This is a genomic window from Vreelandella sp. 21, from assembly GCF_050995515.1.
Classification (GTDB): domain Bacteria; phylum Pseudomonadota; class Gammaproteobacteria; order Pseudomonadales; family Halomonadaceae; genus Vreelandella; species Vreelandella alkaliphila.
In genome coordinates this window covers 2,992,245-3,048,984 of record NZ_CP194673.1, presented here as the reverse complement: position 1 = coordinate 3,048,984, position 56,740 = coordinate 2,992,245, and the positions used below count along the sequence as shown (strand labels likewise).

57 protein-coding genes (2 of these 57 only partly in view) are annotated in these 56,740 nt (G+C 51.4%); 35 read left to right on the top strand and 22 right to left on the bottom strand.

The genetic code is table 11. From position 1 onward, the window contains the following. The 3 genes from ACN06F_RS14060 to ACN06F_RS14050 form a co-directional block, all read right to left on the bottom strand. On the bottom strand, positions 1–340 hold the start of the coding sequence (locus ACN06F_RS14060) for a lysine exporter LysO family protein (RefSeq protein WP_433924127.1). The gene continues 593 nt to the left of window position 1, outside the view; 340 of the gene's 933 nt are visible here — the first part of the coding sequence; the start codon lies at positions 338–340; the stop codon falls past the left edge of the window. Continuing rightward, positions 341–1,075, bottom strand: a complete 735-nt coding sequence (locus ACN06F_RS14055) for a hypothetical protein (RefSeq protein ID WP_095604022.1) — start codon at positions 1,073–1,075, stop codon at positions 341–343. Between the two features lie 88 nt (positions 1,076–1,163). After that, positions 1,164–2,099, bottom strand: coding sequence for a 2-hydroxyacid dehydrogenase (locus ACN06F_RS14050; RefSeq protein ID WP_095604021.1), 936 nt, complete (start codon positions 2,097–2,099; stop codon positions 1,164–1,166). A 222-nt stretch (positions 2,100–2,321) separates the two neighbouring features. Between ACN06F_RS14050 and doeA the strand changes: the two genes are divergently transcribed. The 12 genes from doeA (at position 2,322) to ACN06F_RS13990 (ending at position 16,611) form a co-directional block, all read left to right on the top strand. Next, positions 2,322–3,521: an ectoine hydrolase DoeA gene (doeA, locus tag ACN06F_RS14045; RefSeq protein ID WP_038477771.1), complete on the top strand. Its 1,200-nt coding sequence runs from the start codon at positions 2,322–2,324 to the stop codon at positions 3,519–3,521. A 27-nt stretch (positions 3,522–3,548) separates the two neighbouring features. After that, the gene (gene doeB, locus ACN06F_RS14040) at positions 3,549–4,580 is read left to right on the top strand and encodes a N(2)-acetyl-L-2,4-diaminobutanoate deacetylase DoeB (protein ID WP_038477767.1); all 1,032 of its coding nucleotides are present in this window, start codon (positions 3,549–3,551) and stop codon (positions 4,578–4,580) included. 8 nt (positions 4,581–4,588) lie between these two features. Continuing rightward, on the top strand, positions 4,589–5,065 hold the full coding sequence (locus ACN06F_RS14035; RefSeq protein ID WP_433924126.1) for an Lrp/AsnC family transcriptional regulator: 477 nt from the start codon (positions 4,589–4,591) through the stop codon (positions 5,063–5,065). 179 nt (positions 5,066–5,244) lie between these two features. Continuing rightward, entirely contained in the window at positions 5,245–6,114 is an 870-nt protein-coding gene (locus tag ACN06F_RS14030; protein ID WP_038477761.1) for a carbon-nitrogen hydrolase family protein, read from the top strand. Between the two features lie 154 nt (positions 6,115–6,268). Continuing rightward, positions 6,269–7,741, top strand: coding sequence for a biotin carboxylase (locus ACN06F_RS14025; RefSeq protein WP_038477759.1), 1,473 nt, complete (start codon positions 6,269–6,271; stop codon positions 7,739–7,741). A 56-nt stretch (positions 7,742–7,797) separates the two neighbouring features. Then, positions 7,798–8,781 (top strand): C45 family autoproteolytic acyltransferase/hydolase, encoded by a 984-nt coding sequence (locus tag ACN06F_RS14020; protein ID WP_038486210.1) that lies wholly within the window; start codon positions 7,798–7,800, stop codon positions 8,779–8,781. A 63-nt stretch (positions 8,782–8,844) separates the two neighbouring features. Then, on the top strand, positions 8,845–11,622 hold the full coding sequence (locus ACN06F_RS14015) for an aminotransferase class I/II-fold pyridoxal phosphate-dependent enzyme (protein WP_198348934.1): 2,778 nt from the start codon (positions 8,845–8,847) through the stop codon (positions 11,620–11,622). Between the two features lie 248 nt (positions 11,623–11,870). Further along, positions 11,871–13,367: an NAD-dependent succinate-semialdehyde dehydrogenase gene (locus ACN06F_RS14010; protein WP_038477754.1), complete on the top strand. Its 1,497-nt coding sequence runs from the start codon at positions 11,871–11,873 to the stop codon at positions 13,365–13,367. Positions 13,368–13,437: 70 nt separating this feature from the next. Beyond that, entirely contained in the window at positions 13,438–14,871 is a 1,434-nt protein-coding gene (locus tag ACN06F_RS14005) for an aspartate aminotransferase family protein (RefSeq protein WP_089039660.1), read from the top strand. A 131-nt stretch (positions 14,872–15,002) separates the two neighbouring features. Beyond that, entirely contained in the window at positions 15,003–15,680 is a 678-nt protein-coding gene (locus ACN06F_RS14000) for a haloacid dehalogenase type II (RefSeq protein WP_433924125.1), read from the top strand. Between the two features lie 61 nt (positions 15,681–15,741). Further along, positions 15,742–16,089, top strand: coding sequence for a putative quinol monooxygenase (locus tag ACN06F_RS13995; protein ID WP_433924124.1), 348 nt, complete (start codon positions 15,742–15,744; stop codon positions 16,087–16,089). A 54-nt stretch (positions 16,090–16,143) separates the two neighbouring features. Further along, positions 16,144–16,611, top strand: a complete 468-nt coding sequence (locus ACN06F_RS13990; RefSeq protein ID WP_009721376.1) for an S-ribosylhomocysteine lyase — start codon at positions 16,144–16,146, stop codon at positions 16,609–16,611. 179 nt (positions 16,612–16,790) lie between these two features. On the opposite strand, the gene ACN06F_RS13985 is transcribed toward ACN06F_RS13990, so the two are convergent. Both ACN06F_RS13985 and ACN06F_RS13980 read right to left on the bottom strand, forming a co-directional pair. Further along, the gene (locus ACN06F_RS13985; RefSeq protein WP_433924123.1) at positions 16,791–17,498 is read right to left on the bottom strand and encodes an inorganic diphosphatase; all 708 of its coding nucleotides are present in this window, start codon (positions 17,496–17,498) and stop codon (positions 16,791–16,793) included. A 76-nt stretch (positions 17,499–17,574) separates the two neighbouring features. After that, entirely contained in the window at positions 17,575–18,234 is a 660-nt protein-coding gene (locus ACN06F_RS13980; RefSeq protein WP_433924122.1) for a DUF1826 domain-containing protein, read from the bottom strand. A 104-nt stretch (positions 18,235–18,338) separates the two neighbouring features. Here ACN06F_RS13980 and dksA point away from each other — a divergent pair, with 104 nt between their 5' ends. The 5 genes from dksA (at position 18,339) to ACN06F_RS13955 (ending at position 22,734) form a co-directional block, all read left to right on the top strand. Then, positions 18,339–18,824 (top strand): RNA polymerase-binding protein DksA, encoded by a 486-nt coding sequence (gene dksA, locus ACN06F_RS13975; RefSeq protein ID WP_433924121.1) that lies wholly within the window; start codon positions 18,339–18,341, stop codon positions 18,822–18,824. Further along, positions 18,824–19,945, top strand: a complete 1,122-nt coding sequence (locus tag ACN06F_RS13970) for a CobW family GTP-binding protein (protein ID WP_433924120.1) — start codon at positions 18,824–18,826, stop codon at positions 19,943–19,945. The genes dksA and ACN06F_RS13970 overlap by 1 nt, the downstream gene beginning before the upstream one ends. Next, the gene (gene folE2, locus ACN06F_RS13965) at positions 19,942–20,826 is read left to right on the top strand and encodes a GTP cyclohydrolase FolE2 (RefSeq protein ID WP_433924119.1); all 885 of its coding nucleotides are present in this window, start codon (positions 19,942–19,944) and stop codon (positions 20,824–20,826) included. The genes ACN06F_RS13970 and folE2 overlap by 4 nt, the downstream gene beginning before the upstream one ends. A gap of 117 nt (positions 20,827–20,943) precedes the next feature. Beyond that, positions 20,944–21,981: a CNNM domain-containing protein gene (locus ACN06F_RS13960; protein ID WP_038477731.1), complete on the top strand. Its 1,038-nt coding sequence runs from the start codon at positions 20,944–20,946 to the stop codon at positions 21,979–21,981. Between the two features lie 102 nt (positions 21,982–22,083). Beyond that, positions 22,084–22,734, top strand: a complete 651-nt coding sequence (locus tag ACN06F_RS13955; protein ID WP_038477728.1) for a peroxiredoxin — start codon at positions 22,084–22,086, stop codon at positions 22,732–22,734. A 63-nt stretch (positions 22,735–22,797) separates the two neighbouring features. Here the strand turns inward: ACN06F_RS13955 and ACN06F_RS13950 are convergent, their stop codons facing one another. The 5 genes from ACN06F_RS13950 to ACN06F_RS13930 all read right to left on the bottom strand — a co-directional run bounded on the left by ACN06F_RS13950 (position 22,798) and on the right by ACN06F_RS13930 (position 26,768). Further along, complete coding sequence (locus ACN06F_RS13950; protein ID WP_433924118.1) at positions 22,798–24,066, bottom strand: methyl-accepting chemotaxis protein; 1,269 nt, start codon at positions 24,064–24,066, stop codon at positions 22,798–22,800. Between the two features lie 123 nt (positions 24,067–24,189). Further along, positions 24,190–24,873, bottom strand: a complete 684-nt coding sequence (locus ACN06F_RS13945; RefSeq protein WP_038477722.1) for a DUF3047 domain-containing protein — start codon at positions 24,871–24,873, stop codon at positions 24,190–24,192. Continuing rightward, positions 24,860–25,069, bottom strand: coding sequence for a zf-HC2 domain-containing protein (locus tag ACN06F_RS13940; RefSeq protein WP_267900592.1), 210 nt, complete (start codon positions 25,067–25,069; stop codon positions 24,860–24,862). Before ACN06F_RS13940 ends, ACN06F_RS13945 begins: the two co-directional genes overlap by 14 nt. Positions 25,070–25,087: 18 nt before the next feature. Further along, positions 25,088–25,657: a sigma-70 family RNA polymerase sigma factor gene (locus tag ACN06F_RS13935; RefSeq protein ID WP_038477716.1), complete on the bottom strand. Its 570-nt coding sequence runs from the start codon at positions 25,655–25,657 to the stop codon at positions 25,088–25,090. 97 nt (positions 25,658–25,754) lie between these two features. Continuing rightward, the gene (locus ACN06F_RS13930) at positions 25,755–26,768 is read right to left on the bottom strand and encodes an isocitrate dehydrogenase (protein WP_038486203.1); all 1,014 of its coding nucleotides are present in this window, start codon (positions 26,766–26,768) and stop codon (positions 25,755–25,757) included. A gap of 529 nt (positions 26,769–27,297) precedes the next feature. On the opposite strand from ACN06F_RS13930, the gene ACN06F_RS13925 reads away from it, so the two are divergent. Further along, positions 27,298–28,788: a SulP family inorganic anion transporter gene (locus ACN06F_RS13925; protein ID WP_433924117.1), complete on the top strand. Its 1,491-nt coding sequence runs from the start codon at positions 27,298–27,300 to the stop codon at positions 28,786–28,788. 19 nt (positions 28,789–28,807) lie between these two features. Further along, the gene (locus ACN06F_RS13920; protein WP_198348942.1) at positions 28,808–29,665 is read left to right on the top strand and encodes a universal stress protein; all 858 of its coding nucleotides are present in this window, start codon (positions 28,808–28,810) and stop codon (positions 29,663–29,665) included. A 50-nt stretch (positions 29,666–29,715) separates the two neighbouring features. Here the strand turns inward: ACN06F_RS13920 and ACN06F_RS13915 are convergent, their stop codons facing one another. The 3 genes from ACN06F_RS13915 to crcB (ACN06F_RS13905) are packed head-to-tail and all read right to left on the bottom strand — an operon-like array spanning position 29,716 to position 31,473. Then, positions 29,716–30,690: an arsenic resistance protein gene (locus ACN06F_RS13915; protein WP_433924116.1), complete on the bottom strand. Its 975-nt coding sequence runs from the start codon at positions 30,688–30,690 to the stop codon at positions 29,716–29,718. A gap of 13 nt (positions 30,691–30,703) precedes the next feature. Continuing rightward, complete coding sequence (gene crcB, locus ACN06F_RS13910; RefSeq protein ID WP_433924115.1) at positions 30,704–31,090, bottom strand: fluoride efflux transporter CrcB; 387 nt, start codon at positions 31,088–31,090, stop codon at positions 30,704–30,706. After that, positions 31,087–31,473, bottom strand: a complete 387-nt coding sequence (crcB, locus tag ACN06F_RS13905; RefSeq protein ID WP_433924114.1) for a fluoride efflux transporter CrcB — start codon at positions 31,471–31,473, stop codon at positions 31,087–31,089. The genes crcB (ACN06F_RS13910) and crcB (ACN06F_RS13905) overlap by 4 nt, the downstream gene beginning before the upstream one ends. Before the next feature lie 168 nt (positions 31,474–31,641). On the opposite strand from crcB (ACN06F_RS13905), the gene ACN06F_RS13900 reads away from it, so the two are divergent. Continuing rightward, complete coding sequence (locus ACN06F_RS13900) at positions 31,642–32,496, top strand: universal stress protein (RefSeq protein ID WP_038477699.1); 855 nt, start codon at positions 31,642–31,644, stop codon at positions 32,494–32,496. 11 nt (positions 32,497–32,507) lie between these two features. Here ACN06F_RS13900 and ACN06F_RS13895 read toward each other — a convergent pair whose 3' ends face one another. Continuing rightward, a complete protein-coding gene (locus tag ACN06F_RS13895; RefSeq protein WP_433924113.1) occupies positions 32,508–34,199 on the bottom strand; it encodes a 2-isopropylmalate synthase in 1,692 nt (563 codons plus the stop codon). Between the two features lie 218 nt (positions 34,200–34,417). Between ACN06F_RS13895 and ACN06F_RS13890 the strand changes: the two genes are divergently transcribed. Next, entirely contained in the window at positions 34,418–34,903 is a 486-nt protein-coding gene (locus tag ACN06F_RS13890; RefSeq protein WP_083006767.1) for an Lrp/AsnC family transcriptional regulator, read from the top strand. A 71-nt stretch (positions 34,904–34,974) separates the two neighbouring features. After that, positions 34,975–35,334, top strand: a complete 360-nt coding sequence (locus tag ACN06F_RS13885; protein ID WP_083006765.1) for a RidA family protein — start codon at positions 34,975–34,977, stop codon at positions 35,332–35,334. Positions 35,335–35,366: 32 nt separating this feature from the next. On the opposite strand, the gene ACN06F_RS13880 is transcribed toward ACN06F_RS13885, so the two are convergent. From ACN06F_RS13880 to ACN06F_RS13865, 4 genes are all read right to left on the bottom strand, one after another. Continuing rightward, positions 35,367–36,230: a MurR/RpiR family transcriptional regulator gene (locus ACN06F_RS13880; protein WP_193061764.1), complete on the bottom strand. Its 864-nt coding sequence runs from the start codon at positions 36,228–36,230 to the stop codon at positions 35,367–35,369. Further along, entirely contained in the window at positions 36,220–37,989 is a 1,770-nt protein-coding gene (locus tag ACN06F_RS13875) for an EAL domain-containing response regulator (RefSeq protein WP_038477684.1), read from the bottom strand. The genes ACN06F_RS13880 and ACN06F_RS13875 overlap by 11 nt, the downstream gene beginning before the upstream one ends. After that, positions 37,986–40,598, bottom strand: coding sequence for an ATP-binding protein (locus ACN06F_RS13870; RefSeq protein WP_433924112.1), 2,613 nt, complete (start codon positions 40,596–40,598; stop codon positions 37,986–37,988). The genes ACN06F_RS13875 and ACN06F_RS13870 overlap by 4 nt, the downstream gene beginning before the upstream one ends. Positions 40,599–40,713: 115 nt before the next feature. Further along, the gene (locus ACN06F_RS13865) at positions 40,714–42,069 is read right to left on the bottom strand and encodes an aldehyde dehydrogenase family protein (RefSeq protein ID WP_433924111.1); all 1,356 of its coding nucleotides are present in this window, start codon (positions 42,067–42,069) and stop codon (positions 40,714–40,716) included. 160 nt (positions 42,070–42,229) lie between these two features. On the opposite strand from ACN06F_RS13865, the gene ACN06F_RS13860 reads away from it, so the two are divergent. From ACN06F_RS13860 to lpxL, 12 genes are all read left to right on the top strand, one after another. Continuing rightward, positions 42,230–43,378: a GNAT family N-acetyltransferase gene (locus ACN06F_RS13860; RefSeq protein WP_120386436.1), complete on the top strand. Its 1,149-nt coding sequence runs from the start codon at positions 42,230–42,232 to the stop codon at positions 43,376–43,378. Positions 43,379–43,478: 100 nt separating this feature from the next. Further along, positions 43,479–43,832, top strand: a complete 354-nt coding sequence (ftsB, locus tag ACN06F_RS13855) for a cell division protein FtsB (RefSeq protein WP_038477672.1) — start codon at positions 43,479–43,481, stop codon at positions 43,830–43,832. Continuing rightward, a complete protein-coding gene (gene ispD, locus ACN06F_RS13850) occupies positions 43,829–44,545 on the top strand; it encodes a 2-C-methyl-D-erythritol 4-phosphate cytidylyltransferase (RefSeq protein WP_038477669.1) in 717 nt (238 codons plus the stop codon). Before ftsB ends, ispD begins: the two co-directional genes overlap by 4 nt. Continuing rightward, a complete protein-coding gene (gene ispF, locus ACN06F_RS13845) occupies positions 44,545–45,033 on the top strand; it encodes a 2-C-methyl-D-erythritol 2,4-cyclodiphosphate synthase (protein WP_038477666.1) in 489 nt (162 codons plus the stop codon). The genes ispD and ispF overlap by 1 nt, the downstream gene beginning before the upstream one ends. Further along, a complete protein-coding gene (truD, locus tag ACN06F_RS13840) occupies positions 45,026–46,066 on the top strand; it encodes a tRNA pseudouridine(13) synthase TruD (RefSeq protein WP_415965141.1) in 1,041 nt (346 codons plus the stop codon). Before ispF ends, truD begins: the two co-directional genes overlap by 8 nt. Positions 46,067–46,116: 50 nt before the next feature. Continuing rightward, positions 46,117–46,863, top strand: coding sequence for a 5'/3'-nucleotidase SurE (gene surE, locus ACN06F_RS13835; RefSeq protein WP_089039633.1), 747 nt, complete (start codon positions 46,117–46,119; stop codon positions 46,861–46,863). Next, the gene (locus ACN06F_RS13830; protein ID WP_095604000.1) at positions 46,850–47,527 is read left to right on the top strand and encodes a protein-L-isoaspartate(D-aspartate) O-methyltransferase; all 678 of its coding nucleotides are present in this window, start codon (positions 46,850–46,852) and stop codon (positions 47,525–47,527) included. The genes surE and ACN06F_RS13830 overlap by 14 nt, the downstream gene beginning before the upstream one ends. Continuing rightward, positions 47,524–48,495: a DUF368 domain-containing protein gene (locus ACN06F_RS13825; protein WP_120386438.1), complete on the top strand. Its 972-nt coding sequence runs from the start codon at positions 47,524–47,526 to the stop codon at positions 48,493–48,495. Before ACN06F_RS13830 ends, ACN06F_RS13825 begins: the two co-directional genes overlap by 4 nt. 7 nt (positions 48,496–48,502) lie before the next feature. Then, positions 48,503–49,600, top strand: a complete 1,098-nt coding sequence (locus ACN06F_RS13820; protein ID WP_198348950.1) for a peptidoglycan DD-metalloendopeptidase family protein — start codon at positions 48,503–48,505, stop codon at positions 49,598–49,600. A 154-nt stretch (positions 49,601–49,754) separates the two neighbouring features. Next, complete coding sequence (rpoS, locus tag ACN06F_RS13815; protein ID WP_038477648.1) at positions 49,755–50,726, top strand: RNA polymerase sigma factor RpoS; 972 nt, start codon at positions 49,755–49,757, stop codon at positions 50,724–50,726. Positions 50,727–50,846: 120 nt separating this feature from the next. Next, positions 50,847–51,947: an alanine racemase gene (gene alr, locus ACN06F_RS13810; RefSeq protein WP_198348951.1), complete on the top strand. Its 1,101-nt coding sequence runs from the start codon at positions 50,847–50,849 to the stop codon at positions 51,945–51,947. Between the two features lie 12 nt (positions 51,948–51,959). Then, positions 51,960–52,874, top strand: a complete 915-nt coding sequence (gene lpxL / locus ACN06F_RS13805; RefSeq protein WP_120386441.1) for an LpxL/LpxP family Kdo(2)-lipid IV(A) lauroyl/palmitoleoyl acyltransferase — start codon at positions 51,960–51,962, stop codon at positions 52,872–52,874. 73 nt (positions 52,875–52,947) lie between these two features. Here the strand turns inward: lpxL and speD are convergent, their stop codons facing one another. The 4 genes from speD to ACN06F_RS13785 form a co-directional block, all read right to left on the bottom strand. Next, entirely contained in the window at positions 52,948–53,742 is a 795-nt protein-coding gene (speD, locus tag ACN06F_RS13800; protein ID WP_030073826.1) for an adenosylmethionine decarboxylase, read from the bottom strand. A gap of 234 nt (positions 53,743–53,976) precedes the next feature. Next, positions 53,977–54,396, bottom strand: a complete 420-nt coding sequence (locus ACN06F_RS13795; RefSeq protein ID WP_038477634.1) for an OsmC family protein — start codon at positions 54,394–54,396, stop codon at positions 53,977–53,979. Positions 54,397–54,466: 70 nt separating this feature from the next. Then, positions 54,467–55,144, bottom strand: a complete 678-nt coding sequence (gene murU / locus ACN06F_RS13790; RefSeq protein ID WP_433924110.1) for an N-acetylmuramate alpha-1-phosphate uridylyltransferase MurU — start codon at positions 55,142–55,144, stop codon at positions 54,467–54,469. After that, a complete protein-coding gene (locus tag ACN06F_RS13785; RefSeq protein ID WP_433924109.1) occupies positions 55,141–56,151 on the bottom strand; it encodes an aminoglycoside phosphotransferase family protein in 1,011 nt (336 codons plus the stop codon). The genes murU and ACN06F_RS13785 overlap by 4 nt, the downstream gene beginning before the upstream one ends. Positions 56,152–56,221: 70 nt before the next feature. On the opposite strand from ACN06F_RS13785, the gene ACN06F_RS13780 reads away from it, so the two are divergent. Beyond that, positions 56,222–56,740: the beginning of an LPS-assembly protein LptD gene (locus tag ACN06F_RS13780; protein ID WP_198348953.1), read on the top strand. It continues 1,929 nt past the right edge of the window; only the first 519 of its 2,448 coding nucleotides appear in the window; the start codon lies at positions 56,222–56,224; its stop codon lies off the right edge, out of view.

Here is a 56,740-nt window from a genome sequence, read left to right as displayed (position 1 = left end):
ACATTAGCGAGCCTTGCATGGCGGCGAGTTTGCTGGTAGGGGCATTTTCCACCACCGGTGAACCACCGGCCTTCAAAGCCACTCGACGTGATAGCCACCATAGGGCGCCTAAGTTGAGCACCGTGGTAATGCTAAACAGCAGTAGCGCGTTACCGCCTAATCTTGAAAGTTGGCTGCCCAGGTTTTCAAGACCCGCAAGGCTGACCCCCATAAATAATAGAATCAAGTAAACCGAGCCATTAACGGCTCGATTGATGAGGTTCAGTAAGCGGGTAGAACGAACGTGCACTAAGTAGCCTAACAAGAGAGGCAATAAGACAATCAGTAATCCAGAAAGCATTTAAGGTGCGTTACCCCCAGCGGGGTTGAATTGAGTCATGGTGAGATACGTCTGACGACGCCCCTCTTTTCGATATTCTGCCGAGAGGATCAGTCCTGGCCAATCTGGGTGAAAATTAATGTGTAGATATCGGTCGGGCTTTTCTTTATCAATCAGCGTGACGCGCGTGGCTTCGAACTCACCGGCGGGAATGGTAATGGTGTTGGGCTCGTTGATATTCTGTTGATCGACATAGTACTGAAAGTGTTCGTCGCGTCCGCGGTGATCAACAAACTCGATATCACAGGGGGTGCTTACCATGCAGTCTTCATGACCCGCTCGTCGGGAAAGGTCAAATAGAGCGGCCTGGCGATCAAGCGAGCTAATATCACTTTCGTTGAGTTGGTAACTGTCGCCTATACCCAGTAGTGAATAACTACTGTTATAGAGCAAAGAGCGAGTCGAGGTATCGTCTATCGAAAAGCGACTACGCTCCTCACCTCGGGCAATCGCGACTGCAAAATTCATATCACTTAACCAGTGAAGCCCTTCATTACTGAGCGTATGGGTAATAGTTGCGCCGGGCCAGCCGCGTATTTCTAAACGGTATTGAGCCTGGAAGGGGTGTGGGGCCTGCAGAGTTTGCTCATCTTGTGGAGTATCTGCTGTTGCTAAGCCGCACAGGGAAAACAGGCAAGCGCCCAATATTGCGCTCGCAGACTTAGGGTGTCTGATGCCTCTTGTAACATAACGCAAAGGCCCTTCCTCCTTCTCGAGTGTTTTCCTAAGAGCCTTTAGCTAGCGCTTGGTTCCCCGTGCAGTATAGCGTGCGTATGGCTAAGCGTCAGTAGCCTGCTTCTGGGCTAATCGTTGCTAACGATTCACCCGCTTCAAATGCCTCAATATACGCAATGACTTGATCAATGGCGTCATTAAGTGGTGTAGGCGCTGCCATGTGAGGCGTTACTAACACGCTTGGGTGTTGCCAAAGGGGGTGGTTGGTTGGAAGAGGCTCTTCACAGAAAACGTCTAGCAGGGCACCACGCAGATGTCCTGGCTTATTCGTTTCACCGAGCGCATCTAGCAACGCCTGTTCATCGATTAGGCTGCCGCGACCGGGGTTAATAACACTGGCACCTTCGGGTAATTTCGCTAGCCGTTCGGCGTTAAGAATGCCTTCAGTGGCGGCGGTGTCTGGCAAAATAGTGACTAAGCTCTGCACTTGGCCAAGCAGTTCATCAAGCCCTTTATCGCCATGCAGGCAGCGTACGCCGCTAATTTCTTTAGGTGAGCGGCTCCAGCCAAGTACGGGGAATCCTGCTTGCGACAAGTGAGTGGCTACATAACTGCCGATTGCGCCAAGGCCTAATACGCCAACTGGCCACTGTGTTTTTTCAGGCACGGCTTGGGGTTTCCAAGTAGCGCTCTGCTGTTGAGTGGCGTAGCGATCCATGCTGCGGTAGAAGTGCAGTACGCCATATAGCACGTAATCTGCCATGAGTTCGCCCATGCCAGCATCACGTAATTTCACGATAGGAACATCGCTTGGAAGGCCGGGTGTTTTCAGTAAGTAATCAACACCCGCACCCAGGTTAATAATGCCTTTGAGCTGGCTTTGCTCCTGCAGTAAATGCTCTGGGGCTTTCCAAACGGCAAGGTAGTCGGCGTTTTTTCGTTCATCTTCAGGTGCGTCACTTGTCAATACAGTGGCCTGGGGTAACGCTTTTTCAAGTGCGGCTTGCCATTGGGCTGAATCATCAATATGGATGACTACTTTCATTTTTCCTCCTGACTACATGTTAACTATGGTTACGCTATCACGGCTTGCCACAATTTTTGTCATAAAGGCTTTGACCGGCAACCAAGGGTCGGTGCTAGTATCGCCCTAAGACGACATTGGCAGGCCTACTGCGGGGGTGGCCAGGTCGATCCTGTGGCCCAGCGTACCTAACTTACAATAGATGGCGCTGGTTCTTAGTGATCTTTGATGGCGAGTTGCCCGATGACTGAGGTTTCCCTGCCTTTCACGCGTGAAGAGTATGCTAATCGCTTGTGGAAGGTGCGTGCAGAAATGGCTGGCCGTGGCATTGACGTGCTGATTGTCAGTGACCCCTCCAACATGGCGTGGTTGACCGGCTACGACGGTTGGTCATTTTATGTTCATCAATGTGTATTGGTGGGCCTTGAAGGCGAACCTGTATGGTTTGGCCGCCGTATGGATGCCAACGGCGCGCTGCGCACCTGCTGGATAGACCCCGATAATATTACCTACTATCCGGATTACTATGTTCAAAATCCGGATATGCATCCGATGGAGTATCTTGCCCAATCGATCATGCCCGACCGCGGTTGGCATACCGGTGTGGTGGGTATGGAGATGGATAACTACTACTTCTCTGCTAAAGCCTATCAAAGCCTTTTACGTGAGCTTCCCCATGCGCGTTTCATGGATGCCAACGCACTCGTGAATTGGTGCCGGGCGATTAAGTCGCCGCAAGAAATAGCTTATATGCGTGTGGCAGCAAAAATTGTTGAAGGTATGCACACGCGTATTTTGGAAGTTATTGAACCCGGGCTGCCAAAAAGTAAGCTGGTGTCGGAAATTTACCGCGTCGGCATCGAGGGATTTGTCGACGAGAATGGCAAGGTGTTTGGCGGCGATTATCCTGCCATTGTACCGATGTTGCCAACCGGTAAAGACGCTGCTGCGCCGCACCTTACCTGGGACGACACGCCATTTCGCAAAGGCGAAGGCACGTTCTTCGAAATTGCTGGTGTATTCAAGCGCTACCACGCGCCGATGTCGCGCACCGTATTTTTAGGTACGCCGCCAACAGACTTTATTCGTGCTGAATCTGCCTTGTTGGAAGGCATTGAGAGTGGGTTGGCCGTGGCTAAGCCGGGCAATCGTACGGCGGATATTGCCATGGCACTGGGTGCGGCGATGGATAAGTACGGTTTTGACCGTGGTGGCGCACGCTGTGGTTACCCGATTGGTATCTCGTACCCGCCGGATTGGGGCGAGCGCACGATGAGCTTACGCCCCTCAGACGAAACTATTCTTCAGCCCGGAATGACATTTCACTTCATGCCTGGCCTCTGGGTAGAAGACTGGGGGCTGGAAATTACCGAAAGCATTCTGATTACTGAAAATGGCTGTGAAACCCTGGCCAATTTTCCGCGCCAGCTGTTTGTTAAGTAGCTGTCTATACAATACAAGGGACATACAATGACGCTTCAACCGAACCAACTGCGGCCTAGCCCTATTTCCGCCACCGTTGATTTCGACGCCGATGGCGTACAGCACGGTTTTTTAAAACTGCCGATTTCCACCGATGAGTCTGCCTGGGGCGCGGTGATGATACCTATTACCGTGGTTAAAAATGGCGAAGGCCCCACAGCGTTATTAACGGGCGGGAATCATGGCGATGAATACGAAGGCATAACGTCGTTGTTGAAGCTTTCTTCCACGTTGAAAGCGGAAGAGGTGAGTGGGCGAGTAATTATCGTACCGTGTATGAACACGCCAGCAGTCATGGCCGGGAAACGCACGTCGCCGATGGATAAAGGCAACTTGAATCGTAGTTTTCCAGGGGACCCAAACGGCACCGTAACGTCGCAAATCGCTGATTATTTTACCCGTGTATTGGTTCCTATTAGCGATGTAGTACTCGATTTGCACTCTGGTGGCCGCACGCTGGATATTTTGCCGTTCGGCGCTTCTCACGTTTTAGACGATAAGTCTCAACAGCAGGCTGCGTTGGAAGGCGCTAAAGCGTTCGGCGCTCCCTACGCGATGGTGATGTTTGAGCTAGATGCAGAAAAGCTGTTCGATACTGCCTGTGAGCGCCAAGGTAAAGTATTTGTGGCCACTGAACTTGGCGGCGGCGGTACGTCCACGCCGCAAAGCATTGCTATTGCTGAGCGCGGTGTGCGCAATTTTTTGATCCATTACGGTTTGGTGCAAGGCAAAGTGGAAATGCCTGAGGGCGGGCAAATGTACCTCGATATGCCAGATGCCAGCTGCTACGTGCAAAGCCAGCACTCTGGGGTGTTAGAGCTGTTGGTGGCGTTGGGTGATAGCGTGAAAAAAGGCCAAACCATTGCTTATGTTTATGATATGACCCGCAGCGGTACCGCTCCTGTGGCTTACAAAGCGGAACGTGATGGCATCTTAATGGCTCGCCGTGCGCCATCGTTAATCAATATGGGGGACACCCTGGCGGTGATTGCCGATGTTGTTGAACGCCTGGAGGCGTGACAACCAGCATGATGAAATTGGACCGTTATGATTTAAAAATTCTCGATATTCTCTCTCGGGATGGACGAATCACTAAGTCGAAGCTGGCGGAAGCCATCAACCTCTCGGTGAGTCCCTGCTGGGAGCGAGTTAAACGCCTGGAAAAGGCGGGCGTTATCGAAGGATATACCGCGCGCATTAATGCTGATGTATTAGTGCCGCGCAACGCCGTATGGGTGCAGATCGAGCTTAAACAGCACAATGCTGAAAGCTTTACCCGCTTTGAAGCATTAGTCATGCAAACGCCCGATGTCACAGAGTGTGTGGCGGTAGGCGGTGGCGTGGACTATCTAGTGAAGTTTGAGGTGTTTTCCATCGACAGTTATCAACGTTTGATCGATAGTTGGTTGGTCTCGGACGTGGGAATAGAGCGTTACTTCACCTATATCGTGACCAAGTCCGTCAAACGGACTGAGCCAGGTATTGGATCGAACGACTTTTTGTAATGTCGGTCTGTGCAAATTGGATTTAATAAATTCCCTTTGTATTTGATCAACGATATTTCAGCGTTTCATTGGCTTAACATGAAAGTTAATGCCACTCACCACTAGCTTAGTGAAAGACATCCATAGAAGTTAATTTGCTAAGCGGAAACAGTCAGACCGCCTGACGCAGAGAGAAGCTAATGTCATATTTCACCATTGCCGGTGTTCAAATGCATGCCCTGCACCATGGCGACAATACCGAGGCTATGCGCCATCGGATCGATGCGCTAATGAATCGTTTTCCTCAGGTTCAAATGGTGCTGTTCAGCGAATTAATGCCGATGGGAGCTTCACCGCTCCACGCTCAAACGTTGCCCAGCGATACCGAAGCATTTTTTTGCCAACTGGCTGCGCAACATCGCATCTGGTTAATTCCGGGCTCAATGTTCGAGCAAGTAGGCGAGCATACCTACAATACCTTGGTAGTGATTAACCCACTGGGCCAAGTTGTAACGCGTTATCGCAAGATGTTCCCGTTCCGGCCTTACGAAGCCGGCGTCGAGGGCGGCAGTGAATTTGTGGTCTTCGATGTGCCAACGATAGGCCGCTTTGGCGTTTCTATCTGTTATGACATGTGGTTTCCCGAAACGACTCGTACTCTGGCTTCAATGGGGGCCGAAGTCATTCTCCACCCCACTATGACGGATACCATTGACCGAGATATTGAGCTGTCAATTGCCCGCACCAATGCGGCGATCAACCAGTGTTACTTCTTCGATATCAATGGCGCTGGCGCGTTGGGGAACGGCCGCTCTATCGTCGTTGGTCCCTCTGGCGATGTAATCCATCAAGCGGGTATTGGTGAAGAAGTCATACCCATCGAAATTGACCTCAACCGCGTCCGCCGCGAGCGCGAAACAGGGTTACGCGGTTTGGGCCAGCCACTGAAAAGTTTCCGTGATCGTGAAGTCGATTTTTCGCTATACCGTAGCGAAAACGGATCTTCTCCTTTCCTTGACACCTTAGGACCACTTGCTAAACCGGTACGTACCGACCAAGACATTTTTTAGGAGCCTATTTGGCTTGACCCATCATCACGAGAAGAACGGATTTCGCGCCAAGCTGGATGATCAATTTAGGCGAATATCGCGATATTTAGCGAAACTCCTAGGCAGCACTAGTTCAACACGGCCTTCAGTACGTGTCATACAAGGAGCGAAAACAATGAATAAAATAACGTCCATTGCAGATGTTCGTAGATATTTTTTAAACAATAAAGAGCCGGTTTACTTTATTTCTGCGACGAACTTCAATCTTCTGGGTATCGGTGATTGGGTAGGGAGCTTCCGTCATATTAACTATATTGACTGCTTTGAAGGCAAGCAGCGTAATGTCTTCGTGCCTAAACAGAAGTTTCCCCGCGACTTCGAGAGCATTGAAGACATTAATAACTATCTGCTTGAGCACAAAGAAGTCATTGATTTCATTCAATCACGAGCCAATGGCGAAAGCGCAGGGGTGGCATCGTTTTTAATGTTTGATGAGCACACCGAAGAAATTTGTGAGCAGTTGGGCCTGCGGGTTGCCTTCCCTCCCGCCGAACTGCGCAAGCGGATGGATAATAAAATTGAGACGGTGCGTATTGGCAATAAAGCGGGTGTGCCCAGCGTGCCCAACGTGTTGGCCAGGGTAGGCAGTTATCAGGAGCTTCTAGAGGTCAGCGAGTCGCTCGGTAACGATTTAGTGGTACAGACCGCGTTTGGCGATTCTGGACACACCACCTTCTTTATTGCCAGTGAAGAAGACTATTACAAGCATGCTGAAGAGATCGAAGCCGAACCCGAGGTCAAGATCATGAAGCGCATCAACTGTCGCGGCTCGGCGATAGAAGCTTGTGCCACGCGTTGCGGTACGGTCGTTGGCCCGTTGATGACAGAGCTTGTAGGCTTCAAATCCTTGACTCCTTATAAGGGCGGTTGGTGTGGCAACGAAATGTTCGCCGGCGCCTTTAGTCAGGAAGTGCGTGATTTAGCGCGCGAGTACACCTTTAAGTTTGGTGAGGCACTACGCGAAGAGGGCTATCGAGGATATTTTGAACTCGATTTCCTGATTGATATGGATACCAATGAAGTGTATCTGGGTGAACTTAACCCCCGTGTGACCGGAGCAAGCTCTCTGACGAATGTGGCGGCTTTTGCTCATTCTGATATTCCACTGTTCCTGTTTCACCTGCTTGAATTTTCGGATGTCGATTTTGACCTGGACATCAATGATATCAACGAGCGTTGGGCGCATCCTGAAAGTGTCGACAGCTGGAGCCAGCTGGTTATCAAGCATACTGATGAAAGCGTTGACCTGTTAACGCAGGCGCCTACTACCGGCGTATGGCGCATGAATGCTCAGGGCGAAATTGCTTATGATCATTATAGCTATCACCCCCACGCGGCAGAGAACGAGCATGAAGCCTTTTTTCTGCGCATTAGTGGCGCAGGAGACTTCCGGTATGAGGGGGCCGACCTGGGTATTTTGATCACCCGGGGGCGGTTAATGGATGATGACTTCCAACTGAATGAGCGTGCCAAGGCTTGGATAGACGGCATTCGTGGTCAGTACACCGGACAGGCGTTGCAAGATCCAGTGGTGGAGGAAGTTGCCGTCAGCCATGCTATCGGCGGTGGCAACTTCAAAATTCTTTAATCATGGACAGCAACTTTGCTGCAGGCCGAGCACCTGGTGTGGAGCTGGACAAAGCCTTGACGTTTCGCACCGTGCATGAAGAGGTGGCGGGGCCAAAATGGCAGTCGTTGTTCCATTACCACTGGCCTGCCTATGAACCCTGGTATCTGGCCGAAGGCGAGCGTGAGCGTCCCTCTTATCTTGAGTGTCATAACGCCTTACGCAAGCACATGCCCGAATTGCTGGCTACTTACCGTACGTTGTGCGAAGTAGCCGGTGGAGGAGATCTTTCGTCACGGCTACTGAGTTTGTATCGTCCGCCGCCGTATATTACCGGCTGCTCACAGGCGGTACTAGCAAGGCCGACATCAACTGTGCTGGCACGCAACTATGATTACCCGCCGGAGCTATGCGAGGGCTCCATTCTTTACACCCGCTGGAATCAGCGCCGTGTTATCGCCATGTCTGATTGCCTGTGGGGCGTGCTAGACGGGATGAACGATTCAGGGCTTGCTGTTTCTCTGGCCTTTGGTGGGCGCAAGGTGGTGGGGGATGGCTTCGGTGCTCCGATTATTCTTCGCTACATTCTCGAATTCTGCGATACCGTGCCCGAAGCTGCTGCGGTACTTGCGAGAGTGCCTACCCATATGGCCTACAACATTACCGTGGCAGATGCTTCGGGACGTTATGTCACGGCGATGATTGCACCAGATCGCCGCGCCAGCATTCGGCGGGTGGCGGTGGCTACTAATCATCAAAAGAAAATCGAATGGTATGCCCATGCGCTGGCTTCTGAAACCCTGATTCGCGAGCGCCAGCTCTCGATTCTGGTGGACGATGACGCCACCACTGAAGAGCGACTAATTTCGGCTTTTTCCGCTCCTCCTTTGTTTCGCCATGACTATCGGCGTGGCCTGGGCACAGTGTATACCGCGGTATATCGCACCAAGGAAAGGCTTACCCAGTTCCGTTGGCCCGGCAGAGTATTAGACTTGAACTTCGACGAGTTTCCAGAGGAGCAGATTACCGTGCGTTATGGCTCCCGCGGACTGTATGGCTGATTAGCACTATTGCTGAGGCAAGTGTCTTTTCCAGATAAATACCTAAAAAGGATGGGTGTCGTCATGCAAGAGAACAATTCAACCGAAACTTCCTACACCGCCCTGGGTTTTTATCACAAAATTTCCCAACTTCGTGCTGATACCTGGAATGAGCTTAAACGTGATTTGGGTATTTTGACGCGCCTTAAAGAAGAGGATCGCGCCAAAAACTTGATTAAAGCTATCGACATCAAGTTGACACGCTTAGAGATTATTGAGGACTACCACGCATTTCCATCCAAAGAGGATTTTCGCCACCTTTGGACGCTATTTAATCGCGGTGAATATGCGCTGTTGGATAAAGTCGTTAAGCGTTTGGTAAGGGCGTTGATCAGTGAGTCCTATCGTCGACGGCATGTAGATCTTTCTGAGACGGATGCGGGTGCTGAAGACATGGAAGCACTGGACGCCCTTAATCAACTTCGCCGCGGGCACCCGGCTTCCAATAGTTCGGCGCAACCTTACTTTGAACTGCTGATCGTAGATAATCTTTCTAACCAGGAAGAAGATGTGGTGCGTGAAGCATTTCATAACATGCGCCGATCTGAAGATCGCTTTGTTTACGATGTTGTAACGGTAAAAAGCTTTGAAGATGCGTTGATTGCCATATTGGTGAATCCTAATATACAAGCATGTCTGATTCGCTACGAGTTTCCGTATAAGTCCAAGTATAACCTCAGTGCTTTGCGTAATTATCTGGAAGGTCTCTCAGAAAATGAGCTGGAGCACCATAGCGAAGCTGATCGCAGTATCCTGCTGAGTTCGATGATTCATGAGTTGCGCCCAGAAATTGATCAATTTCTGGTGACGAGCGGTGATGTTGAAGCCACGGCAAGCCGAGATATTAAGCACTTCAACCGTATCTTCTACCGCGAAACGGATTACATCGAGCAGCATCATACGATTCTACGCGCCATTGATAATCGCTATCGCACACCATTTTTTGATGCTCTGCGTGAATACAGTAGAAAGCCCACAGGGGTATTTCATGCCATGCCCATTTCCAGGGGCAAGTCGGTGACTCGGTCCCACTGGGCAGGGCACATGATCGACTTCTACGGCATTAATATTTTTCTGGCAGAAACATCAGCAACATCCGGGGGACTAGACTCTCTGTTGCAACCGTTTGGGCCAATCAAAAAGGCACAAGAGTATGCTGCCCGCGCCTTTGGAGCTCGTCGTAGCTTCTTTGTGACTAATGGTACGTCCACTGCCAATAAGATTGTGGTGCAGGCGCTAATTAAGCCGCGAGACATCGTGTTGATCGATCGTGACTGTCACAAGTCGCATCATTACGGCATGGTTTTAGCCGGTGCACATGTCAGTTATTTAGACTCCTATCCGCTTGATGATTATTCCATGTATGGTGCGGTGCCGTTGCATGAAATCAAGAAAACGCTGCTGTCCTACAAGCGTTCCGGACAATTGCACAAAGTTAAGATGTTGTTGCTGACCAACTGCACCTTCGATGGCATCGTCTATAACGTGCGCCGAGTGATGGAAGAGTGTTTGGCGATTAAACCAGATCTGGTTTTTCTTTGGGATGAAGCATGGTTTGCTTTCGCTGGTTTTAACCCGACGTATCGGCCACGTACGGCTATGAATGCGGCACGTACGTTGCGCGATCGTTACCGAAGCGAGAGTTATCGGGAAGAGTATGCGGCTTGGAAAGCCGAGTTCGATAAGCTCGACCCAGAAGATGACGCTACATGGCTTGACCAGCGACTGATGCCCGACCCAGATGAAGTACGTATTCGCACCTATGCTACTCACTCAACCCACAAAACGCTGACTTCATTACGCCAAGGCTCAATGATTCACGTGTGGGATCAAGATTTTCGTCAGAAAGTGGAGGCTTCTTTCCATGAAGCCTACATGACTCACACTTCTACTTCGCCCAACTATCAGATTGTGGCATCGCTGGATGTGGGAAGAATGCAGGCGGAAATGGAAGGTTTCGAACTGGTACATGCCCAGGTAGAGACGGCGCTTTCGCTCCGCGAACAGCTCTACACCCACCCATTACTGCAGAAATATTTCCGCGTATTGAAGAATAGCGACATGGTGCCTGAAGCCTACCGCGAGTCGGGTGTAGAGTCCTATTACGACCCGGTGACGGGTTGGAATAAGATGGAGGAAGCCTGGGCGCGAGACGAGTTTGTTGTTGACCCTTCCCGTGTCACGATTGCCATCGGCAATACTGGGGTTGATGGCGATACATTCAAAAATGAATACCTGATGAATAAGTACGGTATTCAAATTAACAAAACTTCCCGCAACACCGTACTGTTTATGACCAATATCGGCACGACACGGGGCTCTATTGCCTACCTGCTGGATGTGCTGATCAAGTTGGCGAAAGAGTTCGAATATCGCTTGGAAGACAGTAGTCGTCCTGAGCGCAAAATCATCGAAAATCAGGTGCATTCGCTGAATCATGATTTGCCGCCACTACCTGACTTCAGTCGTTTCCACGATGCCTTCCGGCCGAATCCCGATACGCCCCAGGGCGATATTCGTTGCGCTTACTTTCTAAGTTACGACGAAGAGAATACTGAGTACTTACGCTTCGATAATGGCAAGTTGCAGGCGCAGATGCGTGCCGGTCGCGATGTTGTATCGGCAAGTTTTGTCATCCCTTATCCGCCAGGATTTCCGGTGTTAGTACCAGGGCAGGTCATCAGCGAAGAAATTTTAGCGTTTCTTCAGGCGCTGGATGTCACTGAGATCCACGGCTATCGGCCGGAGTTAGGGCTAGTGGTGTTTACCGAGGAAGCCTTGATTAACCCCGCAGCAGGTTAAATGCAGCAGATTAAATAGAGGCGCTGCCAAAAAAAAGCACTTTAAAGGTAGCTTTCACAAAAAAAGCGCCGGAATTATCCGGCGCTTTCAAAAACACTTCGTGCGGTATCTCCCTTACGCTAGACACACTGAAACAGCCCATCGAGACGTTGGGCTGTATAGCGATTTTTTAGCAACATTTTTCTGTGCAACGGTTTGTCGCCAGCGATTGGCTTCACCGTAACTGGCTGCAACCTGGGGAGGTGCCCATGACCACACTATCGACCACGCTCACTAAGCGCTTGGAAGATCCGCGTCTGTTCCGGCAGTACGCCTACGTAGACGGTAAATGGACCCACGGTGACGGCGGCCGCGAAGAAGCGGTGTATGACCCGGCGACCAATGAAGCCATTGGCCACATTCCCTTGCTGGAAGCGGAACAAATTACCGCTGCCGTGGATGCTGCTGAAACTGCCTTTGTACAGTGGCGTGCCCTACGCGCTGACGAGCGCTGCGAGCGCTTGCTGGCTTGGTACGATTTGATTCAAGCCAATCGTGAAGACCTAGCCACCATCATGACGTTGGAGCAGGGCAAGCCGCTGCCGGATGCCCGTGGCGAAGTAGAGTACGGTGCCAGTTTCGTACGTTGGTTCGCTGAAGAGGGTAAACGCACCTACGGTGAAACCATTCCAAGCCATATTCCTAATGCATCACTGGGCACCATTAAAGAGCCGGTAGGCATTGCGGCGATGATTACGCCGTGGAACTTCCCGCTGGCAATGATTACCCGCAAGGCCGCAGCGGCGTTGGCCGCTGGATGTCCGGTGATCATCAAGCCTGCCAATGAAACGCCGTTCTCTGCGCTGGCGCTGGCGGAGCTTGCCGAGCGAGCAGGGATTCCGGAAGGTATTTTTAACGTCGTACTGGGTGATCCTGCAGAAGTCTCTAAAATTTTGTGCAGCGAGCCGCGTATCCGAGCGCTCTCTTTCACTGGCTCCACCCGTGTTGGCCGCTTGCTGATTGAGCAGAGCGCAAATACGGTCAAACGGCTATCGCTGGAATTAGGTGGCAATGCGCCGTTTATCGTTGGTCCGGATATGGATCCCAAAGAGGCAGCCTATGCTGCAGTCTCGGCCAAGTTTCAAACGGCTGGGCAAGATTGCCTAGCCGCTAACCGCATTTTGGTTCACGAATCTATCCATGATGAGTTCGTTGAGCAATTTACCGAGCGTATGGCGGCACTTACCGTGGGTAACGGATTGCACGGTGAAGTTGACCTTGGCCCGCTGATTCATCGCCAGGCAGTCGAAAAAGCAGCATCGATTGTTGATGATGCGATTTCCAAAGGTGCCACTATGATTGCTGGTGACCAGAGCCAAGCACCGGGCGATAACTTCTTTATGCCAGTGCTGTTGACCAATGTAACACCGCAAATGAAAGTCTGGCGTGAAGAGAACTTTGCCCCGGTGGCCGGTATTACCGCTTATAGTACCGATGACGAAGTTATTGAAATGGCCAATGACACCGAATACGGCTTAGCGGCCTATATCTACACCCATGATATTCGTCGTATCTGGAAGCTAATGCGGGCGTTGGAGTATGGCATGGTTAGCGTCAACTCCGTGAAAATGACAGGCCCACCGGTACCTTTTGGTGGCGTGAAACAGTCCGGCCTTGGCCGTGAAGGCGGCGCTACTGGTATCGATGAGTATTTAGAAACGAAGTACTACTGTCTTGGGGCATTAGGTTCAGTATCGGGAAGTTGATATCCAATCGGTTTTATTAATTTAAGCATCCTCCTCACACGGTGGGGAGGGACTGTATAGAGAGAACGTTATGAGCTTGCATCAGGATCTGATCGAACGCGACCGTAAAGTCACTTTTCACGCCTCTACGCACCTGCGCGACTTCGCCCACGGCGATTTGCCAGGTCGTGTTATCACTGGCGGTAAAGGTATTAATATCGTAGATAAAGATGGCCGTGAGTTTATCGACGGCTTTGCGGGCCTTTACTGCGTCAATATTGGCTATGGCCGCACTGAAGTTGCTGAAGCGATCTATAAGCAAGCGCTAGAGCTTTCTTATTACCACACCTATGTAGGCCACTCGAACGAGCCGCAGATCGAACTTTCTGAGCGTATTCTGAAAATCGCTGGCATGAACATGTCCAAGGTGTATTACGGCATGTCAGGCTCTGATGCGAATGAAACACAGCTCAAAATAGTACGTTACTACAACAACGTGTTGGGACGTCCGCAGAAGAAAAAAGTGATCTCGCGTATGCGTGGTTACCACGGTTCCGGCATCGCATCTGGTTCGCTAACTGGTCTTAAAGCGTTCCACGACCATTTTGACCTGCCAATTGACACCATTCGCCACACTGAAGCGCCGCACTACTATCTGCGCGCGGCAGAACAGCACGGTATGACAGAACTCGAGTTTTCTGCCTACTGTGCTGAGAAATTAGAGGCAATGATTCTGGAAGAAGGCCCCGACACCGTCGCAGCATTTATCGGTGAGCCGGTGCTGGGTACCGGTGGTATCGTACCGCCGCCAGAAGGCTATTGGGATGCGATTCAAGCAGTGCTGAACAAGTATGACGTGCTATTGATAGCCGACGAGGTCGTGTGTGGCTTTGGCCGTACCGGTTCGGACTTCGGTAGCCACCACTACAACATGAAGCCTGATTTGGTCACCATTGCTAAGGGGCTAACCAGCGCGTACCAGCCGCTTTCTGGCGTGATTGTTGGCGACAAAGTATGGAAAGTGCTTGAGCAGGGTACTGGTGAGTTTGGTCCCATCGGCCATGGCTGGACCTATTCAGGTCACGCACTAGGCTGTGCCGCTGGCCTTGCCAATTTGGATATTATCGAACGCGAAAACCTAGTGGGTAACTCTGCTGAAACTGGCGGCTACTTCCAGCAGCAGCTCAAGGCTACCTTTGAAGGTCACCCGTTGCTTGGCGACGTGCGCGGCGTTGGCCTAATGGCCGCTCTAGAGTTCTCGCCAGACGCCAAACAGCGCTTGCATTTCGACCCGGCGTTGAAAGTTGGCCCGCGTGTTGCAGCAGCGGCAATGGAAGAAAACCTGATCGCCCGTGCGATGCCACAAGGTGATATTCTGGGCTTTGCACCGCCACTGACTATTAACCGTGATGAAGTTGACGAAATGATTGGTCGCGCCAAACGCGCCATTGATCGCGTGACTGATGAACTGGTGCGTTCCGGTGATCTTAAAACCGGTGAGCAAGAAGCCGCCTTTACGATTTAATAGCGCTTAACGCTCCCCAAACGCCGCTGCCTATCGCAGCGGCGTTTTTGTTTTTGAAGAGGGCAGCTATGCTAAATGCATGAGATCATCTATCTCCCACCATTATCCGATCCATCAGGCTAGGAGTTATCATGCAACCGGTACTTGCTTTTGATGTATACGGCACGCTCATTGATACCCAAGGGGTAACGGTTGAGCTGGAGCGCCGCCTAAGTGACGCAGCCAAAGCTGGGGATTTTGCTAAGCGCTGGCGGGAAAAACAGCTGGAATACAGCTTTCGCCATGGTTTGATGGGGGCTTATGTGCCGTTTTCGGAGTGCATCCGGGAGGCATTAGTGTTCACTGATCGTGCGATGCAAATCGGTCTTTCTGATAACGATCATGACCACTTAATGGCGGTTTATGCGGAGTTACCTGCATTCCCAGATGTGGTGCCTGCCCTAGACCAACTACGTGATGCTGGAATTCGCTGTGTGGCATTTTCTAACGGCACTCAAGAAGCTGTAATTAAGCTACTGGCCCGCGCGGGCGTGGAAAACCACATGGATGCGGTGGTAAGTGTTGATGACGTTAAGCGCTTCAAGCCTGATCCTGCAGTATACGCCTACTTACGCGAACGTTTAGAAGCACGCCCAGAACATACCTGGCTGATTTCCAGCAATCCTTTTGATGTGATTGGAGCAACGCATGCAGGTTTACATAGCGCCTGGGTGCGCCGCCACCCTGATGCGCCGTTCGACCCTTGGGGTGGAGAGCCGGATATGACAGTGCCAGATTTGGAAATGCTGGCCGAACGAATGAGCCGTTAGGTTGTTAACCCACACCGACAAGCCGCATAATGGTGCCAACTTAACCGCTTAGGATATGACCATGTCGGATAAAATTTATTGTATCGCCAGCTTTAAGCCCAAAGCTGGAAAAGAAGAAGCGGTATTTAAAGCGCTGCAATCATTAGAACCAAACACCCATCGCGAAGATGCTTGTATTCACTACACTGTGACTCGGCAAATCGACAATCCGTTTGCCCAGGGCACCAGCTACCCGATCGTGTTTCATGAAATCTGGGCCAGCCGAGAAGAGTTTGAGGCCCATTGTCAGCGCAAAGAGATACAAGATTTTTTCGCTAAGCACGTCGAGTCACCCGACGGCGATATTGAAGATGCCAACGTGTGTGTTTATACCGACGAGCCGTGGAATTTCGACGCTCCCAAGGTGTGAAAAACGGTAACGGTGTAGAATAAGTAAGCGTTGTACCTAGATGACGGAGCCAACATGACTGAAAAGAAAATGAACGTCGAAAGCTTTAACTTGGACCATACCAAGGTAAAAGCACCTTACGTGCGTTTGGCCGATATTAAAGAAGGCCAAAATGGCGACCGTATCCACAAGTATGATCTGCGTATTTGCCAGCCTAACAAAGAGCACATGGAGATGCCTGCGCTGCACTCCCTGGAGCATCTGATGGCTGAAATGTCGCGTAATCACACCGATAAAGTGGTTGATATTAGCCCGATGGGTTGCCAAACCGGTTTTTACATCGCGATGATTAACCACGACGATTATGACGGCGTGCTAAGCATTATCGAGCAAACGCTCAACGATGTACTGACCGCCACGGAAGTGCCCGCCTGTAATGAGATGCAGTGCGGCTGGGCCGCCAGCCACAGCCTGGAAGGTGCCCAGAAGCTAGCCAAAGGCTTGCTGGCTAAGCGCAGTGAGTGGACCGAAGTATTTGCTTAAACGGTAAGCACGTAATATCGGTAATACGCCTCCTTATTGGGGGCGTTTTAGTGTTAGTCCATTAACCAATGGAAAACGCCCAATAACGTTAAGCATGGGGAAGGTATGAACATCACTGCTCTATCAATCGAGCAGTGATGTTTAAGCGATTTAAAATACGACGGTTTGATTTAATCAGATTATTGCGTGGCTGAAAAATTCTCAGCAGCTGCTTCTAGTACGGCTAATGCAGACTCGGCGTCTTCAAACCCTAGACCTTCCATACCACCGTCAGGGCCTTTGTAATTCGCGAACCAGATATCAACAATCTGGCTAACACCAGGGAACTCACTATCGAGTTGCTGCATGCTTTCAATATGGGCAAATGGTGAATCCTGGGTAAGCACCGCCACCAGTTTGTCGTCTTGCTCACCGTCGTCTAACATTTTTAAAACGCCAATAACACGTACATCAACGACTTCACCGCGCGGTAATGCTTGGCCTAATACGATGACATCTAGTGGGTCACCGTCACCGCCTAGTTCTTTGGGCAAGGCGGTACCCGGGATGGCGCCATAATTGCCGGGATAACCCAGGTAATTTACAACGCGCGGCTCGCCGTCTTTATATTCCCAATAAACCGCGTTCAGGTCTTCTTTGCTAACTTCCCATTTGGCAGATGTGCCAGTTGGTATTTCGATAATGGCGTTGGCATAACCATTGCTATTAATGGCATCCATCGCCATTAAATCGACATCACCGACAATGGTGAAATCATCTTTTAGGGTCATGTCTGAGGTATAGGGCGTTGTTTCAGAAAAGGCTAGATTGCCTAATGACTCCGCATGCGCCGTAGAGGTTAACATCGAGATGCTTATAACACCTGCAAGCAGTAGTTTGTTATGCATGACCATTCCTGTAAGCGATTTAATTCGGTAAACCCTATCAGGTGGGAGTGACGAATTAGTGACAGGGGTAAGTCGATCAAGCGGGGTCTATCGTTAGCAATAGCCGCTTTTGACCTGCCTCCAAAGAGGGGCTGCGGTGCACTAAGCCATGTTCTTCACAGCCCACCCAACCGCTGCCTTTTAGCAACGCGATGTCACCAGCCAGCAAACGCTGAATGGCAGTTGGGTCGTTGATAATCTCGGGGCGATCAGGCGTTGGCGCACCTAGCCCTGCGCGGTTAATCGCATTTTCAGGCAACCACTCGCTGCCTGGGCCGACATAGGTGGTCAATAAACGTACCGGCAAGTTGTCGCAGTGAAAACGTGGGCACATCGCCGCTGTTAATAAGCGTAGACGAATGCCAACAGTGTCGGTATCAAACAGGAATGCGATGGCTTCAGCAATGGTTGCGATATCGTCAACCAACGCATCTCCTGCTGAGGGCTCTGGGAGCTTTCGACGCAAGTCATTTTTAAAGTCATCTGTAGGACTGCCAAGCCATGCATACTGCCAGTCTCGCGATGTTTGGCTCTGTGCGTTTGCGCTAAGCGCCACATCGGCGGGCAGAGCGCGTTGCAGAATAGCGATGTTAATCTGCTCTTCAAATATACGCGGAAGCACGCTGATGTCGGTATCCCGTGCGGCGTGTTGTGGTAGCGGCCAGGATGCTGCTTGATGAGAGTGTGGGGTGGGCATGTAGGTCTCCTGTTACGTTTAGCAGTGCATTAGCATTGAGAAAGGTTAGGTCGCAGAGCTCTATTTGTTATGTTATAACGTTTTTATCAATAGGAGGCTATACATTGCAACCCGATATCACTCAGTCAGTAACTGCCAGAGCAGACAGTGGCGCTGAATTCCTAGATGCAAAAAAAGCTGAGGAGGCTTTGCTGTTGGCCTCATCAGCAGACGAGTACATGAATGCCGTACAGCTTGCGTTTTTCCGTCAGCGGCTTTTGAACGAACGTGCGGAGCTTGAGGCGCATTTAAACGAGGTGAAAACGGCTATCGCCTCCCATGAGAGAGATAGCGACGAGGCTGATCAGGCCTCGTTTGAGGAGGAACTGCGGTTGTCACTTCGCCAAGCAGATCGCGAAAGTCGGTTGATCACTAATATTGATGCAGCCTTACAGCGTATCGAAAATGGTGAATACGGCTTCTGTGAAGAAACTGGCGAGCCCATTGGTCTCCCACGGCTACTTTTTCGTCCCACGGCAAAGCTTTGCATTGAGGCAAGGGAGCGCCAGGAGCGTAAAGAGCACCATTTCCGCAAGGCACGGGGGGAGTGATGCAGTTCTCCACGCTGACACCGGTTAACGTACTGACCGGTTTTTTAGGGAGCGGTAAGACAACGTTACTCAATCGTTGGGTACGCCAAGCGTCAATGCAAAACACGCTGATCGTAATTAATGAGTTTGGTGATATTGGGCTAGATCATCAGTTGATTACCCAGAGTGATGAGCAAGCGGTGGTGGAGATGAGCAGCGGCTGTTTGTGCTGCACATTGAGGGGGGACTTAAGCCGTACGCTAAAGCAGGCTATTGATTCGCTGTTGGCAGAGGGAAAACCAGCACCTTCCCGTGTTGTGATTGAAACCACAGGACTGGCCGATCCCGCCCCTATTTTACAGCTGTTAATGACCGATCATTGGCTTGCCCACCGTTTCCAGTTGGATAGCGTGGTGTGCTGTGTTGATGCCGCGAACGGAGAGGCAACGTTGCAGGCGCATCGTGAGTCACAGCGCCAGATAGCGATAGCAGACCGATTGCTCATCACCAAAACTGACCTGGTCGACGAAGTCCGCCTAACACCACTGGCTAACCAACTGGCGTCCATCAATCCGGCAGCAGAACAGTGGCAGGTAGTGAACGGTAATCTTTCGCCCGAGTTATTGGTAGGCGCAGGGCTCTTTCGTCGGGATTCTCAACGATACCAGGTAGAGCAGTGGCTGAAGTCAGCACATTACAGCGTTATCCATGCTGAAGATGTTAAGCACGAGGGGGAGCAGCAGGGCGACAGTAACGCTGCTTTTGTGCAGCCCACTAGCCAGCCAACGCTGACTCGGCATGGGGAGAATATCAATACGTTTTGTTTTTGCGTTGAGGGATTAATTACCCCAGACGCTTTGGAAAACTGGCTGGATCTATTGATGTCGTTGATGGGCGAGAAGATGCTACGCATTAAAGCGATTGTTCACCTTACCGATCGTGATGAACCGCTCGCACTGCACGGCGTTCAGCACATTTTCCATCCGCCGACGCCTCTGCCGAAGCAGTGTGTTAATGACCGCATTTCTCGGTTTGTCTTCATTACTCAAAATGTCGCGCCTGCCACTGTGGCGCAGCTTTATCGTTATTTTACACCCTTTAACTCATCAGCTAACTCATCAACGAACGAGGCAATTCAATGACGGCTTTTACTTTACCCGATATTGCCCAACAACCTGCCCGTTTACCGGGCACGCTTTCCTGGGTTGGTATGGAAGGTATTGCGTTGCCAGTACAGCTGGCGGGGAGCCAAGTGAACGCCAATGTGTCAGCGGGCGTTAGCCTTGAAGAAGCCGGTGCTCGTGGTATCCACATGTCACGGCTATATACCGCATTGGATGCATTAGAGCACCAGACGCTAACGCCCACGTTAATTCATCGTGTTCTTGCTGCTTTTTTAGAGAGTCACCAAGCATTATCAGAAAATGCTTACCTAACGTTCAGTGGGGAGGTATTACTTAAACGTGACGCGCTGATCAGCCCTTTGTCAGGTTGGAAAGGCTATCCGTTTACACTGCACAGCCAGCTCACACCGTCAGGTTTCAAGGTAGAGCTAGACGTATCCGTTGGTTACTCCTCAACTTGCCCCTGCTCAGCGGCATTAGCAAGACAGCTAATCCAGCAAGCGTTTGTGGAAGATTTTGAAGAGATCCCCTTAACCAAGCAGGCCGTACTTGCGTGGCTAGGCAGCGAGGAAGGCGTACTCGCCACTCCACATAGTCAGCGCAGTGTTGCCCACTGTTCCATACGGCTGGCAGGAAACGATGTTATTCCGCTTGCCGACCTTATTGAGCGTATTGAGAACGCCCTGGGGACAGCGTTACAGACAGCTGTTAAACGTATTGATGAGCAGGCATTTGCGCTCGCCAATGGTCAGAATCTGATGTTCTGCGAAGATGCAGCCAAACGTCTGGACGGAGCGCTTAGTAGGATGGCTGATATTTCAGGCTTCCAGCTAAAGGTAGTTCACGCAGAAAGTTTACATGCCCACGATGCAGTGGCGAGAAGTGAATGGCAGTGGTGAGAAATGTTCATGAGAAATGAGGTTAGCTGGCTGTAAGAAAATAAAGATGTGTTTACGCATTGACACCAAGCAGTCGTGACCTTATATACGATGCATCATCCATCACTATGAGCTCCCATGTTCCTTCTTATCACGATTGCTACCCTTTCAATCGCGTTCTCTTTTCTGTGCTCTATCCTTGAAGCAGCGTTGCTGTCTATTACGCCAAGCTATATCGCCAAGCAAAAAGAAGATAATCCCAAGCTTCATGCCGCGCTGACGAAGCTAAAAACCAATATTGATCGGCCGTTGGCCGCGATCTTAACCCTTAACACTATTGCACATACGGTCGGTGCAACGGCAGTAGGGGCGCAGGCCGCGGTCGTGTTTGGCGAAGCATCTATCGCCATTGTGTCTGCCGTCATGACCATGCTGATTTTAATTCTTTCTGAAATCATTCCCAAAACGATTGGTGCTACCTATTGGCGAGGCCTATCACCGGTGTTGCCACGGTTACTGAACCCAATGATCATTGGGTTGCTGCCGTTTATCTGGATGTCCGAACAGATTACGCGCCGTTTAGGGAAGTCAGAGCATGATGTTGACCTGCGCGATGAAATTAAAGTGTTGGCGCGGGTAGGTTTAGAAGAGAAAGTGTTGGATGCGGATGAGTCACGCACCATTATTAACATGTTGAATTTGCATGAAATTGCGGTTAATAAAGCGATGACGCCCCGTACTGTCTGTGAAACGGTATTGCCTAACATGACGGTTAAGGAGTTTGACGAGCAGTATGGCAAAATGCCATTCACTCGTTTCCCTGTGATGGATAACGGTGAGCAGGCATTTGGTTATGTCCACAAGGCCGATATGTATCACGCCGATGATGCCAAAACTATGCGCGAGCTGATGCATCCGATTGGCAGTGTCGACGTATCGAACAATGTCGAGCAGGTGTTTACATCAATGTTAAAGGATCACTTGCACATGCGGGTGGTTTATGATGAACACGGCACCTTTGTGGGCCTTATCACCCTAGAAGACATCATTGAGACGATATTAGGTCAAGATATTGTCGATGAAACCGACAGTGTGGCGAACTTGCGCCACTATGCAAAACAGCGCTGGGTAAAGCGCATCAAGCGGGAAGAGAAAGACGTCAAATCGCTGGATTGAGCAGAGCAAATGTTTCACTGCTATAGCGCTAAACGTTCTATAGTGAAGGTGTTGAAAGTCATATAAGGTATTAAGGTCACTTGACCCTAATGAGGAGGAACGATGTCATTACGTATCAATGCGGTAGTGCCTGATTTCGAAGCAGAAACTAGCCAAGGCCCGATTCATTTTCACGACTGGATCGGCGATAGCTGGGCGATCCTCTTTTCTCATCCTAAAGATTTCACCCCGGTCTGCACCACAGAATTCGGCGCAGTGGCAACGCTGAGCCCCGAATGGGAAAAGCGCGGCACCAAAGTCATTGGCGTCTCTGTGGATGGCGTTGAAGACCACAAACGCTGGGCAAGCGATATCGAGAAAGTTTGCGGCAATACGGTTGGCTTTCCCATTATTGCCGATGAAGGCCTAAAGGTTTCCAAGCTGTTCGATATGCTGCCAGAAGATGCTTATCTGCCAGATGGCCGCACCCCTGCCGATAGCGCAACGGTACGCTCGGTGTTCATTATCGGGCCGGATAAGCAGTTGAAACTATCGATGACCTACCCGATGACGGTAGGCCGTAATTTCGCAGAAATTCTGCGTGCGCTGGATGCACTGCAAGCTACGGCAAAACATGGTGTTGCAACGCCTGCTGACTGGACAGTTGGTCAGGACGTTATTATTCCGCCGAGCGTTTCTGATGAAGATGCCAAGCAGAAGTTCGGTGAATTTGACGCTGTTCTGCCGTACCTGCGTAAAACGAAATTGCGCTAATAAGTTAACGCTACCTTGTTTTAAGACTAAAAAAACTCGCCATGAACATGGCGAGTTTTCTTCTTAAGAAGGTGCTAAAGAGAGTCGTTCGATAGAGTGAGAAACATTCTGCGCGCCTTGCAAAATTTCGCTCACAATTGACTCTATTTCTTTAACACTCGTTTGACTGCTTTCACCTTGCTTGACCACTTGCTGCATTGCCTGAGTGGTGCGGGCGACAAGTGCATTATTTTCTTTTAGAACTCGAGTGATTTCGCTCACCGCTTCACTTGATCCTTTGGCTAATTGGCGTACTTCATTTGCTACAACCGCAAATCCACGGCCCTGTTCACCTGCTCTTGCGGCTTCCACCGCGGCATTTAATGAAAGCAAGTTTGTTTGGCTGGCAATTTGCGCGATTGATGCAGTAATTTTGTTAATCTGTTCCGCTTGTTGGTTTAGTGCAGTGATTAGTTGCTGTGCTTCGTTGAGCGCATGGGCGGCATGTTGTGAGTCAGAAAGCACCGTTTGCAAGTGGGTTAACCCATTTTGAGCAATTCGCTCGGTTTGGCTAGACGATGCTTGAGCGCTGCTTACTGTGGCTTTAGCCGCTTCAGTTGCCAGCATTGCTTGAGTGATATCGGTAGCAAACTTAACGACCTTTACCACCTTACCCTCGTCATCAAAAATAGGGTTATAAGTAGCTTCCAGCCAAACGGCGCCTCCTTTGGCATTTCGGCGTAAGAACTTACCCTGCTTATATTCCCCTTGACTTAAGCGTTGCCAGAAATCTGAGTGTTCTCGGTAAAAATCATTATCGCAGAACAGTCGATGATGTTCGCCACGAAGTTTGTGCAGAGGATACCCCATTACTTGTTCAAAATTAGTATTGGCATCCAGAATAAAGCCGTCAGTTGTGAATTCAATGACTGCCATTGAGCTATTTAGGGCTTGAAGAATGAAACGTTCGCTAGCGGCGTTTTGGTGCTCTTTGGTCACGTCAGTGGCTACTTTTAAAATCTGTACAACGTTGCCACGACGGTTCTTGATCGGTAAATAGGTGGCCTCAAGCCATACCTCTTCGCCAAGTGCGTTCATGCGCCGAAAACGCCCCTGTTGGCTTACACCTGCTGCAAGTGATTTCCAAAAATCATCATATTGACGGTTAGACGTTTCTTCAGGAAAACAAAAAATACGGTGATGCTGCCCCTTAATATCAGCTAATAAGTAACCCATAGAGGCTAAAAACTGCTCACTAGCCTCTTGGATAATGCCTTCCGATGAAAAATAGATACACGCAGTATGTTGGGTTAGGGCGCTACGTAAGGCGTCAGAAGCGAAATATGCGAGCATTGGTAGTCCCTTGAATCTAGTCTGTTGTCACCGAGAATAGGGTGATAGTAGATCAGATCTTGATAAAAGGCACTCTGTTTGTAATGGTTTTGTACAAATAAGTAGTATGCTAGCCTTATTTGACTATTGGGGACATGTAGGGGGAGTGCTAAGGCTAGAAAAGCCTAGTTGGGTAAACCACGCAGTGGCGTTGCCGCCTGTATTATCACCATCACTCATTAAGGCGATACCGTTGACTTGGCTAGGAGCGTTGCCAAAAAGAGCTTGGTAGTCAGCACGGACATCGCGTACTTCTGCCACCCACTCCCCAACCGCGCTATTGCCACTTTGCAGCGCCATCAGTTGTGCTCGGTCAGTAAAGGCATTTGGCCACGAGGCACCCTGAGGTTGGGTAGAGGACCAGACATAGTTAACCGATTCGACCTGCCAGGGAAGAATCCCCGTCTTACGCGCCACATAAACCCGTGCTGGATAGTCATCGCCCGCTTTCGTAGTTTCATCAACGCCCGGATAGATTGAGTCTACTTGCCAGCACCAGTGAAGGTAGGGCGTTTCATTTAAGTCAATATCGCGTTCCAGGTAGCGTGCAGAGGCCTGGCCCTGAGCATTGGCTTCAAGCACTCGTTGGCCTGATTTCTCAACAATGGAATAGCGTGTTTCGCCTTCGAAGCTTCGGGTAGGCCAGGTCATGATTTGGTTAGGTGTAAAGCGTATCTCTTGCCCGCTAGCGGTTGTGAGCAATAACGGGCTAAAAAACAGGCTCGCTAGTACTGTTGCTTTGATGGGGAAAGCGCTAGCGAGGCTCATAATGACTACCGCTGTCTGTTGAGCTTTTGGGTGCAGCAGGGTGGTGCTCACCAATTTTGTGAAGCAGGTCAAATTGGCGGGCACAGGCGCGGCAGGCGCTGCACATAGAGAGATGTATGCGTAGTGCAGTACGTTCGCGAAAGGTGAGTGCTCTATCTTGTTTAAGTGACATCAAACGCGTTGCTTCACGGCACATTAGCATCTTTATTGGCTCCTACTGAATCCAGCCGTTATCCAAACAGGCTCTTAACCTTAGCCGTGCTCGGTGTAAGATAACCCAACAGTTAGTTTCTGTTATGTCGAGTTCCTTACAAATATCCTGTGTCGATAATCCCATCAGCTCTCGTAAGGTAAATACGCGTGCGATACTGTCAGGTAGCGCTATTAAACAAGCATCGAACACTTGCCAGAAGCGCTGATTCTCTAAAATATGCTCAGGTTCTCCCCAGTCGTGCGGGCGGGCGCTGGGCTGCCAATGCCCATTTGATTTGAATAGTCGGTCTAACGTGTCCTCGTCGATTGAGTCATTTAGCGGCTGCCAGCGCCCCTGTTTTTTCTGCTGGCGCAGATGGTCAAGTATCTTAAATTTCAAGATGCCAAATACCCAGGTTTCAAATTCTGAGCGCCCTTCAAATGAACTGGTTTTTTCAAACGCGGTGAGCAACGTTTCCTGAACGGCATCTTCAGCGGCAGCACTCTCCCTAAGCTGCAAGCGTGCAAATGCAAGCAGGCGGGGGCGGATATGTCTGAAGTGTTCGGCAGCTTGCTGTGAGGAGATAGGCAATATGAGCGTCCCTAAGCTAAGAAAAGTCAGGCTTAAAGCTCAAGGATCCCATCACCGCGTAAGATGCGTTGCGGTGACGGGAGAAGCACCTAAACAGTTAAGCGGTTAAGTGCTCTACGAGCGCTTGGGCAAATGTATCGGTTGTGCCGGTGCCGCCCATGTCGGGTGTCACCATATCGCGGCGTGTCTCCAACACCGCGCGAATTCCGTGACGAATCGCGTCGCCTTTTTCGTTCATGCCTAAATGGTCAAGCATTTGGGCGGCTGCTAGTAGCAGGGCGCAAGGGTTGGCGATTTTTTGTCCGGCAATATCCGGTGCTGAACCGTGAACTGCTTCAAAAATAGCAGCCTTTTCGCCGATGTTAGCACCGGGCGCTAGACCTAATCCGCCAACTAGCCCTGCACATAGGTCAGAAAGAATATCGCCAAACAGGTTGGTGGTGACAACGACATCGAACTGGTGCGGATTCATCACTAGCTGCATGCAGGCGTTATCTACAATCATTTCCTGGAATTCGATCTCGGGATACTCTTTGGCGACTTCCCGAGCGACATCCAAAAACAGGCCAGAGCTGGTTTTAATGATGTTAGCTTTATGTACAGCGGTGACTTTCTTACGGCCGTTATTTTTGGCTAGCTCAAACGCATAGCGCACAATGCGTTCGGAACCCTGGCGGGTTACCTTGATGACTGAAATGCCGGTATTGCCATCGTCAATCATCTCTTGGCCATCAGAGAGGTAGGCGCCTTCGGTGTTTTCCCGCACGGTAATCATATCGATATCGCTGTAACGCGAACGCGTACCGGGGAAGCTAATCGCAGGGCGCACGTTAGCGTACAAGTCAAAATGACGACGCAGTTGCACATTGATGGAGGAGAAACCTTTGCCAATAGGGGTGGTCAGCGGGCCTTTCAGGGCAATACCGTACTTCTCGATGGCATCAAGCGACTCTTGAGGAATCAGCGTACCGTGTTTTTCAAGCGCCGCCAGGCCAGCATCGATAAACTCATAATTCAGACCGCACTCCAGCGCATCAAGCACGCGCAGGGTGGCATCCATAATTTCTGGGCCGATACCGTCGCCTTTAATCACCGCAATTGACTGACTCATCATCTACTTCTCCTCTTTGGCGGGCATATTCGGCACGTGGCTATGTGTGCCGCTTCAACATAAAACGTTGGCAATTGTCATCGTTTCTGGTGGCGCAATGGTACGCCACAATCAGTCGCGAGGTCACCCTGCCTAAGTAGAGGTGGGGGCGTGTCAGCGCGTATCACGGTGTGGGCTACCAGAGTGGCGTGAGATGCAATGCGACTGTGATGCTGTTAGAATGCTGCGCTTTGTCGCATCTTGCTTATTGCAACCGTACAGAATATTACTTATGACTGCATTTACTCACATCTTTTCTGGGCTGATGACTCCGCCCTAAGTAATTCCCTCCTTTATATAAGCGCCATGACGCCTATCGCGTTTTGTCGGCGCTTGTGCATCCTATGGCCGTTCATTGGCTATTGATGCTGCCCCGTATCTTCGTGATGCAGCACTGTTTTGACAACCTATTCGCTTAATTGCGCGTTCTCGCTTCACCTCGGTGTGGCGGTAGTGCGTAGTGTTTCACCTTCAACTATGGACTCCCTGAATGGCACTTTTCAGTAAGCAAGAGTGGTTCTCTAACGTCAAAGGCGACACGCTCTCAGGCATCGTCGTTGCCCTAGCGCTAATTCCTGAAGCGATTGCATTTTCGATTATTGCGGGCGTTGACCCCAAAGTGGGCCTATACGCCTCATTTTGTATCGCGGTAGTGATCGCCTTTACTGGTGGTCGTCCAGGTATGATTTCAGCAGCTACCGGTGCGATGGCGCTACTGATGGTTACTTTAGTTCGTGAACATGGCCTGGAGTACTTACTGGCGGCCACGCTATTGACTGGGGTATTACAAATTATCGCAGGCTACTTAAAACTTGCAGAGCTGATGCGTTTTGTATCCCGTTCGGTGGTCACCGGGTTCGTGAATGCGCTAGCGATATTAATCTTCATGGCGCAACTGCCCGAGTTAACTAATGTGACGTGGCATGTGTATGCCATGACGCTAGCAGGCTTAGGCATTATCTATCTCTTCCCGTACTTGCCGGCGATTGGAAAGTCGGTTCCTTCTCCTCTGGTATGCATCGTGGTGCTTACCGGGGTGTATATGGTAAGCGGCATAGATATACGCACGGTAGGTGATATGGGCGAACTGCCCGATACACTGCCAATGTTCTTATGGCCTAGCGTGCCACTTAATTTAGAAACGCTAATGATCATCTTTCCCTACGCCATCATGCTGGCGGTGGTGGGCCTTCTTGAATCTATGATGACAGCCACTATTGTTGATGACTTAACGGATACACCCAGCGATAAAAACCGTGAGTGTAAAGGTCAGGGTATCGCTAATATCGGATCGGGTTTACTGGGCGGTATGGCAGGCTGTGCAATGATTGGTCAGTCAGTCATCAACATAAAATCCGGTGGCCGGACTAGGCTCTCAACGCTTATCGCTGGTGTTGTTCTGTTGTTGATGGTGGTCTTCCTCGCGGATTGGGTCTCGCAGATTCCTATGGCAGCGCTGGTAGCGGTGATGATTATGGTATCGATTGGCACCTTTAGCTGGGAGTCGATTCGTGACCTTAAGAAACATCCGATGAGTACCAATATCGTTATGCTAGCCACAGTGGCGGTGACTGTGGGGACGCACAATTTAGCAATTGGTGTCTTTGTAGGTGTACTGCTGGCGGCGATGTTCTTTGCTAACAAAGTCGGCAACATCATGTATATCGGCTCGAAAGAAGTAGAGCCCGGTAAAGAGCGTGAATACCAAGTGGTTGGCCAAGTGTTCTTTGCCTCTTCTGAGCGTTTTATTGCGGCCTTCGATTTTAAAGAGAGCATCGATAAGGTCACCATCAACCTTTCCCGCGCCCACTTCTGGGATATTACCGCCGTTCAAGCCCTGGACCGCGTGGTGATTAAATTCCGTCGTGAAGGTACTGAGGTCGAACTGGTGGGCTTGAGCGCAGCCAGTGCCACTGTCGTCGACCGCTACGCGGTACACAACGACCCTGAAGCGGTTGAAAAGCTAATGGGCGGCCACTAACCACCGCAAGGAGAGCGATATGACTGAACACGTACTCGCCGCGATTGACGGCTCCCAGTATGCAGAAAGCGTCTGTGACTACGCCGCTTGGGCAAGCTTGGCATTAAATGCGCCGCTTAGCTTTGTGCATGTGGTGGATAATCATTCTGACGTGCCAGCAGAGCAAAATTTGTCGGGTAACCTAAGATTTGGTGCCCGCGAGCGATTGATGAAAGAGCTTTCTGAGCTTGATGAACAGCGCGCTAAGGTAAATCGTGAACAAGGCAAGCTTATGCTGGAAGCTGCCAAGGCACGAGCAGTAGAAGATGGGGTCGTTGATCCCATTATTCGCCAGCTTAACGGCACGCTGGTCGAAACCTTGGTAGAGCTAGAGAAAGACATACGTTTGTTGGTGGTAGGCAAGCGTGGTGAAACCGCTCACCATGCCAGCGGCCACTTAGGTTCAAACCTTGAGCGTGTGGTGCGTGAAATGCATCGCCCAATTCTCATGGTGCCCAAAGCCTTTAAGCAGCCTGAAAGGGTGCTGATTGCGTTTGACGGTAGCAAAACTGCCCGTAAAGGGGTGGAGATGCTGGCGCGTTCTCCGTTATTTACCGGTACCGAATGCCATGTGCTGATTGTGGGTGCTGAAACCGCTGAGCATCGCAGCGAGCTTGATTGGGCGTTGACTACGCTACGCGATGCTGGCCACCAAGCCGAAGGCGCCATCCGTTCTGGTGAGGTAGACGACACCTTGCAAGCGTACGAGAAGGAGCATGCGATCGACCTTCTAGTGATGGGCGCTTATGGCCACTCGCGTATTCGCCACTTGCTGGTCGGCAGTACCACCACGGCGATGTTACGCGGTAGCCGAATTCCTGTACTGATATTGCGTTAATCAATACGTACGCTTTAACGTCGGTCGCCACGCTAAGGGGCCGGCGTTTTTTATAGCTGGCTCGGAATTAGCTTGCCGGGCACCCAGCGTATCAACGCTATCATGCCAAATAACTCCACTAGCGATTGAAAAACAATAACAACTACCGCGGCTTGCCAGCCATTGGGCAGGGTAAGCGCAATGGGCAACATGACAAACGAATTGCGTGTGCCAAAACTAAATGCAAGTGTTCGGGCGCTGGCAGGCGGTAGTTTGAATAGACTGCCTAACGTTTTACCCAACAACCCAGCGATGACTAAAAAGCCGATAAAGATAAACATAACCTGCCACAGCACATGGCTAAGCCCTAGCACGCTATTCACCTGTGACGCGGCAATGACTAGCACCACCAGCGCAAGTAGCGGTATTGGTAGATAGCCGAGATACCCAGAGGCTTGGTTAATGACATGGTAGCGCTGGGCAGCTAATTCCGTCAGCCATGCCAAACCTAGGGGCAGTAACATTAGCCCCGCAAATGCGCTGAGAAGGTCTGCAGAAAAGGTTAACTGAAACCACTCGTCGCCTAAAAATAGCCACAGATAAACGGGCAATGCGACCATTTGGATGAGCAGCAGCAGTGGCGTTGCCGCAACCGCGCGGGCGGCATCGCCTTTGCCTAAGTGCGTGAAGGTAATAAACCAGTCTGTGCAGGGCATCAGTAGCACTAGCAAAACACCAGCCATTACCGATGGGGGAAGTGGTAGCCCCACTACTAAAAGACCTAGCACCAACACTCCGAGTAGCGCAGGAATGATAATGAAGTTGCCAATCAGCAGCGCTGCCATAAAGCGTTTATCGGTAACGCTTTGCTTGATATGTAATAGCGGTATTTGAGTAAAAGTGGCGTAGAGCAGTATGCCGAGGAGCGGCCATAGCAGCTGTTCAAGTGATGACGCTAGTAAGGGAACTATCAGACCCAACGTAAGCCCTAAGCAGATAAATCCCAGGTAAAGCCAAGACTGTTGTCGCTCTAACTGCTCGCGCATGAAATACCTACGGTTATAGACGAGAAAGCGCTATGCGTTCTCCTAGCCAGGCCACCAGTAACCAAAGCGGTAGGCTGATAAGTACATAAAGCAGCGCTAGCCCAGAAAGCCCCTGTTGAATAAGGTGCAATGTTTCCAGGCTAAAGAGTGAAAACGTGGTAAAGCCGCCGCAAAAACCGGCCACTAACAGCGGCTGCCAGTGCGCAAGCTTGCCGTTAGGAAAACGTGAGGCGGTAGCGGCAATCCAACCGATGATCCCAGAACCCAGCACGTTAACCAGCAGCGTGCCCCAGGGGAAATAGCCACCAAATGCTGCCAAAGACACGAGAGATACCCCGTAGCGAAGTGCACTGCCAAGCCCACTACCAATCCCGACGGCTAGGTAAGCTCGCCAGTTCATAGCAACAACCCCTTAGCTAACAGCCAACCGAGCATGGCCATCACCATGCCGAGCACTAGGGTAGCAGCAATATTTAAGGCGGCACGCAGCGCTTGGCCGCTTTGCCACAGCTCAATAGTTTGTAAGCTAAATGAAGAAACGGTGGTGTAGCCACCTAGCAAGCCTGCAACAGTAAATAGCCACAGCGGCTGTGTGGTTGGCACGCCGTAGTAACCAAGAAGTCCGCCCGCTATAAACGCACCGCTGGCATTCACCAGTAAGGTACCCCAAGGGAAGGCTTTGCCCAGCAGGTGGGCCATAAGGTTAGAAACGGCATAGCGACCCATGCCGCCCAATGCGCCGCCAAGTGCTACCAACAGCATGCTCGCGATACCATGCCCCATCGTAACTCCTTTAACTGGCCGCGTTGATAGGCTGCTAAGTGTACCACCTACCCCATAACGATAGGGATGAACACAAAGAACGCGTTAAGGTGTCGCTGGTCAATAAGTTCGTGTAAAAAAGAATGAGAATAATAAAATCTTAACGCACCCGCTCAAGGAGTCGCTTTTATGTCTGATCGCGTGTTCGCCGCTATTGATGGATCTCAGTATTCAGAAAGTATCTGTGATTATGCTGTCTGGGCCGCCAAGGCACTTGGTGCGCCATTAAGCTTTATTCATACCCTCGATAACCACGCCCAGGTGGCAGAACCTGATCTAACCGGTAATTTAGGCTTAGGGACCCGAGAGCATCTGCTTGAAAAGCTTTCTGATATTGAAGAACAGCGCGCGAAAGTTGCCCGTGAGCAGGGGCGCTATATGCTCGATGCGGCAAAAGCTCGCGCAATCGAAGCTGGTATTACTGATCCACTCTGCCTTCAGCGTAACGGAACGTTGGTAGAGACCTTGGTTGAGAACGAAAAGGAGATGCGCTTACTGGTACTAGGCAAGCGTGGCGAAACTGCGCATCAAGCCAGTGGCCATCTCGGCTCTAACCTTGAACGCGTTGTGCGTGAGATGCATCGCCCACTATTGATGGTGCCTAAGCAGTTTACGCAGCCGAAAAACGTGATGATGGCGTTTGATGGCAGCAAAACGGCTCGCAAAGGCATTGAGATGCTGGCCAAAAGCCCGCTCTTTGAAGGTGCTGCCTGCCATGCTGTGATCGTGGGCGCTGAGACGGCAGAAAATCGATCACAGCTTGAGTGGGCAATTGATGTTCTTGAGTCTGCTGGCCACCACGCTGAAGGCGCAATTCGCGCTGGCGAAGTGGAAGAAACCTTGCGCGCTTATAAGCAGAAGCACGGTATTGACCTGTTGGTCATGGGTGCCTATGGGCATTCGCGTATTCGTCACTTGCTGATTGGCAGCACGACGACCGCCATGCTACGCAATGCCCATTTGCCGGTGCTGATTCTGCGCTGACTTGTGAAAGATTATGCTTCTACTTCGACATCCGCACCTTCCTGCTGATGCTGCTTGGTGGCCTGCGCCATATTAATGCCTGACAGCAGCGCCTTCAGCGATGCGCTAACGGTGTCACTATCTTCGGCCACAGCGCAAAGTCGTTGTCCATCAATATTCAGCTGCACAAAGGCAATCGCATTGGCTTCGCTGTCGCCACCCAAGGAGTGCTCACTGTAGTCAATAATGGCTACATTGCTGCCTGAATGCTTCTTCCAGGCATCAGTGAAGGATGACATGGCGCCGTTGCCGGTACCTGACAAGCGCAGTGTTTCAGAGCCTTGCCAAAGGGTTATTTCTATTCCCTCGTGCTGGCCTTTTGATAGCCGGTAATCGGCCAATGCCAGTGGCGCATCCTGAGTGAAATTATCAAACATCACTTGGCGAATGATTTCACTAGAAAGCTCGCCGTTGCGGCGCTCGCTCTCTTGTTGCACGTAAGGGGCAAGGGCCAGCATCATCCAACGCGGTAAATTAATGCCGTAGTCTCGCTCCAACAAAAAGGCCATGCCACCTTTCCCAGACTGGCTATTCACCCGGATAACGGCTTGGTAGTCGCGGCCAATATCATGCGGGTCAATGGGTAGATAAGCCACTTGCCACGGCTCGTCGGGCTTTTGATGCTTGAGGGATTTACGAATAGCATCCTGGTGGCTGCCAGAAAACGCGGTATACACCATCTCGCCAACCCAGGGATGGCGCGGATGCATAGTAATACCAGTACACTCATGCACCACCTGAACGATCTCGTCCGGGTTAGAAAGATCCAGCTGCGGGTCGATGCCTTGGCTGTACAGGTTCATCGCCAAGGTGACAATATCCATATTGCCGGTGCGCTCGCCGTTACCCAGTAACGTGCCTTCGACGCGGTCAGCTCCCGCCAACAGTGCCAATTCTGCTGAGGCGACTGCGCCACCGCGGTCGTTGTGGGTATGTACCGAAATAATCACGCTGTCGCGACGGCTAATGTGCTGGCAAAAGTATTCAATCTGGTCAGCATGATGATGTGGCCCCGCAACTTCAACCGTGGTGGGCAAGTTGAGGATGCATTTGTTGTCAGGCGTTGGCTGCCAGACATCCATCACGGCTTCGCAGATGGCCAGTGAAAAATCGATTTCAGTGCTAGAGAAGCTTTCCGGCGAATATTGGAAACGCCAGTCAGCATCTGGGTGTTGGGCAGCATAGGTCTTCACCCAGGTAGCGCCTTGCACGGCAATATCGGTAATGCCAGCTCGATCCATCTCAAACACCCGCTCGCGCTGGATGGTCGAAGTGGAGTTATACAGGTGAATAATGGCGCGCTTGACGCCCGTCAGCGATGCAAAGGTTTTCTCGATTAAGTGTTCACGGCACTGCACGAGTACCGCAATAGTGACATCGTCTGGAATTTGGTCTTCTTCAATTAGCCAGCGGACAAAGTCGTAGTCTGGTTGGCTAGCCGAGGGGAAGCCCACCATCACTTCTTTAATACCCACTTTAATAATCTGCTGCCAAAAGCGCTGCTTTTGCTCAACCGTCATCGGCTCTAATAGCGCCTGATTGCCATCGCGTAGGTCTTCACTTAGCCAAATGGGCGCTTGAGTTAGGTCGCGGTCAGGCCATTGGCGGTTGAAGGCGGGAACACGCGGAGCAGGGCGGTATTTGCGATGATCAAAAGCAGACATGGTGAGTTTCCTGAAGGCATTGAGTTAGTTGGGCGGCCGCTTGTGGCGTAAGCCGCGTTAACAGGTGTCTGGGTAAGGCACCGTGTAGGGGCTGCTTGTGACAGTCAATACAGTTTACTTGAAGTTAGGCGAAAGGTTATTGCGAAAGTGTGGTTATATCGCCAATAATTGGCAGTAAATATCGATTATTTTGTTTTTATTGGTAGGAGCTGCTTTTTATGCCAGTCGTGCCGCTTGAGCTTGATCGCTTTGATCGCCATATTCTGAATGTGTTACAGCAGGAGGGACGGATTAGTAATCAGGAGTTAGCCGAGCGTATAGGGCTTTCCCCATCCCCCTGCTTGCGCCGAGTGCGTGCGTTAGAAGAGCACGGGTTAATTACCCAATACCGGGCCGATGTTGATGCACGACAGTTAGGCTATCAACTGATGGTGTTGCTACATATTTCAATGGATCAACATACCCCCGAACGGTTTGATAACTTCGAACGCCATATTCGTAAAATTCCTAACGTGATTGAGTGTTTGATTATCACCGGCCAAGCGGCGGATTTTCAGCTTAAGATACTGGTACGTGATATGGACGACTATCAGCATCTTTTACTGCACGTGATCAACCGTATTGAAGGGGTTACTGGCGCCCACACCAGCTTTGTTTTGCGGCGAGTCTTCGAGCATCGGCCTGTGCCTACGGAGCGCGCTTGATGAAGAAGGCATAGGCAACGAAGCGGTGGCGGTTTACACTGCTTTTTTTGTCTTACCTAGGAGATTGAGCCATGACAATTCAGCGCCATGATACAAAAGCCCGTATGAGCCGTGCTGTTATTCATCAAGGTGTTGCCTATTTGTGTGGCCAGGTAACTGGTCCTGAAGCACGCTACGAAGGAATTAAAGAGCAAACCGAGAGTATGCTGGCGCGGGTTGATGCCTTGCTAAAAGAAATTGGCTCCAGTCGAGAGCAGCTGTTGAGCGCGACAATCTACCTTAAAGACGGTAATGATTTTGCTGCAATGAACGAGGTGTGGGATGCCTGGGTACCCGAAGGCTATGCACCGGCACGCACCTGTGTATGCGCGCCGTTGCCTGCGGATGAGTTAAAAGTAGAAATTACGGTTACCACTGCCGTCAGCAGTTAAGTTATCTGTATCAGCGATAGCTGTTTTACTGATTACTTACCTGTCTTTTCCACAGGGAAGCGGGTATCGCGCAGACTATCTTTGATTTTCTTCAGGTGCGGTAGGAAGTCTTCGCCGCGCCTGAGTGTAACCCCAGTGGCTAAGGCATCAATCAGCGTTAGTTGAATCATCCGCGAGGTCATGGGCATATAGTGGTCGGTGTCCTCGGGGGTGGCGACTTCGAGAGTCGAGGTACATTCCAAGGAAAGCGGGGAGTTCGGGGCGGTGATCCCCAGCACCACGGCGCCTGCTTCGCGAGCAACGCGTGCAATATCGACCAGTTCTCTGGTGCGGCCTGTGTACGAGATAATCACCACTACGTCACCGGTATGACAAGCGGCAGCCACCATGCGCTGCATCAGTACATCTACATAGGCCATGACGGGCAAGTTAAAGCGAAAGAATTTGTGCTGGGCATCCTGAGCGACGGCACCTGAGGCACCTAAGCCAAAGAAATGGATCTGTTTTGCTTGAGTAAGATAATCAACCATGCGCTCAACGGCGGCCATATCGACCTCACGCTGGGCTTCGTCCAGGGCGGCAATCGTCGCGCCAAAAATCTTATGGGTATACTGCGTTGCCGTATCGCCGGGCTCGACAGCTCGCGTCACATAGGGCGTTCCGCCTGCGAGGCTCTGCGCAAGTTTGATTTTAAAATCGGGGTAGCCTTTGGCGCCGAAGTTGCGGCAGAACCGGTTGACCGTAGGCTCGCTGACGCTGGCCGCTTGGGCAAGGCTTGCAATGCTCAAGCTGGTGGCTACTGCTGGGTCCTCCAGGATGACATTGGCAACTTTGCGTTCTGAGCGGTTTAATTCTTCTAAGCGTTCGCGTAAGCGGTCAAGCAGGTCATGCGCCATCAACAGCCTCCATGGCAATATTTTTTTGGGCGTTGGGTGCCCATTCGAGGCACCACGTAAAAAATGCGTCGGCGGTTAGCGGACGCGCATAGTAATACCCTTGCGCCGCTTCACAGCCAATAGAACGTAAGTAGTCCGCCTGGGCAGATGTTTCAATACCTTCTGCCACTACGTCGCACCCAACGGCATGGGCAAGCTGAGTAATGGTAAGGGCTAAATGACGGTCTACTGCGTCGTGCTCTAAATCCATGACGAAGGCACGATCTATTTTAAGGGTAGAGAAGGGCAGTGTTTTAACATAGGCGAGAGAAGAGTGACCAGTGCCAAAATCGTCGATCGCAACGGCAATATTCATCTCAGCAAGCTGAGCCAACTGCGTGCGTGCGTTGTGCATATCGCTTAATAAGCCTGACTCAGTAACTTCCAGTGCAAAAAAACGTTCAGGGATCTCTTGCTCAGCCAGCTTGGAAAGCAATGCCTGAGCAAAGTCTTTGCGCGCCAACTGGCGGGCTGCAACGTTCACCGCAATATGGAAGTCATCATCCAGCAGGCCTTTTATTCGCCATTCGACGATATGCTGCATTGCTTTCTCAAGCACCCACTCACCAATAGAGAGGATATCACCACTTGCTTCCGCAAGGGGAATAAAGTCCCCTGGGGAAATATGGCCTAGCTCGGGGTGGTGCCAGCGTAGGAGAGCTTCAGCTCCGATAACACGCTGTGTTGCCAGAGAAACTTTTGGTTGAAATGCCAGGGACATCTCGCCCCGTTCGGTCGCACCACGAATAGCTTGCTGAAGATTCAGGCGCTGGCGTTGTTGCGCTTCCAGCGTTTCGTTATAGCATTGAACGCGCAGCGTACCGTTCTGCGGCAACGCTAAGGCGGCCATATGCACAAGGCGTTCAATATCGAAATGGGCATCCGCCCAGCTAATGCCAATGCGCGCATTTAGAGGCAGTAGTAGGTCGCCCAGCGCTTGGTCTTGATCGAAGCAGCTCAATAGCTGCGCCGCGGAGTGGCGTAACGCCTCGAGTTCGGCGCGAGCAGTAATCACCAGTATCTCACTGCCTCCCCACAAACCTATTTGGCATTGCTGACTGAGTTTAGCCGAAAGTTGACGGCTGATATGAACCATCAATTTATCAGCGACGCCATAGCCATGTAGCTTAATAACGTCGTCTAGGTGGTCCAGCGCAATGAAGAGAAGCCCTGTTCCCGTGCCTCGCATTGCTGCTTCACGAAGCATTTGAGTCAGTGCGCGGCGATTAGCTAGTTGGGTGATTGGGTCGGTACGAGACTGGCGATCTAGCTCTTTTGTACGCTTTGCCACCATGCGTTCAAGTATGTCTGCCTGTTGATTGCGGATTTGATAACGGTGCTCAACGCTTAATGTATTGCGGATGCGCTGTAGCACCTCATCATGTTTGAACGGTTTCGTGACGAAGTCGCGCACACCCATGCTCAGTGAGCGATGACGCGTTTCATCATCAATCTGTGCGGTGAGTATAATAATTGGGGGGATATGGTGACCAAACTCTGCTTGCAATTGATTGATAACCGCGTACCCATCCAAGTAAGGCATGCGAATATCAAGCAGGATCAGGTCTGGCAACGTTTGCTGACAGTGCGCCAGCACTTTGCGTGGATCGCTTATACCATGCGTGTTTTCAAAGCCATGGTCGTCAAGCAGGTCCAATAGCAGCTCCACGTTAATACTGTTGTCGTCCACCACGAGGAGGTGTTTATGGAGCAGACTCATAGCGCCGTCCTTGGTGCGATGGTAATAAATCGATTTAGCGATACGGTCAATTTGTCAATATCAATAGGCTTGGTAAGGTAGTCCGCAAACCCAGCCGCCAGTCCATAATGTAAGTCTCGCTCCATCGCATTGGCAGATAACGCTATGACATCGATCTGCTTTAGCATGGGGTCGTTTTGCATAATGTCGAGCGCTTGAAAACCACTCATTCCGGGTAGATGGATATCCATTAGGACGAGATCAGGTGGCGAATGACGCATTATCTCCAAGCTGAGTTCAGCGCTTGCCACGACACGTAATTGTATTGACGGGAAGTCATCAATAATATCTTCCATAAGCCGCTGATTAGCAGGATTATCTTCTACATAAAGCAGGTTGAATGCGCGGGGAGAACCGCTTGAGGTGCCCACGACGCTACTATGAGGCGGTGCTTCATGTTCGGCCGGGTGTTCGGTAATGGGCAGCGTAAACCAGAAGGTGGAGCCTTTGCTTGGTTGGCTATCAACACCGAGACGCCCTTTCATCCGCTCTACCAGTTCACGCGTAATGGCTAACCCAATGCCTGTCCCTTCAATCGGTCCGTGCTCTGCATCCAGGCGGTTAAACGGTTCAAAAAGCTCGTGCTGGCGCTCTGGCGCAATACCATGCCCAGAGTCGATAACGCTCACTTTTAGTTCGCTCCCAATCGGCTCAATATTTACATGGATGGTGCCGTTTTCTCTATTGTATTTAATCGCGTTGGAAAGCAAATTAAGCAGTACTTGCTTAACCCGCGTGTAATCCGCCATGACCATGCAGGGTAGCGCTAATGAATCACGCGTTAGCGTAATATTGGCTGCTCCGATGTTGGCTTCCAGCGTTGTGCAGGCATCATCCAATACGTTTTCGATTAGCATAGGCTCTAATGAAAGCGTCATGTGTCCTGCTTCGATCCTCGCTAAATCAAGTACTTCATTAATCAGGCTTAACAGGTGTTGACCGCTCTTCTCGATTTGCCCTACTTGGCGTTGCTGCTTCTCACTCAGTGGATCACGACGGCCTTTTGCTAACAGTTGGGCAAAGCCGATAATCGCATTAAGAGGGGTGCGCAATTCATGGCTCATTGAAGAGAGAAACTCACTTTTTGCCTTGTTAGCTTGCTCTGCCTGATCACGAGCGGTTGCTAAATCGCAGGTAACTTGCTCGCGCTCGGCCATTTGGCGATAGAGGTTAATGAGTAGCGCGCAGGTATCAGTAAAAGGTTGAAGCCAGTCTAAAAGAGTCTGGTTTAATGGCTGTTTACTATTTGCGATGGCAAACATGCCAATAAGGCTATCGCCGCTGAAAATCGGCACGCCTAAGTAGTTGTCTAAGCGAGGGTGACCTGGTGGGAAGCCGCCGCGCTTGGTATGGCGATAAACGTCGTTAGTCATGATGACATCGCCATGGGCAAAGACACGCCCTAAGAGTGAGTTAGGGTTGGTTAGCGTCATATCTCCGCTGCGTAGACGCTCCATCAGAAGTCTGGATTCATCGCTCCAGGAGAGGTCAGTGATAGCATGTATCTTGAGAGCATTGGTGGTATCGGTAGGCAGCACTTCCCCAATCAAGGCGTAGTCGCTATCAGTGAGTTCTCGCAGCGCTTCCATTAAAAACGTCCACAACTGTTCAACCGACATTAGTGCCTGATAGTCCGTAATGCCTTGATGAAGCACTTTAAGCAGGCTTTGCTCTTTATGAATTTGCTGTGTGGCGTTATAAACATCAGTTAAGTTGGTCAGAATACCCAGAAACTCAGCAACATCTCCCTGCTCATTATGGATGGCGTTGACGGCAAGATGGACGGGTATCAAGTGGCCGTCTTTATGGAGTGCTTCTACTTCTCGGCCTCGGCCAATCACCTTGGGTTCGCTGCCCGCCAAAAAGTTGGCAAGAAAGCTGTCGTGATGAGCGTTGATCGATGCAGGTGTAAACATCGACACATTGTTACCGACTACTTCGTGTTGCTGATAGCCCAGCATCGTTAGTGCAAAAGGATTAATACTTAACACGCTACCAGAGCGGTCAATGCGCACGATGCCGGTGGCACTTTCGTTAAACAGCGCCTCGTAACGGCGCGTCGTTTGAGCCAGGGCTCTACGTATTTGATGCTGGCGAAGCAACTCTTCCACTTGCCCAGCTAAGCTTTTTAAAATGCCTCGGTCTCGCTGACTAAACGAGCGCGGCTGACGATCAATTAAACATAGCGTACCTACGGGCAGATCATCGGCCAGTTGTAATGGCTGTCCGGCATAAAAGCGAATGTGCGGGGGGCCGGTGACGAGGGGATTGTCCGCAAAGCGCAGATCATCGAGTGCATTTTCGACGACCAGCATGTCATTAAGCCCCACCGCGTGGGCACAAAACGATAGGTCTCGGCAGGTTTCGCTGGTAGTCAATCCTTGGTGAGACTTAAACCACTGTCGTTCTGCATCGACGAGGGAAACTAGCGCAATAGGTAAGTCAAAGAGGCCGCAAGCAAGCTGAGTGATTCGGTCAAACGCTTTGTCAGCGGGTGTGTCAAGCACCTGGAGAGCGTGCAATGCCGCCAAGCGCTGGTATTCATTCTCAGGAAAATCTGCGGCTTGCATTGTGCGTCCTAAAAAATAGTTCATTCAAAAAGTGCGCTCAACTAAGTCGTTAACTAATCGGCGTAGTTAACTAATCGGCGAATAGTAATAATTATCGGGTATTAATGGCGAAGCTTTAGCCAATCCTGAGTAATTTTAATAGCCAGCGCTTATAAGGTGGCCTTACCAGTGAACTAGAGGCCCGTCTTGATTGATAAAAAATACCTCGTAAATGGCTGAATCGTTCAAAACCATGGCGACCGTGATAAGCCCCCATACCGCTTTCACCAACGCCACCAAAGGGCAGCGAGGGAACGGCGTGATGAAGCAGCGTTTCGTTAAATACCAGCGCACCAGAGCGAGTGGTGTGACGCAAGGTTGTTTGCAGCAACTTATTGTCGGTGAAGGCATAAAGTGCCAGTGGGTGAGGCCGGGTATTCACAAAGGTAATCGCGTCGTCGATGTTTTTAACGCTGATAAGCGGTAGTGCACGGCCAAAAATTTCCTCTTGCATCAGCTCAAGATTTTGAGTTGGATCAATAACGAGCGCTGGTGCGTGTTGCCCGATATCGATGATGCGGCAGCCGTGATCTCTCGCTTGTGCTATCAGCCGTTCACTGCGTTTCTGATGATGGGGGCTGACAAAGCCTGTGGCCTCTTTATCGCTGGGGCGCTGCTGTTCGATAGCTCGACTTAGTGCCTGAATAAGTGCTTCCAGGTGGCGGCTTTCTACAAGCACATAATCCGGCGCAATGCAGGTCTGGCCGGCATTCATTCCCTTGCCAAATATAATTGAGGCGGCCGCACGATCCAGATCAGCGTCACTCGCCACGATAGCGGGTGATTTACCACCTAGTTCAAGCGTCACCGGGATTAACTGCTCGGCAGCGGCAAGTGCAACTTGGCGGCCCACCGCCGTCGAGCCGGTGAAAACCAGATGATCAAAAGGTAGTGCGCTAAATGCTTTTGCTATCTCTGGGCCGCCTTCAACAACGCATACTTCTTCATCGGTAAAGTACTGCGGTACTAGCTTAGCCAGCAGGGCGCTGGTATTGGGGGCGTGCTCGCTGGGCTTGATCATGACGCTATTACCCGCTGCGACAGCATCAATAGCGGGCATCAGTGCTAAGCTCCATGGGTAGTTCCAGGGCGACATAATACCCACCACGCCAAGTGGCTGAGGAGCGATGCGGGCGCGGGCGGGCCATAAGCGCCATGGCATGTTGGCAGCGTATGGGCGCATCCAATGCCATAGGTTTCGCCGTGTATGACGAATGGCATGCAGCACCGCGTTAATCTCCGCTAAGCGTATCTCTGTCTCACTACGCTTGCCGAAGTCAGTTTGAATGGCCTGGATAATCTCCCGCTGGTGATGCTTAGTCATTCGTGCAAGGCGGGCTAAGCGCTCTCGTCGCAATCTTAATGAGGGGAAGGGCGCTTGGCCAAACGCATGACGCTGAGTGTGCAACAGGCGCATTAAATCGCGTTTCATGGCAGCTCCTTGGGTTAATTCTTAATAACAATAGTCGTTTGTCCTGCTACTTGAATACCTCACTCCAAATAGAAATGACAGCATCAACAAAAGCACTGACAGCTTGGTTGGTGGTAAGGTCACACTTTCACCATTTAAACGATATGCCTCGGGAGGCATCATGCTTTCGCGCTCACTGTCATGCATTATGCTACCTGCTATCGACGCAGTGGATGCCGCCCAATGGGACGCACTGGTGAGTAGCGACCAGCCTTTCCTACGACACGCGTTTTTGCATGCATTAGAAAGCAGCGGCTCTGTCTGCGAGGCGACCGGCTGGGAGCCTTGCCATCTGTGCGTATGGCAAGATAGCCGCTTAGTGGGCGCGTTGCCCATGTATCGCAAACACCACTCTTACGGTGAGTATGTGTTTGATTGGGGATGGGCCGATGCACTGGAGCGAGCAGGCGGCCATTATTACCCCAAGGCATTAAGTGCCGTTCCTTTTACCCCGGTGCCTGGTACGCGTACTTTAATTGCCGATGATGCCAACGCGGAGGATGTTCGCGGGTTATTAGCAGCGACGTGGCAAACCCATTGTGAAGAACAAGCGTTATCGAGTTGGCACCTCCTGTTTGCACAAGATGACGAAGTGGATGCCTGGCAGCGCCAGTTTCCAGCGTTAATTGCCCGAGAAGGCGTTCAGTTCCAGTGGCGAGATCGCACCTTTGGTGATTTTGAAGGCTTCCTGGCGAGCCTTACGTCGAAGCGTCGCAAAATGATTAAACGTGAGCGTCGCTTGGTCGCCGAGCAAGGCTTTACGCTACGACGTTTAGAGGGCGAGGCGATTACGCAAGAAGCAATGGCGCACTTCTTTCGCTGCTACACGATCACATACCACGAGCGGGGACGGCCTCCCTACTTAAATGACGTTTTTTTCGAGCGATTACGGCATTCGATGCCTGAAGCGCTTGTATTGGTTCAGGCGCTGCTGGATGGCCAGCCTGTTGCCGCGGCTCTCTATTTTCGTGGCAATAGCACTTTATACGGCCGCTATTGGGGAAGTGAGGTGGTTGCCGACTGTCTTCATTTCGAAGCCTGCTACTACCAAGGCATTGAATTTTGTCTGGAAAAGGGGCTCTCTTTGTTCGACCCCGGTACTCAAGGAGAGCACAAACTGGTGCGTGGTTTTGCGCCCCAGCGGGTACGTTCGCTGCACTATCTTGTACACCCAGGCCTAGCGGCTGGAGTCGCCCAATTTTGCCAAGAAGAGGGGGCCCATATCAGCGCCTATCGAGAGGCAGCGGCCGACGCATTACCGTTCAAATGAAAATCGCTTTATAAAGCCAGCTATATAAAGCGTGACTCGCTGGAAATAGCCCATGATGGCATAATGCGCCTCGTTCAGGCCTAAACAAAGGGATGCGGTGATGCATAAATGGCTAACGGTTGCGCTGCTTGCTGTATTGGGGCTTCTCCAATACCAACTTTGGCTAGGTAATGGTGGCTGGGAGGATTTGCAGCTGGTAGAGGAGCGCGTTGCCGTTCAAGAGGCTGCCAATGTGCCGATGAGAGAGCGCAATGCTCGGTTAGCGGCTGAAGTTACCGACCTAAAAACCGGCCTGGATGCGATTGAAGAGCGTGCTCGTAGCGACATGGGCATGGTGCGTAGCGATGAGCAGTTTTTTTGGGTGCCGGGTGTTGCCATTGAAGCAGAGCTAGTGGGCATCAATGCAGGGCTAGTGACTCAGCCAAACTTGCCTAGCGAGGACACAAACGAATGAGTCATTCGTTGTGGCTAATCGTGCCCGCCGCTGGGCAAGGTAAGCGAATGGGCGCTGATAAGCCTAAGCAGTACCTGCCACTGGGCGAAAAGCCCATTCTTGCCCATACACTTAGTCGACTACACCGAGCCTTCCCCACTGCGCATCTTGTGCTGTGCCTGGATAGTGATGATCATTGGTTCAAGCCTGAATGGGTGCCATTTCCCCAGTGGCAACGGGTGGCGGGTGGCGCGGAGCGAATGGATAGTGTTTTAAATGCGCTGCACGCTATAAAAGCGCAAGAAAACGATATGGTGATGGTGCATGACGTCGCGCGCCCCTGCATTACATCATCTGATTTGCTGGCGCTTTATGACGCTGCTCAGCAGCACTCAAGTGGCGCACTCTTGGCGATGCCTGTTGCTGACACCATGAAACGGGCCAATGCCGAACAATTAAGCGCCGTGACAGAGCCTCGGGATCGGCTGTGGCACGCGTTAACACCTCAAGCTTTTCGTTATGCGCTTTTGCGGCGCGCCCTTGAATATGCTGTCGCTAATCACTGTGTGGTCACGGATGAAGCCTCGGCTGTTGAAGCGCTTGGTCAGGCACCCAGGCTGATTAGTGGGCGTCGTGATAATCTCAAGATCACCCATCCTGATGACCTTGCCCTTGCTGCCGCTATCATGGCGTCGCAAGTAGCCCAATCCTCTGAATCTGAAAGGAGTTGTTAATGCGAATTGGCCACGGATTTGACGTGCACCGATTTGGCGTTGGCGACCATTTGATGATTGGTGGCGTTAAGCTGCCTTTCGAACATGGTTTTGTTGCCCACTCGGATGGCGATGTGTTGCTGCATGCTATCAGTGACGCACTGCTAGGTGCCTGTGCGCTCGGTGATATCGGGCGGCATTTCCCCGACACCGACCCAGCATGGGCTGGCGCAGATAGTCGCCATTTATTGCGCCACGTGGTTCAACTGGTTCACGCAGAGGGCTTCTGTGTGGTTAACCTGGATGCTACGTTAATGGCGCAGGCGCCTAAAATGGCGCCGCATATTGATACGATGCGCGCTGTCATCGCTGAAGATTTAGGTATTAGCCTTGGGCAGGTCAATGTTAAAGCCACAACGACTGAACGGCTTGGGTTTACCGGGCGAGGCGAGGGTATCGCCGCTGAGGCAGTGGTGTTGATTGAACACCAAGAGGCGTTAAATGCTTAACTTACCCGCTTGGCAGCGCTGCTTAGATGCCGAGTTTGGTGCCCCTAGTCCAGGTGGCTATCGCGTTCAGCCAGAAGATTTTGTCGTCGACGAGCAGTTGGACTTTACGCCTGAAAATCATGGCGAGCACCTGTGGTTACGTCTTGAAAAGCGCCATCAAACCACGTTAGATGTGGTGAAAAGCGTCAGCCGCCTTTGTGGTGTCACACTTCGAGATGTGGGCTACTCCGGGATGAAGGATCGTGTCGCAGTGACGCGGCAGTGGTTAAGCGTGCATTTGCCCGGACGCGAGGCGCCACGTGATTTGAGCGAATCATTAGCGGCAGTGGGTATTACTGTGTTAGCCCAGGCAAGGCACCCCCGAAAACTCAAACGCGGTGTCCATCGCACGAACCACTTTACCTTGCGGCTTAGTGGTGAAGCGCTTCAACATCCGAATTTTTTTGACCGCTGGGAGGCGCTTTGTCGCCACGGTGTGCCTAACTATTTTGGACCCCAGCGTTTTGGTCCTGAAGGGCGGAATTTACAGCGTGCAGAAGCTCTTCTAGCGAAAGGTTGGCGCAAGCGAGATGATCGCCAGGGAATGATGCTTTCCACTGCGCGTAGTTTCTTGTTTAACGAGTTGCTGAGCGAACGTTTGACGGATGGAACGTGGTGTCAGCCGCTAGCGGGCGATATGCTCATGCTGGATGGCACACACAGTGTGTTTACCATTGATGGAGTTGACGACGACCTGATCGGTCGTGCCGCTGCGCTTGATATTCATCCAACCGGTGCCCTGTGGGGCGTCGGGGAACTCGCTGAGTATCAGGTAGCTGACTACGAAAAACGGCTGTTAGCGTGCCATCCAATGCTGTGCGAGGGATTGGTGAAAAGCGGTGTGAAACGCTCCCATCGGGCGCTGCGAGCAAGGTTAATTTCGCCTAGTATCGAGATATTACCTAATGCCGTGGTACTCTCATTTGCCTTACCACGGGGAAGTTTTGCCACGGCGGTGGTGAGTGAGTTAATTGCTCATCCGGATTTTGCTTAATGCGCCCAACGTGCGCTTATCTTTGCTAGGCATCTATAAAGGAGACGTTAATGCGGCGACTGCTGCTTTCCAATGACGATGGTGTCCATGCACCGGGCTTGCGGGCACTTCATGATGCGCTAGTCGCCCATGCGAATTTACGTGTGGTTGCTCCCGATCGAGACCGCAGCGGCGCCAGTAACTCGCTGACGCTTTCTCGTCCGCTCTCTTTAACCGCGTTAGATAATGGCTTTTATAGCGTAGACGGTACGCCTGCCGACTGTGTTTATCTGGGCGTGAACGGCGTCTGGGATGAGCGTCCTGACTTGGTGATTTCGGGGATTAATCACGGCAGCAATCTTGGCGATGACGTACTCTATTCAGGCACTGTGGCGGCTGCCATGGAAGGGCGCAATTTGGGCATGACTGCCATTGCTATGTCGCTGTGTGGCGAGCGCTATTTCGCGACGGCTGCGAAAGTGGCGGCCAGCTTAATCGGTGCTGCCGATCAGCTATCACTGCCACCCCGCACACTCTTGAATGTCAACGTGCCAGATGTTCCGTGGGAAGAAATTAAAGGCGTCAGAGTGACCCGCTTAGGCTATCGCGGACCAGCAGAGAAACCTGTTCCCGTAAAAGATCCGCGTGGTCGTACGCGCTTCTGGATAGCACCGGTGGCGGCTAACGCCGATGATGGTGAAGATACCGACTTCTCTGCTATCGAAGCAGGTTATGTATCAATTACTCCACTACAAACTGATTTAACGCGCCATCCCGCGCGCAGCGACGTGCAGGACTGGTTGGATGCTTTTGCCTGAGCTTTCGCCCAACGAGCTGCGCGGACGAGGCATGACCTCTCAGCGGACTCGAGATCGCATGGTAGAGCGGCTTGAGCAGCAGGGTATTCAGGATGCGCGGGTGCTCGATATTATGGCAGGTGAGCCAAGGCACTTGTTCGTTGATGAAGCGCTGGCGCATCGTGCCTATGAAGACACTGCGCTGCCTATCGGTTTTGGTCAGACATTATCGCAACCATTGACGGTTGCGCGCATGACCGAGCTGGTGCTACGGGCTAATCCAAAGCGCGTGCTTGAAGTGGGGACCGGTTCGGGTTATCAAACGCTGATACTGTCTCGGCTGGTGCCAATGCTTTATTCGGTCGAACGTATTTATGCATTACATCAACGCGCTGCAGAGCGGCTTTGGCGGCTTGATGCCCCAGCGACGCTGGCAGTGGCTGATGGTGGTGAAGGGTGGCAAGAAGCTGCGCCTTTTGATGTGATTTTGTTAACCGCTTGTGCTCAAACGCTGCCAGAAGCTCTATTGGAGCAGCTTAGCCATGATGGTGTACTCATTGCTCCATTAGAAGAGCCTGACGGTAGCCAATGGCTCACCCAAATAAAACGCATTGGTAGTGCCTTTGAAAAGCGTCGGCTCGAACCCGTACGCTTTGTACCTCTATTGCAAGGAGTGGTGGATTGAAGCGTCGATTTGTAGAGCTGTTTTTAAAAGGCGCAGGGATGGGGGCAGCCGATGCGGTGCCCGGTGTTTCAGGTGGAACGATCGCATTTATTACCGGTATTTATGAGGAACTCATTAATACCATCAAACAGTTTGGCCCCGGCGCCTTCATCGCTTGGCGTCGTGGTGGTTGGCTAGCGCTGGCTCAGCATTTGAATTTGGCCTTTCTAGTGCCGCTGCTACTTGGCGTTGCGGTTAGCCTTTTCAGTGTGGCTCATATAGCGCTATGGCTAATGGAAGCGCAGCCGCTGCTGATTGAGGGATTTTTCTTCGGCTTGGTGGCCGCGTCGGGGTTTGTTGTCGCCAAGGCGGGAAGAGGCTGGAAATTTTGGTATTTATTGCCGATGGTCGGCGGGCTGCTGTTGGCTAAGTCGCTGCCAGGTATGATGCCGCTGGTGTTACTTATTGGTAATGAAGCTTTGGTAGTCATGGTAGCTGGCTGTATTGCTATTAGCGCCATGCTGTTGCCAGGAGTGTCTGGTAGCTTCTTGCTGCTTACGATGGGGCTTTATGGCACCATTTTAGGGGCTATTCGAAGCTTTGATATCGGTATTATCATACTCTTTGGCATGGGGTGCGTTGTTGGTTTGGCGTTATTCTCGCGACTACTGTCGTGGCTTCTGCGTCGCCATCATGATTCTACGCTACAGCTTTTGCTCGGGTTTATTGTTGGCTCGTTACCCGTGTTATGGCCGTGGAAAGAGCTGGTTCGTTATCAGCTTGGCCCTGATGGGCAAATGATCCCGTTGGCTCATCGTTATCTGTTGCCTAGTGACTATGCGGTATTGTCTGGTGCATCTGCACAAACGGTAGGCGTTGTGGCACTAATGGTGGTTGGCGCACTATTGGTGGTGTTATTAAACCGTCGCGCAGTGCACTATGCCGGACATAGATCAATAGGAAACGCGCGCGACGTTGAAAAGGAGTAGGGTTTCCATGCGTAAGGTTTTTATCATGTCAGTATTGGCGTTAGCGGTCAGCGGCTGCGCCAATCAGCAGCAAAACACCCCACAAGTGCGTGATTTAAGTGAAGCGCGCCGCGCGGTAGCAGACTCACCTCAATATACTGTTAAAACAGGCGATACCCTTTATGGCATCGCATGGCAGCACAATCTTGATTATCGTCAGTTGGCGCAAATCAACAATATTGATGCGCCTTATCAAATTTACCCAGGCCAAACCATTGCGCTGCGTGAAGGCGCGGCGGCATCAAGTAACCCGTCAGCAGGCTCCTCTGCCCCAGAGCGCCCTGCGTCGGGCGCTGTCGCAACAGGACTGAACCCTCAAGCGACTTCCGTGGCAAGTAACGATCAGCAGCTAGATTGGTTGCTGCCCGATGAGAGTGCGATTGAGCGTAACCAGCGTTTAACGGCTGAGCGGGCGGAACGTGCTGAGCAAGCTGCTGAGCAAGCGTCGGTGGCCGCCGCGCAGCAGGTGGCTGATAGCGCAAGTGCCGCTAACACCGAGGCGACGTCTACTGTTGAGGCGTCTCAGTCAGAGCCTACGAGTGAGCCGGAACCAACGGCTGAGCCTAAGCCAGAGCCCAAACCTGAACCAACTCCAGAACCTGAGCCAGCAGTGACCACACCGCCTGCAGAGGCTGAGCAGCCGAGCCAAACCGCTCGCGTTGACCGCTCCTCACGCACGTTTACACCTGTTGATAATGTTAACTGGCAATGGCCAACATCAGGCCAGGTAACTGGAGAGTTTGGTCAGGGTGGCTCTATCACCGCTGGGATTGATATCGGCGGGCAAAAGGGGCAACCTGTCAAGGCGGCAGGCCCTGGTATCGTTGTCTATGCGGGTAGCGGCGTACGGGGTTACGGTAACTTAATACTACTCAAACACAACGATCAGTATCTGAGTGCTTATGCGCATAATGATAGCTTAAGCGTTAAAGAAAATGATGTCGTTGAAGCAGGAGAAGTGATTGCCACGATGGGGGATAGCGATGCAGACAGTGTCAAACTGCACTTTGAAGTACGCCGTGATGGGCAGCCTCAAAATCCCTTGGACTATCTGCCGTCCCGTTAATCATTGCCAAGCGAACCTTTAAGTTGGTGTGATTGGGGTACCCGAATAGCTAGAGTTAGGGCGTCATATAACAAAAATGGTGTAAGTGCACAGGGAGTGCGGCCACCTTTACTTTTCTAAATGGCGGTTAGGCGAAATAACGGGGGATACTACCATGAGTATGCTGGAGAAGGATCTACAGGAGGTTGACCTGGACGCTGTTGAAGAGGCGCTGGATAGCGTCGATGATGTCTCCGCGGAGGAAGACGCCTTTGAAAAAGCGTTGAGCCGTGATGAGCGTCAATCGACTCAAAGCTTGGACGCGACACAAATCTATCTCAATGAAATTGGTTTTTCGCCGTTATTAACGCCGGAAGAAGAAGTCTACTATGGCCGTTTAGCGCGTAAAGGTGACCCGCTTGGACGGTCAAGGATGATCGAGTCTAACCTTCGCCTGGTCGTTAAAATTGCCAGGCGTTATCTTAATCGGGGGCTTACACTGCTTGATTTGATTGAGGAGGGTAACCTTGGGCTAATCCGAGCGGTGGAAAAGTTTGACCCTGAGCGAGGGTTCCGCTTTTCTACCTATGCCACGTGGTGGATTCGACAAACCATTGAGCGTGCGCTAATGAATCAAACGCGCACCATTCGTTTGCCGATCCATGTGGTTAAAGAGCTAAATATTTACCTGCGTGCAGCGCGTGAACTGACCCAAAAGCTTGATCATGAAGCCACTGCAGAAGAGATCGCAGATCATCTCGATAAGCCAGTAGAAACGGTTAAGAAGATGCTTGGGCTTAATGAGCGCGTCTCCTCGGTAGATTACCCAATGGGTGGCGAAAGCGATAAGCCGTTAATCGACACCTTAACCGACGACGACGTGCTAGGGCCGGAAGCATGCTTAGTGGATGGCGATGTGCGTGAGCACGTAGACCACTGGTTGGATGAGCTAAGTGATAAGCAGCGAGAGGTGGTTGTACGCCGCTTTGGTTTGCGAGGCCATGAGTCCGCCACGTTGGAAGAAGTTGGTGCAGAAATTGGCTTAACTCGCGAACGTGTTAGGCAAATCCAAGTAGAAGCACTAAAGAAACTGCGCCGCTCATTGGAAAAACAGGGCCTTTCCCTTAACGCTATTTTCGAGAGCTAATCGCGGTAAGCTGTTGTGTCATACCGACCATAACGCACCGAGTTCATCGCTCGGTGCGTTGTTTTTGACGCCCATTGGTTGATCAACCGTTAACTATTGACTGTGTAAGTGAGAAACGTGATGCGCCCCTTGGTGGCCCATATTGATTTAGACGCCCTGCGTCATAACTATCAACTAGCGTGCCGCTGCGCGCCCCAAAGTCGCTCGGTAGCCGTTATTAAAGCGGACGCTTATGGTCATGGTGCGCTTGAGTGCGCGCGTGCTCTAGAAGCTGATGTGCCCGCATTTGCTGTTGCTTGTATAGAAGAAGCGATTAGCCTGCGTGAAGGGGGAATTAAAAAACCTATTGTATTGCTTGAAGGTATTTTTACCGCTGACGAGCTGGCGCTCGTTGATCAGCACAATTTTTGGATCAGCGTTCACAGTGAGTGGCAGGTAGCGGCCTTATTGGCTTTTTCACCCCGTCAACCTATTCCGGTATGGATGAAAGTGGATTCCGGTATGCATCGTTTAGGCTTTTCTCTAGACGAGGCACTTGATGTTTGGCAGCGGTTAGCTAGCGCACCACAGGTGACAGCGCTGCATTTGATGAGCCACTTTGCGACAGCAGATGCACGTGAGGGCAGCTACTTTAATCAGCAAATGGCCGCTTTAACGACATTGGCAGAAGCGCTTGATGCGCCCCTATGCTTAGCAAACTCCCCGGCAACACTGGCATGGCCAATCGCCCATGGCGACTGGAATCGCCCTGGTGTCATGCTGTATGGCAGTGACCCGCTGGAAGACGCCAATGAGATCACCCGGCAACTGCGCCCGGTGATGAGCTTACGTTCCGAAATTATTGCCCTTCGTGAACTAGAGGAAGGCGAGCCTGTTGGCTACGGTGGCCGTTGGCGCGCATCTCGGCGTTCTAAAATTGCCGTCGTTGCGGCAGGTTATGGTGATGGTTATGATCGCCACGCCATAGACGGCACCCCGGTGTTAGTGAATGGCCAGCGCTGTGCGATTGCCGGCAAGGTCTCAATGGACATGCTAACCGTAGATGTCACCGACGTGTCGGGGGCTGCTATCGGTAGTGAGGTGGTGCTGTGGGGAGCCGCTAGCAACGGTGCCGTGTTGTCCATTGATGAGGTAGCACGCTATTGCGATACCATCAGCTATACCCTGTTAACGGGAGTGCTGCCAAGAGCGCCGCGCCGCTACCATGGGGCCTTCGCTTAAACGGTTATCAGTATGTCTAAAAGTACGTATCCGCGCTCTTTCGCGCATCCCCGTTATTGGTCAACGTGGCTGGCTATTGGAGCAATGTATGTCGTTGCTTGGTTGCCCTGGCGGCTTAAGCTGTGGGTTGGGAAAATAATTGGCCTGTTGGCGTGGCGCTTTGCGAAACGTCGTCGTCATATCACTGCGACCAATATTGCACTCTGTTTCTCTGAAAAAAGTGTCGATGAGCAGCGCCGCTTGGTAAAAGAGGTTTTTATTGCGAACGGTATTGGCTTAGTGGAAACAGCCACTGGTTGGTGTCGTGACGCAGAAGGGTTACGGCACCGGGTGGCCTATCATGGCCAAGAGCATCTCGCACGGGCTAAAGCGCAAGGCAAGGGCGTACTGGTGGTGGGAATTCACTTCTCCACACTGGATTTAGGGGGGGCGCTGCATTCGCTATTTTTCCCTGCTGATGTGGTTTATCGCCCGCACAACAACCCCTTATTCGAACGCTTTATGACTCGTGCCCGCTCACGTATTTTTGGCCAAGCGATCGATCGGCATGACTTGCGTGGTGTTGTGCGCAGGATTAAAGCAGGTCACATAGTGTGGTATTCACCGGATCAGGATTTTGGTCGCGATGTTAGCGTGTTTGCGCCACTGTTCGGCCAGCAAGCCGCTACGATTAGGCTGACCGCAAAAATCGCCCGAATGACGGGCGCGCCAGTGGTGCCATTGATGTTCCACCGCAATCCTGATGACCAGACATATACCATTACCTGCCTGCCCGCGCTTGATAACTTCCCAAGCGGTGATGAAATGGCCGACGCTACTCGGGTAAATGAATTTATCGAACAAGCTATTCGTAAGTATCCGGAGCAGTACTTATGGCTTCATCGGCGCTTTAAAACGCGTCCGGAAGGTGAGCCAAGCGTTTACTAGCGACATCCGTTAACAAAAAAAAGCCGTTCTGCTTAGTAGCAAAACGGCTTTTCGTTAACGTTGAAAGCAGGCGTTAGTCCAGGTTTCGAGAGTAGAAAATCTCTAGCATCTCTTTGCGCAGACGGCTTTCAATGTCCCGTGCTTCTTCGAATGTAATGTCGCGGCGCGATGTGCCGAACAGATAGTTATCAAGTTCGAAGTCTTTCAGCAGCATTTTGGTGTGGAACATGTTCTCTTGATAAACATTCACATCGATCATCTGATAGGCGTGCTTGGTATCTTCTGCCAAGTAGTCCTGGATCGAGGTAATGTCGTGATCAATAAACAGCTTTTTACCATCGACATCGCGGGTAAAGCCACGAACCCGATAATCCATGGTGACAATGTCAGAGTCGAAACTGTGAATTAGGTAGTTCAGTGCTTTCAATGGACTGATGTGTCCACAGGTAGACACATCAATATCCAATCGAAAGGTGCTAATACCGTTGTCAGGATGCGACTCAGGGTAGCTGTGCACTGTCACGTGGCTTTTGTCAAGATGTGCCACGACTGTTTCAGGTAGCGGCCCAGGGCCTGGTTCAGTTTGCTCTGGGTTTGCTTCATCCAGCTCGTGTTCAGCAATCAGAATCGTAACGCTGGCCCCATGGGGCTCATAGTCTTGACGAGCAATATTGAGCACATGAGCGCCAATAATATTGGTGACGTCTTTTAGGATCTGCGTCAAACGTTCGGCGTTGTAAAGCTCATCGATATAATCAATGTAAGCCGCACGCTGCTCTTCGGTTTTGGCGTAACAGATGTCGTAAATGTTAAAGCTCAACGAGCTAGTCAGGTTATTAAACCCGTGGAGTCGGAGATTATCTGACACGTCCGAACCTCCCTATGGCAGATGAAGACACCCCGACGAGCCAGCGCCGGAACCGATAGTAACTTGTCACCGTGATGCTGTAGTCGCTTTCTGCAAAGCGGCTGTTTGCTACGCAGTAGGGGTAAAAACAAGCGAGCGTATTATGCCCGCCAAGCGCATGGTATGCATCCAGGCGCGCTATTTTTTTTAATACATATGTCGTTAATACATGAGAAGGATGGCGCTCCGAGTAGTTCAAGCGTCGACAATCTCAAAAGAGTGGGTAATCTCAACGCCGCCTTGTGTCAGCATAATAGATGCGCTGCAGTACTTCTCTGCGGAGAGCTCAACCGCCCGCTGTACCTGCTTCTCTTTTAAGTTGCGGCCAGTCACCACGAAGTGTACGTGGATTTTGGTAAATACGGAGGGCACTTCATCAGCGCGCTCTGCGTCAAGCTCCGCGATACAGTCGGTGACATCAGCGCGGGCTTTATCAAGAATATTCAAGATGTCAAAGGCGGTGCAGCTACCCATGCCCATCAGCAGCATTTCCATTGGGCGGGGGCCGGTGTTGCGGCCGCCGTGGTCAGGAGGGCCGTCGATAACGACGCTGTGCCCACTACCGGACTCTGCTACAAATTGGCGACCATCTGTCCATTTTACCCGTGCTTTCACGTCGCTCTCCTCATCTAGGCACCTATAGGTAGTTGCGAAGCATAACATTTCTAGCGATAGACGCACTTTTTCATCGCTTGCTAATCTGTTGCGCTAAAAGGTGATGTTCAAGAACCTCAAGGCGCTCTGGAGTTCCTACATCTACCCAGTGGCCTGAAAAGTGTTCACCACTGACCCGCTTGTCTGCCATTGCTTGCTTAAGCAGCGGTGCCAGGGCAAATGCCCCTGGCGTCTGATCGGCAAGAAGATCCGGGTGCAGCAGGCTAATGCCTGCAAAGGTAAGACGCTGAGGGCCTTCCATTCCAACGCGCCCGTTGATAAGGGAAAAATCACCTGTAGGGTGGTGGGAAGGGTTATCTACTAGCACAAGATGGGCGACGTCACTTCCCTGTAGTAGTGATTCTGAGGGAATGTAATCGCACCAGACATCCCCATTGACCAGCAGAAACGGGGCATCACCAAGCAGGGGGAGTGCCTTTTGAATGCCTCCGCCGGTTTCTAAAGGTGTCTCTTCATGGCTCCAAAGAATCCGTAACTGGTAGTCGTTTCCATCACCTAGTGCTGCCGTGATCTGCTCTGCGCGATAGCTCACGTTGATGACCACTTCATCAATGCCTGCACGCTTGAGCCGTTCGAGATGGTGCACAATAAGTGGCTTATCGCCTACTGGTAACAGTGGTTTTGGGCAGTGGTCGGTAAGTGGCCGCATCCGTTTGCCAAGTCCCGCGGCTAAAATCATCGCTTTCATAATGTGCTTTCTGCTAAACGTAGGGCAATGGCGGGGCGCAGTGTGCCACTTACCCATTCAGCAAACTCGCTGTGCTGGGGCAGCGCGGTTAGGCTATCTTCTAAATGCGCTAAAAAATGCGGTAGGCGTGATAAATAGCCTTGTTTGGCATCGCGAAGCGTTAAGCGGCAAAAAATTCCCAGCACTTTTAGCGAGCGTTGAGCGGCCATGGCTTGGCATTGGATAAGAAATTCATCATTGCTGACATGGCTAGGGAGACGCCCATCTTGGCGCGCTTGTCGATAGAACGAGTCGACAAACTGCATAAACTGCGCCTGAGAAAAGCGGCAGTAGCGACCGCGCAGTAAGGAAATAACGTCGTAACTAATTGGCCCTGCCACTGCGTCTTGAAAGTCAATCATGTAAAGCTGCTGGTTGTGCACCATGATATTCATCGCATCGTAATCACGATGTACGCTGACGACGGGTTGATTGAGGGCTTGCTCAACGAGGTGGCCACGCAGCGCATCCCAACTGGCTGGCGTTGATAACGACAGCCAATTGTTTAAACACCACTCAGGAAAAAGGTCGAGTTCTCGGTTCAGCAGCGTCGCATCATAAGGCGGCAGCGCGGCAGGGTTGGCGTGGTTTTGTAACTTGGCCAGTAACGACAGTGCATCCAAATGACTCTGTTGAATGCGTGCTTCATCAGTGAATAGCGCTTGTAAAGGGGTATCCCCAAGGTCATCAAGCAGCAAAAAACCCGCGTCGAGATCGGCGGCGTAAATATGCGGTACGGGCAGTTTTGCCGCGTACCAGCGCTTTCCGATAGCGACGAACGGCGTTGAGTCTTCCTGGTTAGGGGGGGCATCCATTACTATGCGAGTACTGCCACAGGGCAGTGTCAGCCGGAAATATCGCCGGAAACTTGCGTCACCGCCCGCTGGGGAAAGGCGGATAGCGGCGCTGTTTAGGCCATTTTGTTCAGCCACCCACTGGGTGAGGGCGTCAATCCTAGAAGAGGACATGCAAGCTCCTTGCTGGTCGGGCATCATGCGGGCTGTATAATACCGATTCTGGATGCCAAGGATAACGAACATGGGCAAGCGAATCTCGCGTACCGTACCGGTTGCGCACACGCTGTTGGGCAGTTTGCTCGCTGGCGCCTCATTTTCAGCGGTGGCACAAGGCCAGGCGCTGCCTGCCGAGGCGCTTGACTGGCAGGCCTGGAGCCAAGATGAAGCACCGCATCAGCTGTGCCGAGGGCGATATGTGATGCCTGACTACCGCTTGCCAGCGGTGGATAACCCCGAAACGTTGTCGGTGGAGACTCAGGAAGTCGATTACGCCGCAGATGGGGAAGCGTTGTTGCGCGGTGATGTTGTACTGCGTCGTGGAAACACAGAGCTACAGGCGGCGCAGATGTATTTACCCGCCGACCGCCAACGCGTAGATGCAGAAGGCAATCTCGCCATACGAGATGGTCAGGCGCTGGTGCGCGGCGAGCAAGCCACGTTAATGCTGAACGATGACCGAGCCTCGTTACGTAACAGCCACTATGTGCTCTACGAACAACATTTACGCGGTCAGGCCAGTCAATTAGAGCAAACCGGTGAA

Excerpts from the sequence above, each read along its gene's own strand:
- ACN06F_RS14050 (WP_095604021.1), bottom strand. The coding sequence starts at position 2,099 with ATGAAAGTAGTCATCCATATTGATGATTCAGCCCAATGGCAAGCCGCA.
- doeA (WP_038477771.1), top strand. The coding sequence starts at position 2,322 with ATGACTGAGGTTTCCCTGCCTTTCACGCGTGAAGAGTATGCTAATCGC.
- doeB (WP_038477767.1), top strand. The coding sequence starts at position 3,549 with ATGACGCTTCAACCGAACCAACTGCGGCCTAGCCCTATTTCCGCCACC.
- ACN06F_RS14035 (WP_433924126.1), top strand. The coding sequence starts at position 4,589 with ATGATGAAATTGGACCGTTATGATTTAAAAATTCTCGATATTCTCTCT.
- ACN06F_RS14030 (WP_038477761.1), top strand. The coding sequence starts at position 5,245 with ATGTCATATTTCACCATTGCCGGTGTTCAAATGCATGCCCTGCACCAT.
- ACN06F_RS14025 (WP_038477759.1), top strand. The coding sequence starts at position 6,269 with ATGAATAAAATAACGTCCATTGCAGATGTTCGTAGATATTTTTTAAAC.
- ACN06F_RS14015 (WP_198348934.1), top strand. The coding sequence starts at position 8,845 with ATGCAAGAGAACAATTCAACCGAAACTTCCTACACCGCCCTGGGTTTT.
- ACN06F_RS14010 (WP_038477754.1), top strand. The coding sequence starts at position 11,871 with ATGACCACACTATCGACCACGCTCACTAAGCGCTTGGAAGATCCGCGT.
- ACN06F_RS14005 (WP_089039660.1), top strand. The coding sequence starts at position 13,438 with ATGAGCTTGCATCAGGATCTGATCGAACGCGACCGTAAAGTCACTTTT.
- ACN06F_RS14000 (WP_433924125.1), top strand. The coding sequence starts at position 15,003 with ATGCAACCGGTACTTGCTTTTGATGTATACGGCACGCTCATTGATACC.
- ACN06F_RS13995 (WP_433924124.1), top strand. The coding sequence starts at position 15,742 with ATGTCGGATAAAATTTATTGTATCGCCAGCTTTAAGCCCAAAGCTGGA.
- ACN06F_RS13990 (WP_009721376.1), top strand. The coding sequence starts at position 16,144 with ATGACTGAAAAGAAAATGAACGTCGAAAGCTTTAACTTGGACCATACC.
- ACN06F_RS13985 (WP_433924123.1), bottom strand. The coding sequence starts at position 17,498 with ATGCATAACAAACTACTGCTTGCAGGTGTTATAAGCATCTCGATGTTA.
- ACN06F_RS13980 (WP_433924122.1), bottom strand. The coding sequence starts at position 18,234 with ATGCCCACCCCACACTCTCATCAAGCAGCATCCTGGCCGCTACCACAA.
- ACN06F_RS13970 (WP_433924120.1), top strand. The coding sequence starts at position 18,824 with ATGCAGTTCTCCACGCTGACACCGGTTAACGTACTGACCGGTTTTTTA.
- folE2 (WP_433924119.1), top strand. The coding sequence starts at position 19,942 with ATGACGGCTTTTACTTTACCCGATATTGCCCAACAACCTGCCCGTTTA.
- ACN06F_RS13960 (WP_038477731.1), top strand. The coding sequence starts at position 20,944 with ATGTTCCTTCTTATCACGATTGCTACCCTTTCAATCGCGTTCTCTTTT.
- ACN06F_RS13955 (WP_038477728.1), top strand. The coding sequence starts at position 22,084 with ATGTCATTACGTATCAATGCGGTAGTGCCTGATTTCGAAGCAGAAACT.
- ACN06F_RS13950 (WP_433924118.1), bottom strand. The coding sequence starts at position 24,066 with ATGCTCGCATATTTCGCTTCTGACGCCTTACGTAGCGCCCTAACCCAA.
- ACN06F_RS13945 (WP_038477722.1), bottom strand. The coding sequence starts at position 24,873 with ATGAGCCTCGCTAGCGCTTTCCCCATCAAAGCAACAGTACTAGCGAGC.
- ACN06F_RS13940 (WP_267900592.1), bottom strand. The coding sequence starts at position 25,069 with ATGTGCCGTGAAGCAACGCGTTTGATGTCACTTAAACAAGATAGAGCA.
- ACN06F_RS13930 (WP_038486203.1), bottom strand. The coding sequence starts at position 26,768 with ATGAGTCAGTCAATTGCGGTGATTAAAGGCGACGGTATCGGCCCAGAA.
- ACN06F_RS13925 (WP_433924117.1), top strand. The coding sequence starts at position 27,298 with ATGGCACTTTTCAGTAAGCAAGAGTGGTTCTCTAACGTCAAAGGCGAC.
- ACN06F_RS13920 (WP_198348942.1), top strand. The coding sequence starts at position 28,808 with ATGACTGAACACGTACTCGCCGCGATTGACGGCTCCCAGTATGCAGAA.
- ACN06F_RS13915 (WP_433924116.1), bottom strand. The coding sequence starts at position 30,690 with ATGCGCGAGCAGTTAGAGCGACAACAGTCTTGGCTTTACCTGGGATTT.
- crcB (WP_433924115.1), bottom strand. The coding sequence starts at position 31,090 with ATGAACTGGCGAGCTTACCTAGCCGTCGGGATTGGTAGTGGGCTTGGC.
- crcB (WP_433924114.1), bottom strand. The coding sequence starts at position 31,473 with ATGGGGCATGGTATCGCGAGCATGCTGTTGGTAGCACTTGGCGGCGCA.
- ACN06F_RS13900 (WP_038477699.1), top strand. The coding sequence starts at position 31,642 with ATGTCTGATCGCGTGTTCGCCGCTATTGATGGATCTCAGTATTCAGAA.
- ACN06F_RS13895 (WP_433924113.1), bottom strand. The coding sequence starts at position 34,199 with ATGTCTGCTTTTGATCATCGCAAATACCGCCCTGCTCCGCGTGTTCCC.
- ACN06F_RS13890 (WP_083006767.1), top strand. The coding sequence starts at position 34,418 with ATGCCAGTCGTGCCGCTTGAGCTTGATCGCTTTGATCGCCATATTCTG.
- ACN06F_RS13885 (WP_083006765.1), top strand. The coding sequence starts at position 34,975 with ATGACAATTCAGCGCCATGATACAAAAGCCCGTATGAGCCGTGCTGTT.
- ACN06F_RS13880 (WP_193061764.1), bottom strand. The coding sequence starts at position 36,230 with ATGGCGCATGACCTGCTTGACCGCTTACGCGAACGCTTAGAAGAATTA.
- ACN06F_RS13875 (WP_038477684.1), bottom strand. The coding sequence starts at position 37,989 with ATGAGTCTGCTCCATAAACACCTCCTCGTGGTGGACGACAACAGTATT.
- ACN06F_RS13870 (WP_433924112.1), bottom strand. The coding sequence starts at position 40,598 with ATGCAAGCCGCAGATTTTCCTGAGAATGAATACCAGCGCTTGGCGGCA.
- ACN06F_RS13865 (WP_433924111.1), bottom strand. The coding sequence starts at position 42,069 with ATGAAACGCGATTTAATGCGCCTGTTGCACACTCAGCGTCATGCGTTT.
- ACN06F_RS13860 (WP_120386436.1), top strand. The coding sequence starts at position 42,230 with ATGCTTTCGCGCTCACTGTCATGCATTATGCTACCTGCTATCGACGCA.
- ftsB (WP_038477672.1), top strand. The coding sequence starts at position 43,479 with ATGCATAAATGGCTAACGGTTGCGCTGCTTGCTGTATTGGGGCTTCTC.
- ispD (WP_038477669.1), top strand. The coding sequence starts at position 43,829 with ATGAGTCATTCGTTGTGGCTAATCGTGCCCGCCGCTGGGCAAGGTAAG.
- ispF (WP_038477666.1), top strand. The coding sequence starts at position 44,545 with ATGCGAATTGGCCACGGATTTGACGTGCACCGATTTGGCGTTGGCGAC.
- truD (WP_415965141.1), top strand. The coding sequence starts at position 45,026 with ATGCTTAACTTACCCGCTTGGCAGCGCTGCTTAGATGCCGAGTTTGGT.
- surE (WP_089039633.1), top strand. The coding sequence starts at position 46,117 with ATGCGGCGACTGCTGCTTTCCAATGACGATGGTGTCCATGCACCGGGC.
- ACN06F_RS13830 (WP_095604000.1), top strand. The coding sequence starts at position 46,850 with ATGCTTTTGCCTGAGCTTTCGCCCAACGAGCTGCGCGGACGAGGCATG.
- ACN06F_RS13820 (WP_198348950.1), top strand. The coding sequence starts at position 48,503 with ATGCGTAAGGTTTTTATCATGTCAGTATTGGCGTTAGCGGTCAGCGGC.
- rpoS (WP_038477648.1), top strand. The coding sequence starts at position 49,755 with ATGAGTATGCTGGAGAAGGATCTACAGGAGGTTGACCTGGACGCTGTT.
- alr (WP_198348951.1), top strand. The coding sequence starts at position 50,847 with ATGCGCCCCTTGGTGGCCCATATTGATTTAGACGCCCTGCGTCATAAC.
- lpxL (WP_120386441.1), top strand. The coding sequence starts at position 51,960 with ATGTCTAAAAGTACGTATCCGCGCTCTTTCGCGCATCCCCGTTATTGG.
- murU (WP_433924110.1), bottom strand. The coding sequence starts at position 55,144 with ATGAAAGCGATGATTTTAGCCGCGGGACTTGGCAAACGGATGCGGCCA.
- ACN06F_RS13785 (WP_433924109.1), bottom strand. The coding sequence starts at position 56,151 with ATGTCCTCTTCTAGGATTGACGCCCTCACCCAGTGGGTGGCTGAACAA.